This is a genomic window from Streptomyces sp. NPDC001714, assembly GCF_042892755.1.
Taxonomy (GTDB): Bacteria; Actinomycetota; Actinomycetes; order Streptomycetales; family Streptomycetaceae; genus Streptomyces.
Genome location: NZ_JBIAUL010000001.1, coordinates 337612 through 394834 on the forward strand (window position 1 = coordinate 337612; position 57223 = coordinate 394834).

General features: G+C 71.3%; 51 protein-coding genes (2 of these 51 running past the window's edge). 38 read left to right on the forward strand and 13 right to left on the reverse strand.

Annotated elements, in window-relative coordinates; genetic code table 11:
• A protein-coding gene (locus ACFY0P_RS01645; RefSeq protein ID WP_388906077.1) for a choice-of-anchor D domain-containing protein crosses the window boundary here: on the reverse strand, positions 1 to 2256 show its 5' portion. The gene continues 2079 nt to the left of window position 1, outside the view; only the first 2256 of its 4335 coding nucleotides appear in the window; the start codon lies at positions 2254 to 2256; the stop codon falls past the left edge of the window.
• Positions 2257 to 2950: 694 nt separating this feature from the next.
• On the opposite strand from ACFY0P_RS01645, the gene ACFY0P_RS01650 reads away from it, so the two are divergent.
• The 7 genes from ACFY0P_RS01650 to ACFY0P_RS01680 are packed head-to-tail and all read left to right on the forward strand — an operon-like array spanning position 2951 to position 11333.
• Positions 2951 to 4417 (forward strand): glycosyltransferase family 2 protein, encoded by a 1467-nt coding sequence (locus ACFY0P_RS01650; protein WP_388906079.1) that lies wholly within the window; start codon positions 2951 to 2953, stop codon positions 4415 to 4417.
• Entirely contained in the window at positions 4414 to 5418 is a 1005-nt protein-coding gene (locus ACFY0P_RS01655) for a glycoside hydrolase family 26 protein (RefSeq protein ID WP_388906081.1), read from the forward strand. Before ACFY0P_RS01650 ends, ACFY0P_RS01655 begins: the two co-directional genes overlap by 4 nt.
• The gene (locus tag ACFY0P_RS01660; RefSeq protein ID WP_388906083.1) at positions 5415 to 7142 is read left to right on the forward strand and encodes a hypothetical protein; all 1728 of its coding nucleotides are present in this window, start codon (positions 5415 to 5417) and stop codon (positions 7140 to 7142) included. Before ACFY0P_RS01655 ends, ACFY0P_RS01660 begins: the two co-directional genes overlap by 4 nt.
• The gene (locus ACFY0P_RS01665) at positions 7139 to 8680 is read left to right on the forward strand and encodes a glycosyltransferase family 39 protein (RefSeq protein ID WP_388906085.1); all 1542 of its coding nucleotides are present in this window, start codon (positions 7139 to 7141) and stop codon (positions 8678 to 8680) included. The genes ACFY0P_RS01660 and ACFY0P_RS01665 overlap by 4 nt, the downstream gene beginning before the upstream one ends.
• A 33-nt stretch (positions 8681 to 8713) precedes the next feature.
• Positions 8714 to 10054, forward strand: coding sequence for a UDP-glucose dehydrogenase family protein (locus ACFY0P_RS01670; RefSeq protein WP_388906087.1), 1341 nt, complete (start codon positions 8714 to 8716; stop codon positions 10052 to 10054).
• Complete coding sequence (locus ACFY0P_RS01675) at positions 10051 to 10824, forward strand: polyprenol monophosphomannose synthase (protein ID WP_388906089.1); 774 nt, start codon at positions 10051 to 10053, stop codon at positions 10822 to 10824. Before ACFY0P_RS01670 ends, ACFY0P_RS01675 begins: the two co-directional genes overlap by 4 nt.
• The gene (locus ACFY0P_RS01680; RefSeq protein ID WP_388906091.1) at positions 10821 to 11333 is read left to right on the forward strand and encodes a GtrA family protein; all 513 of its coding nucleotides are present in this window, start codon (positions 10821 to 10823) and stop codon (positions 11331 to 11333) included. Before ACFY0P_RS01675 ends, ACFY0P_RS01680 begins: the two co-directional genes overlap by 4 nt.
• Positions 11334 to 11349: 16 nt before the next feature.
• Here the strand turns inward: ACFY0P_RS01680 and ACFY0P_RS01685 are convergent, their stop codons facing one another.
• Positions 11350 to 12234: a hypothetical protein gene (locus ACFY0P_RS01685; RefSeq protein WP_388906094.1), complete on the reverse strand. Its 885-nt coding sequence runs from the start codon at positions 12232 to 12234 to the stop codon at positions 11350 to 11352.
• 391 nt (positions 12235 to 12625) lie between these two features.
• Here ACFY0P_RS01685 and rplM point away from each other — a divergent pair, with 391 nt between their 5' ends.
• The 4 genes from rplM (at position 12626) to ACFY0P_RS01705 (ending at position 15794) form a co-directional block, all read left to right on the forward strand.
• Positions 12626 to 13069, forward strand: a complete 444-nt coding sequence (rplM, locus tag ACFY0P_RS01690; RefSeq protein ID WP_351714121.1) for a 50S ribosomal protein L13 — start codon at positions 12626 to 12628, stop codon at positions 13067 to 13069.
• Positions 13070 to 13111: 42 nt separating this feature from the next.
• Positions 13112 to 13624 carry a 30S ribosomal protein S9 gene (rpsI, locus tag ACFY0P_RS01695; RefSeq protein ID WP_093499626.1) on the forward strand — a complete coding sequence of 171 codons (513 nt, stop codon included), beginning with the start codon at positions 13112 to 13114 and terminating at the stop codon, positions 13622 to 13624.
• Positions 13625 to 13804: 180 nt separating this feature from the next.
• Positions 13805 to 15163: a phosphoglucosamine mutase gene (glmM, locus tag ACFY0P_RS01700; protein ID WP_388906096.1), complete on the forward strand. Its 1359-nt coding sequence runs from the start codon at positions 13805 to 13807 to the stop codon at positions 15161 to 15163.
• Between the two features lie 109 nt (positions 15164 to 15272).
• A complete protein-coding gene (locus tag ACFY0P_RS01705) occupies positions 15273 to 15794 on the forward strand; it encodes a hypothetical protein (RefSeq protein ID WP_388906098.1) in 522 nt (173 codons plus the stop codon).
• Between the two features lie 88 nt (positions 15795 to 15882).
• Here the strand turns inward: ACFY0P_RS01705 and coaA are convergent, their stop codons facing one another.
• Entirely contained in the window at positions 15883 to 16851 is a 969-nt protein-coding gene (coaA, locus tag ACFY0P_RS01710; RefSeq protein WP_388906101.1) for a type I pantothenate kinase, read from the reverse strand.
• Between the two features lie 219 nt (positions 16852 to 17070).
• Between coaA and glmS the strand changes: the two genes are divergently transcribed.
• The 7 genes from glmS (at position 17071) to tsaE (ending at position 25360) form a co-directional block, all read left to right on the forward strand.
• Positions 17071 to 18918 (forward strand): glutamine--fructose-6-phosphate transaminase (isomerizing), encoded by a 1848-nt coding sequence (gene glmS / locus ACFY0P_RS01715; RefSeq protein ID WP_388906103.1) that lies wholly within the window; start codon positions 17071 to 17073, stop codon positions 18916 to 18918.
• Between the two features lie 206 nt (positions 18919 to 19124).
• A complete protein-coding gene (locus ACFY0P_RS01720; protein WP_388906105.1) occupies positions 19125 to 19496 on the forward strand; it encodes a holo-ACP synthase in 372 nt (123 codons plus the stop codon).
• A 64-nt stretch (positions 19497 to 19560) separates the two neighbouring features.
• Positions 19561 to 21012, forward strand: coding sequence for an NAD(P)H-hydrate dehydratase (locus ACFY0P_RS01725; RefSeq protein ID WP_388906107.1), 1452 nt, complete (start codon positions 19561 to 19563; stop codon positions 21010 to 21012).
• 211 nt (positions 21013 to 21223) lie between these two features.
• A complete protein-coding gene (locus ACFY0P_RS01730) occupies positions 21224 to 22147 on the forward strand; it encodes a L,D-transpeptidase family protein (RefSeq protein WP_388906109.1) in 924 nt (307 codons plus the stop codon).
• Between the two features lie 92 nt (positions 22148 to 22239).
• Positions 22240 to 23481, forward strand: a complete 1242-nt coding sequence (gene alr / locus ACFY0P_RS01735; RefSeq protein WP_388906111.1) for an alanine racemase — start codon at positions 22240 to 22242, stop codon at positions 23479 to 23481.
• Positions 23482 to 23619: 138 nt separating this feature from the next.
• Positions 23620 to 24882 (forward strand): alpha/beta fold hydrolase, encoded by a 1263-nt coding sequence (locus tag ACFY0P_RS01740; RefSeq protein ID WP_388906114.1) that lies wholly within the window; start codon positions 23620 to 23622, stop codon positions 24880 to 24882.
• Complete coding sequence (gene tsaE / locus ACFY0P_RS01745; RefSeq protein WP_388906117.1) at positions 24848 to 25360, forward strand: tRNA (adenosine(37)-N6)-threonylcarbamoyltransferase complex ATPase subunit type 1 TsaE; 513 nt, start codon at positions 24848 to 24850, stop codon at positions 25358 to 25360. Before ACFY0P_RS01740 ends, tsaE begins: the two co-directional genes overlap by 35 nt.
• A gap of 486 nt (positions 25361 to 25846) precedes the next feature.
• Here the strand turns inward: tsaE and ACFY0P_RS01750 are convergent, their stop codons facing one another.
• Positions 25847 to 26410, reverse strand: a complete 564-nt coding sequence (locus ACFY0P_RS01750) for a hypothetical protein (protein WP_388906119.1) — start codon at positions 26408 to 26410, stop codon at positions 25847 to 25849.
• 149 nt (positions 26411 to 26559) lie between these two features.
• On the opposite strand from ACFY0P_RS01750, the gene tsaB reads away from it, so the two are divergent.
• Genes tsaB through ACFY0P_RS01770 form a run of 4 tightly spaced genes read left to right on the forward strand, consistent with a single transcriptional unit; the run spans position 26560 to position 29114 of the window.
• On the forward strand, positions 26560 to 27216 hold the full coding sequence (gene tsaB / locus ACFY0P_RS01755; protein ID WP_388906121.1) for a tRNA (adenosine(37)-N6)-threonylcarbamoyltransferase complex dimerization subunit type 1 TsaB: 657 nt from the start codon (positions 26560 to 26562) through the stop codon (positions 27214 to 27216).
• Between the two features lie 17 nt (positions 27217 to 27233).
• Entirely contained in the window at positions 27234 to 27761 is a 528-nt protein-coding gene (rimI, locus tag ACFY0P_RS01760; protein WP_388907275.1) for a ribosomal protein S18-alanine N-acetyltransferase, read from the forward strand.
• Positions 27754 to 28848: a tRNA (adenosine(37)-N6)-threonylcarbamoyltransferase complex transferase subunit TsaD gene (gene tsaD, locus ACFY0P_RS01765; RefSeq protein WP_388906123.1), complete on the forward strand. Its 1095-nt coding sequence runs from the start codon at positions 27754 to 27756 to the stop codon at positions 28846 to 28848. Before rimI ends, tsaD begins: the two co-directional genes overlap by 8 nt.
• Positions 28845 to 29114 (forward strand): hypothetical protein, encoded by a 270-nt coding sequence (locus tag ACFY0P_RS01770; protein ID WP_388906126.1) that lies wholly within the window; start codon positions 28845 to 28847, stop codon positions 29112 to 29114. The genes tsaD and ACFY0P_RS01770 overlap by 4 nt, the downstream gene beginning before the upstream one ends.
• Positions 29115 to 29228: 114 nt before the next feature.
• Here the strand turns inward: ACFY0P_RS01770 and ACFY0P_RS01775 are convergent, their stop codons facing one another.
• Complete coding sequence (locus tag ACFY0P_RS01775; protein ID WP_388906128.1) at positions 29229 to 30104, reverse strand: hypothetical protein; 876 nt, start codon at positions 30102 to 30104, stop codon at positions 29229 to 29231.
• A 131-nt stretch (positions 30105 to 30235) separates the two neighbouring features.
• Positions 30236 to 32539, reverse strand: coding sequence for a glycoside hydrolase family 3 N-terminal domain-containing protein (locus ACFY0P_RS01780; RefSeq protein WP_388906130.1), 2304 nt, complete (start codon positions 32537 to 32539; stop codon positions 30236 to 30238).
• Between the two features lie 129 nt (positions 32540 to 32668).
• On the opposite strand from ACFY0P_RS01780, the gene ACFY0P_RS01785 reads away from it, so the two are divergent.
• From ACFY0P_RS01785 to ACFY0P_RS01810, 6 genes are all read left to right on the forward strand, one after another.
• Positions 32669 to 33700, forward strand: a complete 1032-nt coding sequence (locus ACFY0P_RS01785; RefSeq protein ID WP_388906132.1) for a LacI family DNA-binding transcriptional regulator — start codon at positions 32669 to 32671, stop codon at positions 33698 to 33700.
• A gap of 104 nt (positions 33701 to 33804) precedes the next feature.
• Positions 33805 to 35178: an endo-1,4-beta-xylanase gene (locus ACFY0P_RS01790; RefSeq protein WP_388906134.1), complete on the forward strand. Its 1374-nt coding sequence runs from the start codon at positions 33805 to 33807 to the stop codon at positions 35176 to 35178.
• A gap of 95 nt (positions 35179 to 35273) precedes the next feature.
• Positions 35274 to 36335 carry an LCP family protein gene (locus ACFY0P_RS01795; RefSeq protein ID WP_388906136.1) on the forward strand — a complete coding sequence of 354 codons (1062 nt, stop codon included), beginning with the start codon at positions 35274 to 35276 and terminating at the stop codon, positions 36333 to 36335.
• A gap of 108 nt (positions 36336 to 36443) precedes the next feature.
• The gene (locus tag ACFY0P_RS01800; RefSeq protein ID WP_388906138.1) at positions 36444 to 37811 is read left to right on the forward strand and encodes an FG-GAP-like repeat-containing protein; all 1368 of its coding nucleotides are present in this window, start codon (positions 36444 to 36446) and stop codon (positions 37809 to 37811) included.
• A 125-nt stretch (positions 37812 to 37936) separates the two neighbouring features.
• Positions 37937 to 38293, forward strand: coding sequence for a YciI family protein (locus ACFY0P_RS01805; RefSeq protein ID WP_388906140.1), 357 nt, complete (start codon positions 37937 to 37939; stop codon positions 38291 to 38293).
• A 63-nt stretch (positions 38294 to 38356) separates the two neighbouring features.
• A complete protein-coding gene (locus ACFY0P_RS01810; RefSeq protein WP_388906142.1) occupies positions 38357 to 39643 on the forward strand; it encodes an RNA polymerase sigma factor in 1287 nt (428 codons plus the stop codon).
• Positions 39644 to 39649: 6 nt separating this feature from the next.
• On the opposite strand, the gene ACFY0P_RS01815 is transcribed toward ACFY0P_RS01810, so the two are convergent.
• Entirely contained in the window at positions 39650 to 40840 is a 1191-nt protein-coding gene (locus ACFY0P_RS01815) for a methyltransferase domain-containing protein (RefSeq protein ID WP_388906144.1), read from the reverse strand.
• Positions 40841 to 40930: 90 nt separating this feature from the next.
• Between ACFY0P_RS01815 and ACFY0P_RS01820 the strand changes: the two genes are divergently transcribed.
• The 4 genes from ACFY0P_RS01820 (at position 40931) to groL (ending at position 45082) form a co-directional block, all read left to right on the forward strand.
• On the forward strand, positions 40931 to 41821 hold the full coding sequence (locus ACFY0P_RS01820) for a polysaccharide deacetylase family protein (protein WP_388906147.1): 891 nt from the start codon (positions 40931 to 40933) through the stop codon (positions 41819 to 41821).
• Positions 41818 to 42621, forward strand: coding sequence for a polysaccharide deacetylase family protein (locus ACFY0P_RS01825; protein WP_388906150.1), 804 nt, complete (start codon positions 41818 to 41820; stop codon positions 42619 to 42621). Before ACFY0P_RS01820 ends, ACFY0P_RS01825 begins: the two co-directional genes overlap by 4 nt.
• 400 nt (positions 42622 to 43021) lie before the next feature.
• A complete protein-coding gene (gene groES, locus ACFY0P_RS01830; protein WP_004955293.1) occupies positions 43022 to 43330 on the forward strand; it encodes a co-chaperone GroES in 309 nt (102 codons plus the stop codon).
• Between the two features lie 126 nt (positions 43331 to 43456).
• Positions 43457 to 45082 (forward strand): chaperonin GroEL, encoded by a 1626-nt coding sequence (gene groL, locus ACFY0P_RS01835; RefSeq protein ID WP_388906152.1) that lies wholly within the window; start codon positions 43457 to 43459, stop codon positions 45080 to 45082.
• Between the two features lie 90 nt (positions 45083 to 45172).
• On the opposite strand, the gene ACFY0P_RS01840 is transcribed toward groL, so the two are convergent.
• From ACFY0P_RS01840 to ACFY0P_RS01850, 3 genes are all read right to left on the reverse strand, one after another.
• Entirely contained in the window at positions 45173 to 45880 is a 708-nt protein-coding gene (locus ACFY0P_RS01840; RefSeq protein ID WP_388906154.1) for an ester cyclase, read from the reverse strand.
• A gap of 115 nt (positions 45881 to 45995) precedes the next feature.
• Positions 45996 to 46769: an SDR family NAD(P)-dependent oxidoreductase gene (locus tag ACFY0P_RS01845; RefSeq protein ID WP_388906156.1), complete on the reverse strand. Its 774-nt coding sequence runs from the start codon at positions 46767 to 46769 to the stop codon at positions 45996 to 45998.
• Positions 46770 to 46866: 97 nt separating this feature from the next.
• Positions 46867 to 47535, reverse strand: a complete 669-nt coding sequence (locus ACFY0P_RS01850; RefSeq protein WP_388906159.1) for an MOSC domain-containing protein — start codon at positions 47533 to 47535, stop codon at positions 46867 to 46869.
• Positions 47536 to 47615: 80 nt separating this feature from the next.
• Between ACFY0P_RS01850 and ACFY0P_RS01855 the strand changes: the two genes are divergently transcribed.
• A complete protein-coding gene (locus ACFY0P_RS01855) occupies positions 47616 to 48515 on the forward strand; it encodes a LysR family transcriptional regulator (RefSeq protein ID WP_388906161.1) in 900 nt (299 codons plus the stop codon).
• A gap of 100 nt (positions 48516 to 48615) precedes the next feature.
• Here ACFY0P_RS01855 and ACFY0P_RS01860 read toward each other — a convergent pair whose 3' ends face one another.
• Entirely contained in the window at positions 48616 to 48945 is a 330-nt protein-coding gene (locus ACFY0P_RS01860; protein WP_123974752.1) for a WhiB family transcriptional regulator, read from the reverse strand.
• A gap of 381 nt (positions 48946 to 49326) precedes the next feature.
• Here ACFY0P_RS01860 and ACFY0P_RS01865 point away from each other — a divergent pair, with 381 nt between their 5' ends.
• The 4 genes from ACFY0P_RS01865 (at position 49327) to ACFY0P_RS01880 (ending at position 53770) form a co-directional block, all read left to right on the forward strand.
• Complete coding sequence (locus ACFY0P_RS01865; protein ID WP_003948568.1) at positions 49327 to 49938, forward strand: response regulator transcription factor; 612 nt, start codon at positions 49327 to 49329, stop codon at positions 49936 to 49938.
• Between the two features lie 277 nt (positions 49939 to 50215).
• Complete coding sequence (locus tag ACFY0P_RS01870) at positions 50216 to 50803, forward strand: sigma-70 family RNA polymerase sigma factor (RefSeq protein ID WP_089099378.1); 588 nt, start codon at positions 50216 to 50218, stop codon at positions 50801 to 50803.
• A gap of 223 nt (positions 50804 to 51026) precedes the next feature.
• On the forward strand, positions 51027 to 52529 hold the full coding sequence (gene guaB / locus ACFY0P_RS01875) for an IMP dehydrogenase (protein WP_351957642.1): 1503 nt from the start codon (positions 51027 to 51029) through the stop codon (positions 52527 to 52529).
• A 116-nt stretch (positions 52530 to 52645) separates the two neighbouring features.
• Entirely contained in the window at positions 52646 to 53770 is a 1125-nt protein-coding gene (locus tag ACFY0P_RS01880) for a GuaB3 family IMP dehydrogenase-related protein (protein WP_388906163.1), read from the forward strand.
• A 79-nt stretch (positions 53771 to 53849) separates the two neighbouring features.
• Here ACFY0P_RS01880 and ACFY0P_RS01885 read toward each other — a convergent pair whose 3' ends face one another.
• Together ACFY0P_RS01885 and ACFY0P_RS01890 are read right to left on the reverse strand one after the other, a co-directional pair.
• Positions 53850 to 54350, reverse strand: coding sequence for a hypothetical protein (locus ACFY0P_RS01885; protein WP_388906166.1), 501 nt, complete (start codon positions 54348 to 54350; stop codon positions 53850 to 53852).
• A gap of 140 nt (positions 54351 to 54490) precedes the next feature.
• A complete protein-coding gene (locus ACFY0P_RS01890) occupies positions 54491 to 55699 on the reverse strand; it encodes a nucleotide sugar dehydrogenase (protein WP_388906169.1) in 1209 nt (402 codons plus the stop codon).
• A 515-nt stretch (positions 55700 to 56214) separates the two neighbouring features.
• On the opposite strand from ACFY0P_RS01890, the gene ACFY0P_RS01895 reads away from it, so the two are divergent.
• Positions 56215 to 57223, forward strand: partial view of a glycerol-3-phosphate dehydrogenase/oxidase gene (locus tag ACFY0P_RS01895; RefSeq protein WP_388906171.1) — the 5' portion only. Its footprint extends 698 nt past the window's final position; the window shows 1009 of its 1707 coding nt (coding positions 1-1009); the start codon lies at positions 56215 to 56217; its stop codon lies off the right edge, out of view.

Genomic DNA, 57223 nt, shown 5'->3' on the forward strand with positions numbered 1-57223 from the left:
CGACAGCGACTTCGAGCTGCCGATCGGGACCTGGCCGAAGTCCAGCGAGCTCGTGGAGAACTCCAGGTGTCCCTGCCCCGTGATGGCCGTCGCGGTGACCGGCACGCTCAGGGTGTGCATGGCGCCGCCGCTGCCGCTGCTGATCACGAGTGCGTCGCTGTCGACCTGGTCGGTGGTCGGCGTGTAGGTGACCGAGAGCACGAACGAGCCGCCGGCCGGTACGACCGTCCCCGTGCTCGGCAGCCCCGAGGCGGAGAAGGCGCCGCCGGGCGCGTCGACCGAGTCGATGGTCTCCGGTTCGGTGCCGGTGTTGGTGACCTGCAGGTTCAGCGTCGAGGTGCTGCCGGTGGGTATCTCGCCGAAGTCGAGGGAGCCGGGCGCCGCCCCGAAGCCGGGCCTGGTGCCGATGCCGTGGAGGGCGAAGACGAGCTTTTGGCCGTCCGACAGGTTCGCGGTCAGGGTGCCGTTGACGCCGCCGGTGGTGGTGGGGGCGAAGCTGATCGGAACGTCGAGCGTGGCGTTCGCCGCCAGCGCCGTGGGTTGCGCGGGGGTGGGTACGGCGGACGGGTCGACCGTGAACGGGCCGGAGGCGGTGAGCCCGGTGATGCTGACGTCCTGCGTGGCCGTCAGTTTCATCTGGCCGGAGCCGCTGGCGCCGACCCCGACCTGGCCGAAGTCCAGCGAGGTCGCGGTCAGCGCGGTCCTGGCGGGGCTGCCGAAGCCGTAGAGCACACCGTCCCGGGTGCCGACGTACACCTTGCCGCGATCGGCGGTCGGTGTGCTGAACTTCGTCGCGGTGCCGATCGGCGCGGACCACAGCAGCTGGAGCAGGCCGTTGCCGTCGGGGGTGGGGCTGTACGCGCGCAGGGTGCCGTTGGCGCCGGAGGCGTTGCTCGCGGAGGTCATCCACACCAGCGCGCTGGACTCGTCGGTGCCGTTGGACGTGACCAGGGGAGAGCCGCTGGTGTAGCCGAAGGTGTCCTGGCTCTGGCCGGTGAGGGTGAGCGTGGGTGTACCGCCGTTGCGCACGCCGTACTTGAGGGCGCGCAGCGGACCCTGATTGCCGACGACGTAGACGTAGCCGCCGTCGCCGCCCCAGAACGCGGGGTGTCCCCACATGCCCTGGTAGGGGCCGGAGACGCTGACCGCGGCGTCGCCGCCCTGGGGTCCCTGGCCCATGCCGCCGAGGTTGTCGCGGTCGAGCAGGAAGACCCGCCCGTCCTTGCCCTGCTGGACGAGCAGGTGCGGGTGCTCGCCGGTGCCGAAGCCGTCCGGCAGCGCCATCGGGGCGCCCGAGGAGATGTCCTGGTCGTTGAGGTCCAGGGTGGCGGCGTTGCTGGGGCTGAAGAAGTCGGCCGTACTGAGGCTGTGGTCCGCGCCGACCTGGAGGCGGACGACGGACTCGGCCAGGGTCCCCTGGACGGTCTTGCCCGGGCCGGGCGCCGGGCTGATGCCGTTGCCGGTGCTGAAGAAGATGCGGCCGGACCCGTCCGAGACAAGTCCGCCGCCGGCCTGCCAGATGCCGGCGCCGCCGGTGCCGGCACCGGTCGCCGTGGCCCACATCGAGGTGATGCTGTGTGCCGTGGTGCTCACGCCGACCACATAGCCGCGGTAGGGCCATGCGTCGCAGTGGGCGCCGAAGCCCGCGTAGACGACGCCGTCCATCAGCAGCAGGCCGGGGCGCTGCTGCTGGTAGTAGGCGTCGAAGCTGACGCTCGGGTCGTTGACGGGGCTTCCGGCGATGGTGACCGGCCACCCGGAGCGCTCGGCTCCGGAGGCGGGGTCGACCGCGTGCATCAGCCACTTGGGGTGGCGGTGGGTCGAGGTGCCGTCGTCGACCTTGGTGGTGAAGTAGAGCGAGTTGGTGGACGGGTCGTAGACGGGTGTCGCGGTCGCGCCGATGTTGGGCACCAGGTCCCCGCAGCCGATCGCCGAGGCCGGCCAAGCCGGTCCGTAGTTCTTGCTCCACTCGATCGCGCCGGTGGTGCGGTCGAGGCCGTACAGGGTGTTGCTCTCGGTCACGGCGATCACCTGGTCACCGAGCACCAGTGGCTGGGCGTATATCTGCCCGTCCAGCTTGGTGGCGAAGAGCCGGCCGAAGGCGGAGGACTGGACGACCGCCGGGGAGAGCGAGGATTCGTCCTGGTCCCAGTTGGTGCGCAGGTTGTCGACGCCCTGGGTGTTCTGGTCGGCCTGGGCCGACGACGCCACCAGGCTGATCATCGTGCCGATCAGCGCGGCGGTGGCCGCGGCCACGACGGACAACAACCACGTACGCCGCCGGTTGCGATGACGGCCACCGCGTGCGGGCATGGAAAACCCGGGCAAATCGAGACCCCCCTCGTGTTCGCACCCGGAGCGATCACGGGTGCGGCACACATGTGAAGACTAAGTGGTTGTTCCTATCATCAGTTGAGGTTTTTGCGCACTATGGGGTGCGTTTCGCTTCGGCATCGACAGCGGGAACGACGGGGGCGTGACGCCCCGGAGGCGGCCCCCGCGCGCGGCGGCGGGTGAAGGAAGGCTTGCTCGCGTCCGTCGGGGGTGTGACAAGAAGCGCACAAGTAGAGGCATGTGCCCGGGTCGTCCGGATCTGAAACCTGTTGGTTACACCACTGTTCAACAAAAACAAGGTGCATAAAGGGACTTGTCGGGCGTTCGCCTCTACGTTGCTCTTACGTCATTCACACCTCTCGGATAACCTTTCCCATCTGGCCCCTTTGTTCGAAAGGGGTTCTTCATTTGGGGTGGGGAACACATCGGGCACATGGCCCGGAGGGTAGGAATGTCATCCATTGACTCTGCCCGCATGTCCGGAGTGGCCGGTGCCGGGGGGCATCGATCCACAAGGCGTGGAGGAAAGCGTGGCGTCGAGCAGGCGCCCCTGGGCCTTCTGCCCGCGCCGCCGTCGCATGCGGAGAAGTATTCGTACGTCAAGAGGCGCCTGTGGGTGCTGACGCTCGCCTCGATCGTCAGCTTCGGGTGCCTGACCGTCAGCCAAGTGGCGCTGACCAAGGCCAGCCCACTGATGTGGATCTTCGCGCCGCCGCTTTTCTTCACCGTCGTCTACTACCTCGTGTCGCTGCGGGTCAACGGCTTCACGCGCGACTTCGACTTCGAGTACCACCAGCAGCTCGTCCGTGACTGGCGGCCCCGGGTCTACCCCAGCGTCGACGTCTTCCTGCCGGTGTGCGGCGAGCCCATCGAGGTGCTGCACAACACCTGGACCCATGTGCGGCAGCTGGCTGACCGCTACCCCGGCACCTGTGTGCCCTTCGTCCTCGACGACGGCGCGAGCCCCGAGCTCGCCGCCATGGCCCGGGACTTCGGCTTCCGCTACGGCACCCGCGAGAACCGCGGCTGGTTCAAGAAGGCGGGCAACCTGCACTTCGGGTTCGGTCAGTCCGACGGCAAGTACATCCTGATCCTCGACGCCGACTTCACGCCGCGCTCCGACCTCCTGGAGGAGCTGCTGCCGTACATGGAGGCCGACGAACGCATCGGGATCGTGCAGTCCCCGCAGTACTTCCGGGTGCTGGACTCGCAGAACTGGATCGAGCGCGGGGCCGGTGCCGTGCAGGAGCTGTTCTACCGGTCCGTGCAGGTGTCCCGGCAGAACAGCGACGGCGCCATCTGCGTCGGCTCCTGTGCCATCTACCGGCGGGCCGCGCTGGACACCAACGGCGGCACGACCCTCATCGAGCACTCCGAGGACGTCCACACCGGGTTCGACCTGCGCGGGCTCGGCTGGGACCTGAAGTACGTGCCGGTCGCGCTGTCCACGGGCGTGTGCCCGGACACCGCCGGGGCCTTCTTCAACCAGCAGTACCGCTGGTGCTCCGGCTCGATGTCGCTGCTCGCCAGCAAGAAGTTCTGGGACGCGCCGATCAGTTTCTCCAGCCGGCTCTGCTACATGTCCGGCTTCTTCTACTACATCCACACGGCGCTCTTCACCTTCCTCGCGCCGCTCGTGCCCATCATGCTGCTGCTCACCAGCCCCGAGATGCTCCAGGTCAGGCACCTTGTCTGGGTGCTGCCCAGCATCGCCTACACCACCCTCGTCTTCCCGATGTGGCACAAGGCGCCGTACCGCCTGGAGGCATGGTCGGCACGGATGATGTACGGCTGGGCGCATGTCTTCGCCATCTGGGACATCCTGCGCAAGCAGCGCATGGGCTGGCAGCCGACCGGCTCCAAGGGCGCGAAGAAGAACAAGACCCGCCGGTTCTGGCTCGGCCTGTGGATCTGGAGCGGCGGCACCGCCGTGGTCTGGGTCGGCGCGGCCGTGTACCGGCTGTTCACCGGCTACCCGCCGGACTTCGCTCTCGTCCTGTCCTCCGGGCTGTTCTACGCGCTGGTCGTCGCGCGCGCGCTCATCCAGCCCAAGGAACACACCTCAGCAGGTGAACCCGCATGATCCGCAAGGCCGTCCTGCCGCTGTGCGCGGCGCTGATGTCCCTGGCGGCGGTCGCAGGCTGCGGCGTGCTCGGCGGTGACGACCCCGCCGCCGAGGCCGCGAAGAAACCTTCCGCCGGGTCCTCGAAGGGATCCGAGGCGGAGCCGCCGTACGACGTGAAGCCGCTGCTGCACCCCGACAGGGACTACTTCGGGGTGGCCCTGAACGGCGCGCCAAGCTCGCTGAAGCCGGTGGACGCCTTCGCGAAGACCGTCGGCAAGAAGCCCAACCTGGTCGGCTCCTACTCGTCGTGGGGTGACGGCTTCAACGCCGAGGGCGCCCAGAACGTCTTCGGCGACGGCGGCATGCTGTACGTGTCGTGGGAGCCGTTCAAGCCCGGCCTCGACAAGATCGCCGACGGCTCGCAGGACACGTACATCAAGAAGTACGCGGACAGCGTGCGCAAGACGAACGTGCCCGTCGCGATCAGCTTCGGCCACGAGATGAACGGCCAGTGGTACCCGTGGGGCACCAAGGACACCACCCCCCCCACCTTCGTGAAGGCGTGGCGGCACATCCACGACGTCTTCCAGGAGGTCGGCGCCACCAACGTCATCTGGGTGTGGAGCCCGAACGTCATCAACCCGGTCCCCTCCGTGAAGCTGAAGCCGTACTGGCCCGGTGACGCCTACGTCGACTGGGTCGGCATCGTCGGCTACTGGACGCAGACCGGCGCCCACACCTTCGACACCCTCTACGGCCCGACCCGCAGCCAGATCGACGCGTTCACCGACAAGCCGGTGCTGATCAGCGAGACCTCGTCCGAGCCCGGGGAGCGGCGGCGCGCCGATGTGCGCGCGCTGCTCGGGGGCGTGAAGCAGGACAGGAACGTCATCGGCTTCCTGTGGTTCAACATCCCCAAGCGGGCCGACTGGCGCATCCAGAGCAGCCCGCTCGCCCTGGCCGAGTTCAAGCGCCTCATCGCCGGCGACGACTTCGGATTCGAGGTGCCGCGTTCATGACGACGCAGCAGCAGGACGGCGGCTGGTCGGAGCCCGGGCAGCAGCAGGACTGGCAGCAGCACTACCCGCCCTACGCCGAGCAGCAGCACCAGGTCTACGGCGAACAGCAGACCTACGGAGAGCAGCAGGCCTACGGCGAACAGCAGACCTACGGACAGCAGCAGACCTACGGACAGCAGCAGGCCTACGGAGAGCAGCAGGGTTACGGCCATCAGCAGCAGTACGCCGGGCAGCCGTACATCCCGCAGCAGCCGACCGCCGGGCAACAGCACTACGCGCGTCCCTACACGGGCGGTTCCGACGCCGAGTACTACGTCCCCGAGTACACCGTCCTCGACCCCGAGCCGGAGCCCGAGCCGGGCTATGTGCTGCCCGAGGTCCCGGTCTCGGCCTGGTCGGTCGACAACAGCCGCTCGGCGTGGATCAGCCGGGGCGTCCTGCTCCTGATCCTGCTCGTGCAGGCCGGGCTCTCCTTCCGGCTCGACGGCAGCGCCTTCCCCCAGGAGGCGAAGTTCCTGACCTCCGACGGCGAGCTGTCGGGGCTGGTCTCCCAGCTGGGCCTCGGCGGGGCCCGGGCGCTGAGCCTGGCCTGGGCGCTGGGGGCCACGGCGCTGCTGTTCGGCGCCACCCGGCTGCTGTTCAACGCGCGGGCCGGTCTCGCGGCCGCCGCCATGTACTCCGTGCTGGAGTCGACCGCCTTCACCGGCCGCTACGCCTCCCTGCACTCCCTGTCGCTGTTCCTGCTCGCCGCCGCCCTGTGGCTGCTGGCCAGGACCCGGCAGGCCGGCCCCTTGGCCGTGCTGCTCGCGGCGCCCTTCGCGGCGCTCGCGCCGTTCGCCGCCTACTCGGCGGCCCTGTACCTGCCTACGCTCACCGTGCTCGCCGTGCTGACCGCCTACCGCTTCCGAGGCGCGGGAGCCTTCGCGCGGGGTGCGATCTTCGCCGTGGCCACCGGAGCCCTGTGCTTCGCAGGCCTCCAGCTCGCCGGCACGCCGAGCGGCTGGAACGTGAAGGGCACCGACAGCGCCGTCACCCTGCTCAAGGAGAGCGCCGAGTGGGGCGGGGTCGTCCTGCTCGTCGCGGTGATCGGTGCCGCCGGCTTCATCCGGCGGGCCCGGATGGGCGAGATGCCGTGGGCCGAAGGCAGCGCACCGGGCGCGATCCGGCGCTCCCTGCTCGGTCTGACGATGTGCGCCACCGCCCTGCTCGCCCCGCTCTACCAGGCCTGGCTGGGCAACGGCAGCTCGCTGTACATCCACGTCGGCTTCGGACTGCTCTTCGCGGTGCCGATGGCCGGTCTCGGTGTCTCGCGGATGATGGGCGCCCACTTCAGGTACCCGCAGATCGGCATCATGATCTACGTCGCCGCCCTGGTCATCGGCATGGCACAGACCGGGGGGCTGTACCGGCCGCCGGACTCGGCCGCCATGATCGGCGCCCTGCGCGAGGTCGTGGACACCAAGGGCGAGTACCTGACGGACGACCCCGAGATCTCCGCCTACTACCTCCGGGCGCAGACGAAGCCGGCCCAGTGGCACCAGGCCGAGCGGGGCGCGGCTCTCGCGGCCGAGGTGAAGAAGGGCTCCTACGACGCGATCGTGCTGCGGGCCGCCTCCGTTCCCGAGGCGCTGCGCGGCACCGCGGACTACCGGCTGCTGGCCGTGCTGCGGCCCTCCGACAAGGACGGCGGACAGGAGCCGTACCGGATCTGGGTGAAGCGATGACTGCGTACACACCATCGGTCGACGAGACGGCCGCCCAGGAACCCGGGGAGGGCACGTCCTCCGAGCACCGGCGGTCCGCCGACGGCGCCGGCCGGGGCTCGGCGTGGCTCGCCTTCGTGCTGCCCGCTCTGGTCGCCGCCGCCTGTGTGGTGCCGGGGCTCGGCGGGCGCCAGCTGTGGCGCGACGAGCACGCCACCTGGTGGGCGTCCACGATCTCCTGGCACGACCTCGGACGGCTGATCGGCAGCATCGACGTCGTGATCGCGCCGTACTACGCGGTGATGCATCTGTGGATCGACGTCGCCGGGGACTCGGCGGCGATGCTGCGGCTGCCGGAGGCGCTGGCCATGGCGGTCTCGGCCGGTCTGGTCGGGCTGCTCGGGCGCCGGATGTTCGCGGTGCGCACCGGGGTGCTGGCCGGGCTGCTGTTCGCGGTGGTGCCGATGATCACCCGGTACGGTCAGGAGGCCCGGCCCTACGCCTTCGCGACGATGTTCGCGCTGCTGGCCACCCTGTGGCTGATCCGGGCGCTGGACAGGCCGAGCCTGCGCAACTGGACGCTGTACGCACTCGCCGTCGCGGCCACGGGGTTCAGTCACCTGGTGGCCATGGCGGTGCTCGCCGGGCACGTCTGGCTCGTCTTCCTGGCCAAGAAGCGGGGCGACCGCATCGCCCACTACGCCTTCGCCGGCGCGGCCATGCTGGGACTGTCCATCACCTTCCCGATGGTGGCGCAGGGCACCGGGCAGAGCGGCCAGATCGCCTGGAACGTCACCACGACCAAGGACCTGACCCATCTCCCGGAGACCCTGTTCGGGTCGTGGATCACCGGGGGAGCGGTGCTGGCCCTCGGCGTGGTCGGCCTGCTGGTGGCCGGGCGGTACTCGGTGCTGCTCGCCGCCTGGGCGGTCCTGCCGCCGGTGCTCACCTTCGTGACCGCCAACCAGCTGCACCTCTTCCTGCCGCGGTACCTGCTGTTCACCATCCCGGCCTGGACGCTGCTGGTGGCCGCCGCGCTCACCCGGCTCGTCGGCAGGCTCGATCCCGACGCCCGCCGGGGGACCGGCGCGCAGGTGCTGAGCGGGCTGCTGGTCGTGGTCGTGGCGGCCGGGTACGCCTTCGTGGCGTGGCCGGCGATCGGCGATGCCAAGAAGGACCTGCCGATGGAACCGGACTTCCGGGGCGCGGCGAACGTCGTCGCGGCGGGCGAGAGATCCGGCGACGGGATGATCTTCAACGGCGGGATGTCGGAGCGCCGGGCCATGGCGTACGAACTGCGGGACCGCAAGGCCCCCAAGGACGTGCTCATGGAGTACACGCCGCAGCAGAACGGGTCCTACGGCGCCACCGAGTGCCGCAAGCCGGCGAGCTGTCTCAAGGGCACCGACCGGCTGTGGCTGGTCTCCACCGTCAGCGACGGGCGCCCGCTGCTCACCGGCATGAACGAGAAGACCGCTGCGGCGATCGAGAAGTCCTTCAAGGCCGGTCGCACGGTGAAGCTGAACCACGTCGTGGTGCAGGTTCTCGAGCGCAAGTAGCGGCCGACACGGAGTTGTGAAGGAGGCCGCCGGATGCGGCTCACAGTCATCGGCACCGGCTATCTCGGTGCCACCCACGCCGCCTGCATGGCGGAGCTGGGTCACGAGGTGCTCGGGGTCGACGTGGACCCCGACAAGGTCGCCGCGCTGCAGGCGGGGCGGGTGCCGTTCCACGAGCCCGGGCTGCCGGAGCTGATCGCGAAGCACACGGCGAGCGGACGGCTGCGGTTCACCACCGACTACGCGGCGGCCGGGGCCTTCGGCGAGGTGCACTTCGTGTGCGTGGGCACCCCGCAGCGGTCGGGTTCCGAGGGCGCCGACCTGACCTATGTCGACGCGGCCTTCGAGGCGATCGCCAAGCACGCCGCCGAAGGCTCACTGCTGGTCGGCAAGTCGACCGTGCCGGTCGGCACGGCCGAGCGGCTGGCCTCCCGGTTCGAGGACGCCGAGATCGCCTGGAACCCGGAGTTCCTGCGCGAAGGCTTCGCGGTCGAGGACACGCTGCGCCCGGACCGGCTGGTGTTCGGCGTGCGGTCTTCACATGCGGAAACGATCCTGCGAAGGGTCTACGCCCCGGTCCTCGACGCCGGCACCCCGCTGGTCACCGCGGACTTCCCGACCGCCGAACTGGTGAAGACGGCCGCCAACGCGTTCCTCGCCACCAAGATCTCCTTCATCAACGCGATGGCCGAGGTCTGCGAGGCGGCCGGCGGCGACGTCGGCGTCCTCGCCGAGGCGATCGGCTACGACGACCGGATCGGCCGGAAGTTCCTGCGCGCCGGCGTCGGCTTCGGCGGTGGCTGCCTGCCCAAGGACATCCGGGCCTTCGCGCACCGCGCGGGGGAACTGGGGGTCTCGCTGGACTTCCTGCGGGAGGTCGACGCGATCAACATGCGCCGCCGCGACAAGGTCGTCGACGTGGCGCGCGAGCTGTGCGGGGGTTCGGTCCTGGGGGCCCGGATCGCCGTGCTCGGAGCGGCCTTCAAGCCCGACTCCGACGACATCCGTGACTCGCCCGCGCTGAACGTGGCCGCCCGGCTGCGTCTCGACGGTGCCGACGTCACGGTCTACGACCCCGAGGCGCTGGACAACGCCCGCAAGGCGTTCCCGCTCCTCGGCTACGCACTGTCGGCCGAGGAGGCGCTGCGCGGCGCCGAACTCGTGCTGCATCTGACGGAGTGGCCGCAGTTCCGGGAGATCGACCCGGAGCACGCCGCCACCCTGGTCGCCCGGCCACTGGTCGTGGACGGGCGGGGGGTGCTCGACGCGGACCGCTGGACCGCGGCGGGCTGGTACTTCCGGGCGCTGGGCAGACCCGCGCCCGCTGGGGAGAGGTCCCTTCGGGGCCTCCAGGGAGGGAAGAGAACGGAATGACGAGCCTCGACAGATACCCGGGTGTACGGGTCACCGTCGTGATGCCGACCTACAACGAGGCCGCGAACCTGCCGCGGATGGCCGAGCTGGTGCTCGGGCTGCGCATCGACGGGCTGCATCTGAAGATCGTCGACGACTCCAGCCCGGACGGCACCGGGCGGATCGCCGAGGAGCTGGCGGAGAAGTACAACTGGGACGGGCAGTACCGGATGAGCGTGCTGCACCGGACCGAGAAGGACGGGCTCGGGCGGGCCTACGTGGCGGGCATGAGCGCCGCGCTCGCCGAGGGCGCCGAGTACGTCGTGCAGATGGACGCCGACGGCAGCCACCCGGTGGAAGCGGTCCCACGGATGCTCGGTGCGGCCATCGAGTCCGGCGCGGGCCTGGTCGTCGGCAGCCGGTACGTCGAGGGCGGCTCGCTGGACGAGGAGTGGGGCAGGCACCGCGTGCTGCTCTCCCGCTTCGCCAACCGCTACGCCCGGACCGTGCTCGGCACCGAGATCCGGGACATCACCGCCGGTTTCAACCTGTGGTCGGCGGACACCCTGCGCGACGTGGACCTGCAGACCCTGGACAGCGCGGGCTACAGCTTCCAGGTCGAGCTGAAGTTCAAGGCCGTCCGGGCCGGGCACCGCGCCGTCGAGATCCCGATCCGCTTCGAGGAGCGGACCGAGGGCGAGTCCAAGATGAACCTCGCGACCCAGATCGAGTCCGCGGTGATGCCGCTGCGGCTGCGGCTGCGCCACCGGCAGAGCCGAACGGGACGGTGAGCGGGCGGCACGCGGTCCCCACGCGGTGGGGGAGCCTGTACCGCGAGATCGCGAAGTTCGGGCTGGTGGGGCTCACCGGATTCGTCGTGAACCTGGCGGTCTTCAACCTGATCAGGGCCGTCGTCCACTGGCAGCCGGTGCGCGCGAGCGTCGTCGCGACGGCCTGCGCCGTGCTGGGCAACTACGTGGGCCTGCGCTACTTCGCCTACCGGGACCAGGACCGGGACGACGGCGGCGGCCGGAAGGAGCTGGGCCTCTTCCTCTTCTTCTCCGCGGTCGGCCTGGTCATCGAGAACGGGGTGCTCTACGCGACCACCTACGGGTTCGGCTGGCAGGGCACGCTCGCCTACAACGTCAGCAAGTTCCTGGGCATCGGCATCGCCACCCTGTTCCGCTTCTGGTCCTACCGCACGTGGGTCTTCCGGACCGCCGAGGCCACTCCGCCGCGCACGGTCGCGCGCGGCGGGCCCCAGGAACCCGTGCTGCAGGCCACCTGGGAACGGACCTGACCCCAGGTGTGCGGAATCACTGGCCGGCGTCGGCCGCGGCCGACGCCTGGGCCTCGCCGCGACGGTGGATCTGGCGGAAGGTGAACTCCGCCAGGTCGTCGCCGGCCTGGAACACCTTGGTGTCCTTGGTGGTGACGTCCTTGCCGTTCAGGAAGCCCGCAGTGGTGAAGTACGCGTAGCGGCCGTACGAATTGGTCGTCGTACGGCAGACGCCGGAGTCGCAGAAGGCCTTCACGCCGGAGCCGCCCAGGGCGGTCACGAAGCCCTTCTTGTCGGCCTCGGTCTTGGCCTTGCTCGCCTGCGCCTCGGTGTTGAACACCGCCACGCCGACCGTGACCGCGACACCGTCCTTGGAGTAGGTGACCCGCAGCAGGCGGGTGCAGCCGTCCTTGTCGAGGACGGCCGGGAGGGTGCCCTTGGCGGCCGTGGAGCACTTCTTGGTGTCGGCCGTGGCGCCCTTCTTGTAGACCGTCCCGCCCATGGTCAGCTGGGTGCCCGGGAAGAGGGTCTCGGCGCTCAGCGGTGCCGTGTCCTTCTGCACGCTGGATATGAAGTCCTGCGGGTCCAGCGGCGGCGGCGCGCTGGTCGGCGCGAAGGACGGCACCGAGCCGGCCGTGTCGCTGGGCAGCGAGGCGCTGGCCGGCAGGTTGGTGGGCGTGCCGGAGGCCTTGTCGTCGCCGTTCGCGGACACCACGGCCATGGCGACGGCGGTGCCGATCGCCAGTGTGGCGACCACGCCACCGCCAATGAACAGCACTCTGCGCCGCTTGTTACGCGTCTCCGACGCCTCGGCGAGCGACGCCCAGTCCGGCGTCGGGCCGGCGCCGCTGCTCCAGGGCTGCTGAGACTGCGGTTTCCACGGATCCCACTGGGACTGAGGTCCCCCCTGCCCATAACTCATGGGGCGCATCTTAGACGGGGGCCGGGGGGTACCGGTGCGACAGTACGAACGGAGACCGGGGACCTTCGGGGGTCCTTTGGGGGACCATTGGGGGCAGGACGGCGCATCCTGGTACGGCCGCGCGCCCAGGATTCCCGCCGAGGTCGACGACCGCTCGTCCCGATGTCCACGGCAGCTCGTTTTGACCCTTCCGGGGCCACCCCGGTACGCTAGCTCTTCGTTGTGTATTGGCTCGCTCGTTCTTACGGGAGTGGCCTCTACCTAGGTTCCCTGGAGCAGTTACCAGTGGGCGGCATACGGGCAGTGTCCCCGGCATTGTCGTCCCCAGCTGCACGATCGCTTCAGTGATGCCATGTGTCAGCACCCATCCACTGAAGAAGAAGGCTGCGAAGTGCGTACGTACAGCCCCAAGCCCGGCGATGTGACTCGCCAGTGGCATGTCATTGACGCTCAGGACGTCGTCCTGGGCCGTCTCGCCACCACCGCCGCGTCCCTTCTCCGCGGCAAGCACAAGCCGATCTACGCGCCCCACGTCGACACCGGTGACTTCGTCATCATCATCAACGCCGACAAGGTGCACCTGTCCGGCAACAAGCGGACCCAGAAGATGGCGTACCGCCACTCCGGCTACCCGGGCGGTCTGCGCTCCGTCCGCTACGACGAGCTGCTGGACAAGAACCCCGAGAAGGCCATCGAGAAGGCCGTCAAGGGCATGCTCCCCAAGAACACCCTGGGCCGTCAGATGCTCACGAAGCTGAAGGTCTACCGCGGCGAGAACCACCCGCACGCTGCGCAGCAGCCGGTTCCGTTCGAGATCACCCAGGTCGCGCAGTAAGTCCGGCCACCCCCTAAGACTGAAGAGAATCTGAGGAGCATCGTGGCCGAGACCACTGCCGAGCAGCCGCTCGAAGAGCTTGACATCGACAGCTACACCACGGAGTCGGACGTCCCCGTCGAGGGCGAGTACACCTCCGAGTCCCTCGCGTCCCGCTTCGGCGACCCGCAGCCGGCCGCCGGCCTGGGCCGTCGCAAGAACGCCATCGCCCGCGTCCGGATCGTCCCGGGCACCGGCAAGTGGAAGATCAACGGCCGCACCCTTGAGGACTACTTCCCCAACAAGGTGCACCAGCAGGAAGTCAACGAGCCCTTCAAGGTGCTCGAGCTCGAAGGCCGTTACGACGTCGTCGCCCGCATCGCCGGTGGCGGTGTCTCCGGTCAGGCCGGTGCGCTCCGTCTCGGTGTCGCCCGCGCGCTGAACGAGGCCGACGTCGACAACAACCGCGGCCCGCTCAAGAAGGCCGGCTTCCTCAAGCGCGACGACCGTGCGGTCGAGCGCAAGAAGGCCGGTCTCAAGAAGGCCCGCAAGGCCCCGCAGTACAGCAAGCGCTAATCACCAGCTGCCTGCACGTACTCCGAACGCCCCGGCGGCACGCCACATGTGCCGTCGGGGCGTTCGTTTATCCCAGCCAAGGGCGTATAACGACACAAGACGCTCAAAGGCTGGTGTGATCGCATGACTAAGCGCCTGCCATCATTTCCTGGCAGCAAGGACGCTTCTTCAGGAGGACAAGTGGGACGACTCTTCGGCACGGACGGCGTGCGCGGTGTCGCCAACGCGGACCTGACGGCCGAGATGGCCCTCGGTCTGTCGGTCGCGGCGGCGCACGTGCTGGCCGAGGCGGGCACGTTCGAGGGCCACCGGCCTACGGCGGTCGTCGGACGGGATCCGCGCGCGTCCGGGGAGTTCCTGGAGGCCGCCGTGGTCGCGGGCCTGGCCAGCGCCGGCGTCGACGTCCTGAGCGTGGGCGTCCTGCCGACGCCGGCGGTCGCGTTCCTGACCGGCGCACTCGGCGCCGACCTCGGTGTCATGCTCTCCGCCAGCCACAACGCCATGCCCGACAACGGCATCAAGTTCCTCGCCCGCGGCGGCCACAAGCTCGACGACGAGCTGGAGGACCGGATCGAGGCGGTGTACGAGTCCCACCGGCACGGCGAGCCGTGGGAGCGGCCGACGGGTGCGGGTGTGGGGCGGGTGCGGTCCTACGACGAGGGCTTCGAGCAGTACGTCACCCATCTCCTCGGCGTGCTCCCGAACCGGCTCGACGGGCTGAAGATCGTCCTGGACGAGGCGCACGGCGCGGCCGCGGGGGTCTCGCCGGAGGCGTTCCGCCGGGCCGGCGCCGAGCTCGTCACCATCGGCGCGGAGCCGGACGGGCTCAACATCAACGACGGCTGCGGCTCGACCCACCTCGGCAAGCTCAAGGCCGCGGTCGTCGAGCACGGCGCGGACTTCGGCATCGCGCACGACGGGGACGCGGACCGGTGCCTGGCCGTCGACCACACCGGCGAGGAGGTCGACGGCGACCAGATCATGGCCGTACTCGCCCTCGCCATGCGGGAGCGGGGCGCGCTGCGCGCCGACACCGTCGTCGCCACCGTCATGTCCAACCTCGGCTTCAAGCTGGCGCTGGAGCGGGAGGGGCTGCACCTCGTGCAGACCGCGGTCGGCGACCGGTACGTGCTGGAGGAGATGAAGGAGCACGGCTACGCCCTCGGCGGCGAGCAGTCCGGCCACGTCATCATCCTCGACCACGCGACGACCGGCGACGGCACGCTGACCGGGCTGCTGCTGGCGGCGCGGGTCGCCGAGACCGGGCGGTCGCTGCGGGAGCTGGCGGGCGTGATGGAGCGGCTGCCGCAGGTGCTCGTCAACGTGCCGGACGTGGACAGGTCGCGGGTGAAGACGTCCGGGGACCTGGCGGCGGCGGTCGCGGAGGCGGAGCGGGAGCTCGGGGAGACCGGGCGGGTGCTGCTGCGGCCTTCGGGGACCGAGCCGTTGGTGCGGGTGATGGTCGAGGCGGCCGACATCGAGCAGGCCCGGTCGGTGGCGGGGCGGCTGGCCGACGCGGTGAAGTCGGCGCTGGGGTGAGCTGCAAGGCGTAGCAAAAAGTGCGCGACCGATCACTGACTGTTTCTCTTGCGTCGAGGCCGCTCTGTGCGGCGCCCTCTCGACGGAAGAGAAACACAGCATGAAGATCGTGAGCACCATCCTGAAGCGAGCCGCCGGTCCGGTTCTGGTGGCGGGTCTCGTCGTCGCCTCGTCCGCCACCCCCGCGGCCGCCGCCCAGCCACCGGGCTCCACGGCGTTCCGTATCCTCGGCGGCCTGGTCGGACTCCAGGCGCGTTCCGGAGTGAACAACGTGGTCACGGCCAGCACTTCCACCGGCCGAGTGATCCTCACGGACGCCACGGGCATCGCGATCGGCCCGGGCTGTACCCGGGTGGACGCCAACACCGCGGACTGCGGCATCGCCGCCACGGTCACCCGGCTCGCGGTACAGCTGGGCGACGGGGACGACAAATTCGACGGCTCCACCGCTGCCGTCAGCACCACCGCCGATGCCGGTACGGGCATCGACAAGGTGACCACCAACGGCCGCAACGACGTGATCGGCGTGCAGGACAACGCCGGTGGCGACACGGTGGACTGCGGCGGCGGCACCGACACGGTGTTCGCCGACCCCCTCGACACCGTCGTGAACTGCGAGAGGCGGTTCTAGGAGCCGCCGGGGGCCACCGGACTTCGCCGTACGTGCACGCTGCCCGGCCCGGAGCCACTTCCGGGCCGGGCAGCGGCACTTGGGCGCCCTACAGCTTGCGCAGGCGCAGCCGCTGCACCTTGTGGTCCGGGCCCTTGCGGACGACCAGGGTGGCGCGGCCGCGGGTCGGGGCGATGTTCTCCACCAGGTTGGGCTTGTTGATGGTGCGCCAGAGACCGCGGGCGTAGTCGACCGCCTCCTCCTCGGAGACCTGGGTGTACTTCCTGAAGTACGAGTCCGGGTTCTGGAAGGCGGTCGCGCGCAGCTTGCGGAACCGGTTGAGGTACCAGCGCTCGATGTCCTCGGCGCTCGCGTCGACGTACACGCTGAAGTCGAAGTAGTCGGCGAGACCGACCCGGGTACGGCCGTCCTGGCCGGGGAGGGCGGGCTGCAGGACGTTGAGGCCCTCGACGATGAGGATGTCGGGCCGGCGGACGGTGAGTTTCCGGTCCGGGACGATGTCGTAGATGAGGTGGGAGTAGACGGGCGCGGTGACCTCGTCCTTGCCGGCCTTGATGTCGGCGACGAAGCGGGTCAGGGCCCGGCGGTCGTACGACTCGGGGAAGCCCTTGCGCGACATCAGGCCCCGGGCTTCGAGTTCCCTGGTCGGGAGCAGGAAGCCGTCCGTCGTCACCAGCTCGACGCGCGGGTGCTCGGGCCAGCGGGAGAGCAGGGCCTGCAGGAGCCGGGCGACGGTGGACTTCCCGACGGCCACCGAGCCGGCGACGCCTATGACGAACGGGGTGCCGGACTGGGAGCCCTGTTCGCCGAGGAAGGTGTTCAGGGCGCCTCTGAGGCCGTCCGTGGCACCGACGTACAGATTGAGCAGTCGCGACAGCGGGAGATAGATGTCCCGCACCTCGTCGAGGTCGATGACGTCGCCGAGACCGCGCAGCTTCTCGACCTCCTCGGCGGTGAGCGGCAGCGGCGTCTTGTCGCGCAGCGCGCTCCACTCGGAACGGGTGAGGTCGACGTAGGGAGTCGCCTCCGGCCTGTGCCGGTGGGCGCTCCGGGGCATCGGGGAGACCGGAGAGATCACATTCCATTGTTAACGGAGTTTGAACGGGGTGGGGGGTGGGGTCGGTCACGTGGGGTTCTGATCATGTGAGGCACGACTCCGCCGCTCTGCGGTCCTGTGCCAGCCGGCACGGATCATGCCGCGTAGGGGCGGGATGATTTCCGATTTCGGGCACGCTGAGCCGTGGTCGGGCGGGGGACGGCACTTAGGCTGCCGCTCATGTGCGGAATCGTGGGATACGTGGGGGCGCAGTCGGCGCTCGATGTGGTGGTCGCCGGCCTCAAGCGGCTGGAGTACCGGGGGTACGACTCGGCGGGCGTCGCCGTGCTCGCGGACGGCGGGCTGGCCTCGGCGAAGAAGGCCGGGAAACTCGTCAACCTGGAGAAGGAGCTGACGGAGCGGCCGCTGCCGACCGGTGTCACCGGTATCGGGCACACCCGCTGGGCCACGCACGGCGGGCCGACGGACGCCAACGCGCATCCGCACCTCGACAACGCGGGCCGGGTCGCCGTCGTCCACAACGGGATCATCGAGAACTTCGCCGCCTTGCGGGGGGAGTTGGCCGAGCGCGGGCACGACCTCCGGTCCGAGACGGACACCGAGGTGGTCGCGCACCTGCTCGCCGAGGAGTTCTCCGGCACCGCCGATCTCGCCGAGGCGATGCGGCTGGTGTGCCGGCGTCTGGAGGGCGCGTTCACGCTGGTCGCGGTGCACGCCGACGATCCGGACGTGGTCGTCGGCGCGCGCCGGAACTCCCCGCTCGTGGTGGGCGTCGGAGAGGGCGAGGCCTTCCTCGCCTCGGACGTCGCCGCGTTCATCGCCCACACGCGCTCCGCGATCGAGCTGGGCCAGGACCAGGTGGTGGAGCTGCGCCGGGACGGCGTGACGGTGACGGGCTTCGACGGCGCCCCGGCGGACGTCCGCTCGTACCACGTCGACTGGGACGCGTCGGCGGCGGAGAAGGGGGGTTATGACTACTTCATGCTCAAGGAGATCGCCGAGCAGCCCAAGGCGGTCGCCGACACCCTCCTGGGCCGCATCGACGCGAACGGCTCGCTGACGCTGGACGAGGTCCGGATCGGCGCCGCCGAGCTCCGGGAGGTCGACAAGGTCGTCATCGTCGCGTGCGGTACGGCCTTCCACGCCGGCCTGATCGCCAAGTACGCCATCGAGCACTGGACGCGCATCCCGTGCGAGGTGGAGCTGGCCAGCGAGTTCCGGTACCGGGACCCGATCCTGGACTCGCGCAGCCTCGTCATCGCCATCTCCCAGTCCGGCGAGACCATGGACACGCTGATGGCGCTGCGGCACGCCCGTGAGCAGGGCTCGAAGGTCCTCGCGATCTGCAACACCAACGGCTCGACGATCCCGCGCGAGTCGGACGCGGTGCTGTACACCCACGCCGGTCCCGAGGTCGCGGTCGCCTCGACCAAGGCGTTCCTCACCCAGCTGGTGGCCTGCTACCTGGTGGCGCTGTACCTCGGCCAGGTGCGGGGCACCAAGTGGGGCGACGAGATCAGCGCGGTGATCCGGGACCTCTCGCACATCTCCGGCGAGGTCGAGCGGGTCCTGGAGACCATGGAGCCGGTACGGGCGCTGGCGCGGTCGCTGGCGGACAAGAAGACCGTGCTGTTCCTCGGCAGGCACGTCGGCTACCCGGTCGCCCTCGAAGGCGCCCTGAAGCTCAAGGAGCTGGCGTACATGCACGCCGAGGGCTTCGCGGCGGGCGAGCTGAAGCACGGGCCGATCGCGCTGGTCGAGGAGGACCTGCCGGTGGTGGTCGTGGTCCCGTCCCCGCGCGGTCGCTCGGTGCTCCACGACAAGATCGTGTCCAACATCCAGGAGATCCGGGCCCGCGGCGCCCGCACCATCGTGATCGCGGAGGAGGGCGACGAGGCGGTCGTACCGTACGCCGACCACCTGATCCGCATCCCGGCCACCCCGACCCTGCTCCAGCCGCTGGTCGCCACGGTCCCGCTCCAGGTCTTCGCCTGCGAACTGGCCACCGCCCGGGGCAACGAGGTGGACCAGCCGAGGAACCTCGCCAAGTCCGTGACGGTGGAGTGACGAGCCCGCAGGCCGGTGGGGCGTGCCGGACGGCGGGCGACTGCGGGGCCGTCGTGGCTGGTCGTGCAGTTCCTCCCCCGGCCTTCGGCCGGGGGTACCCCCAGCGCCCCTTCGGGGGCGCTGCCGAACCGGAGCGGACCTCGCCGGCTCCGCTTGCTGGGACGCGGCCCGGCCCGTGGTCGTCTGACGGGTCGTAAGGTGCTTCGGTGAGCATCATCGGAGTGGGTATCGACGTCGCCGAGATCGACCGGTTCCGGGAGTCGCTGGAGCGGACTCCCGGGCTGGCCGGGCGGCTGTTCGTCGAGCGGGAGTTGTATCTGCCGAGCGGGGAGCGGCGCGGTGTCGCCTCGCTGGCGGCGCGGTTCGCGGCCAAGGAGGCGCTGGCCAAGGCGCTGGGCGCGCCGCCGGGGCTGCTCTGGACGGACGCGGAGGTGGTCGTCGAGGACAACGGGCGGCCGCGGCTGCGGGTGCAGGGCAGCGTGGCCGCGTGCGCGGCGGAACTCGGCGTGCGGTCGTGGCACGTGTCGCTCAGTCACGACGCCGGGGTGGCGTCGGCGGTGGTGGTCGCCGAGGGGTGAGAGGGGTGACACGGGTGGGGCGGGGCGGATGCGCGTCCCGGCGGTTCCGGGGGAGACTCGGGGCATGCGGACTGCTTACAGCGTGGAGACGGTACGGGCGGCCGAGCGGGAGTTGATGGCGCGACTGCCGGAAGGGGCGCTGATGCAGCGGGCCGCGGCCGGGCTGGCCGCCGCCTGCGCCGAGTTGCTCGGACGGGTGTACGGCAGCCGGGTGGTGCTGCTGGTCGGCAGCGGGGACAACGGCGGGGACGCGCTGTACGCCGGTGCGCGGCTGGCACGCAGAGGGGCGGGGGTCGCGGCCGTGCTGCTCGCGCCGGAGCGCACGCACGGGGGCGGGCTGGCGGCGCTGCGCCGGGCCGGGGGGACCGTCGTACGGGACGGTGGCGCCGAGGAGTTGATCCTGCGGGCCGATCTCGTCGTCGACGGGATCGTGGGGATCGGCGGGAAGGGCGGGCTGCGGCCCGAGGCGGCCGCGCTGGTGGCGGTCGTGGAGCGGTCGCGGGCCGCCGTCGTCGCCGTGGACCTGCCGAGCGGGGTGGAGGCGGACAGCGGTGAGGTGCGCGGGGCGGCCGTACGGGCGGACCTGACCGTGACCTTCGGGACGCACAAGCCGGGACTGCTGATCGATCCGGCGCGGGAGTACGCCGGTTCGGTACGGCTGGTCGACATCGGCCTCGAACTGCCCGCGGAGGCCGAACTGGAGGCGCTGCAGGACGTGGACGTGGCCCGGCTGCTGCCGGAGCCGTCGGCGGAGAGCGACAAGTACCGGCGCGGGGTGCTGGGCATCGTGGCCGGCTCGGCGCGTTATCCGGGGGCGGCCGTGCTGGCCGTCGCCGGGGCGCTGCGGGGCGGGGCCGGGGCCGTACGGTACGTCGGGCCGGCCAGGGACGAGGTGCTGGCCCGCTTTCCCGAGACGCTGGTGTCGGACGGGGGGCCGCGGAAGGCCGGGCGGGTGCAGGCATGGGTGGCCGGGCCGGGGGTCGGGGACGACGCCGACGCCGTCGCCGAGGTGCTGGAGGCGGACGTGCCGGTGCTGGTCGACGCGGACGGGCTGCGGCTCGCCGACCGGGACACGGTGCGCGGTCGTACGGCGCCGACCCTGATGACCCCGCACGCCGGCGAGGCGGCGGCCCTGTTGGGGGTACGCCGGGAGGAGGTCGAGGCCGGCCGGCTCGCTGCGGTGCGGGAGCTGGCGGCGGCGTATCGGGCGACGGTGCTGCTGAAGGGGTCGACGACGTTGGTGGCGGAGGCGGGGGGAGGGTCCGCCGTCCGGGTGAACGCGACGGGGACGCCCTGGCTCGCCACCGCCGGGAGCGGGGACGTGCTGTCGGGGCTGGCGGGGTCGTTGCTGGCGGCGGGGCTGGACGGGCGGGACGCGGGGAGTGCGGCGGCGTATCTGCACGGGCTCGCGGGGCGGTTCGCGGCGGAGGGGGCGCCTGCGCTTGCCCACGAGGTTGCTGCGCAGCTGAGGTCGGCGTGGCGGGGGGTTTTCCCACCCACCCGCCCGACTCGGTAGGCCAGGGCCGTACCGTCACGGGGCTCCGCCCCGGGCCCCGGGCCCCGGGGGCATGTAGGCCGGGTGCGGGTGGGTGGGGGCTGGGCGCGCAGTTCCCCGCGCCCCTTACGGGGCGCTGTCCCGGGCCCCCTGACGGGGTGCCCTGCATCGCCCGGGTGACCTCGCCGCGCGGCTTCCCGGAATCCCGGGCGTTGCGGGGTTGCCTGATCGCATGATTAGTGGACGAATCGTATGTAAGCGGGGTGGACTTGCGCGGGGTGCCGCAGGAACCCTCGTCGCTGCCGTGGCCGTTCTCTCCCTCGGTGCCGGGATCGGGGTCGCGGACGATGCCGCCCCCAAACCCGGCACCGCCGTCCCGGAGTCGGAGCTGGTGCCGGGGGTCGCGCCGGGGCCCTCGCGGCCCTGGCAGATCGACACCCCGGACCAGGTGCTGGCGCCCAAGGTGTACACGCCCACCGTCAAGGAGGACGCCGTCGAGCCGAGGGCCGCGGCACCGGGGACGTACGACCTCATCGAGTACGTGCCGCTCAGCGACGCCGTCGCCAAGGTGAGCTGCTCCAAGCTGACCGGGCCCTACCAGCGGCAGATCGAGCAGTGGCTGAGGCTGAAGGCGGACGGCAGGCAGTCCGCCGCCGACTGCAAGGCCATCCAGAAGTTCCAGAAGAAGTACAAGATCAAGCCGGCGATCGGGTTCGCCGGGCCCGTGACCTGGTACCAGATGATGCTCCTGTCGGCGAAGAAGAACCCGAACGCCAAGAAGAACTGCCCCGTGAAGTCGTACCGGGTCGCCTGCGTCGACCTCAACCGGCAGGTCACCTGGGTGCAGAAGGGCAGCAAGGTGATCTACGGGCCGGTGCAGATGCGCAGCGGGCGGAAGGGGTACGCGACCCGGGCCGGGTGGCACACCGTCTACTGGCGGCACAAGAACCACTGGTCGACCCTGTACAACTCGCCCATGCCGTACGCCCAGTTCTTCGACGGCGGACAGGCCTTCCACGCCGTCTACGGCTCCATCTACACCACCGTCGGCTCCTGGGGCTGCGTGAACCTCAAGCTCGGCGACGCGAAGAAGCTGTGGAGCGTGCTGAAGAAGGGCGACAAGGTGTACGTGTGGGGGCACCGGACCGGTACTTGAGTCCGTGATCGGCGGGTACCCGAGGGCGGCCGGCGTCGTAGCAGGGGCTGTGCCGGAGGGCTGTCGGAGGCCTCTGAGACACTGGGGGCGCGATGAGTGATACACCGACTGCGCTGACTGCACCGACCGCGCCCCTGCGCGCCCGCGCCGAGATCGACCTGGCCGCCCTGCGCGCCAATGCGCGGACCCTGCGCGCCCTCGCGCCGGGCGCGGCCCTGATGGCCGTGGTGAAGTCCGACGCGTACGGCCACGGGGCCGTCCACTGTGCCCGCGCGGCCGTCCAGGCGGGCGCGAGCTGGCTGGGCACGGCCACCCCGGAGGAGGCCCTCGCGCTGCGCGCGGACCCGGGGCTGCCGGCCCACGTGCGGATCATGTGCTGGCTGTGGACCCCGGGCGGGCCGTGGCGGGAGGCCGTCGAGGCCGGCCTCGACGTGTCGGTGAGCGACATGTGGGCCCTGCGTGAGGTGACCGACGCGGGCAGGGCGGCCGGTCGCCCTGCCCGCGTGCAGCTCAAGGCCGACACCGGGCTCGGGCGCAACGGCTGCCAGCCCGCCGACTGGCCCGAGCTGGTCCGCGAGGCGCTGCGCGCCGAGGCGGCGGGCCTGCTCCGGATCACCGGGCTGTGGTCGCACTTCGCCTGCGCCGACGAGCCCGGCCATCCCTCCATCGCCGCCCAGCTCACCCTCTTCCGCGAGCTGCTCGGGCACGCCGAGGAGCAGGGCGTGCGCCCCGAGGTGCGGCACATCGCCAACTCGCCGGCCACCCTCACCCTCCCCGAGACCCACTTCGACCTCGTCCGCACCGGCATCGCGCTCTACGGCCTCTCGCCCAGCCCCGAACTGGGCAGCGCGGCCGACTTCGGTCTGCGCCCCGTGATGACGCTGTCCGCCTCCCTCGCCCTGGTGAAGCACGTGCCGGGTGGGCACGGTGTCAGCTACGGGCACCACTACGTGACGCCCGGCGAGACCACCCTCGGACTCGTCCCGGTCGGCTACGCGGACGGCATCCCGCGGCACGCCTCCGGCACCGGTCCCGTGCTGGTCGGCGGCAAGTGGCGCACGGCCGCCGGGCGCATCGCCATGGACCAGTTCGTCGTGGACCTCGGCGGCGACGAGCCCGAAGTCGGCGCGGAGGCCGTGCTGTTCGGACCGGGCGGCCGGGGCGAACCCACCGCCGAGGACTGGGCCCAGGCCGCGGGCACGATCGCATACGAAATCGTCACCCGCATCGGAACCCGGGTTCCCCGCGTCTATGTGAACGAGGAACCGATTGGGCAAGAACCAGGGGACGGACCCGGAGCCGGTCCAGGAGCCGGACCACGGGCCGGCGACTGACCTTCGGGGTTCGGCGGCGGCACAACCCGGTTACACCTGTATCAGCAGCAACGGCAGTCACAGCAGTAACAGGCGTCTCGTCGGCATCACCCGTGTCACCTAAGCAGCGAACTGCAGTACGGCGAAGAGGAGCGGTACGTGAGCGAGAGCAGTGCGGAGGCCGTAGCGGAAGCCGCCGCGGCGGCCGTCGTCGCCTCGGCCACGGGGGCGGCCTCCGGCAGCTGGCGCAAGGTGACGGGTGTCGCCGGGGCCGCCATAGGAGTGCTCGCCGCCGGCGCGGCCGCCGGGGTCGCCGTGGAGCGGATGACCGTCGGCCGCGGGATGCGCCGCAAGGCCCGGCTGGCGCTGGACTCGGCGGGCCCGTACGGCACCCTGCGCGGCACCCCCGGCAAGGCGTACGCCGACGACGGCACCGAGCTGTACTACGAGGTCGACGAGGTGGAACCCGACGTCGGCCCCGCCGTCTCGCCGCGCCGCCGCCGGCTCTTCGGCCGCAAGGCGCCCGCGCCCGTCACCGTCGTCTTCAGCCACGGCTACTGCCTCAACCAGGACTCCTGGCACTTCCAGCGGGCGGCCCTGCGCGGGGTCGTCCGCACCGTGCACTGGGACCAGCGCAGCCACGGCCGCTCCGGGCGGGGCGTCGCCCAGCACGAGGACGGGGTGCCGCTCACCATCGACCAGCTGGGCCGGGACCTGAAGGCCGTCCTGGACGCGGCCGTGCCGGAGGGGCCGATCGTGCTGGTCGGGCACTCCATGGGCGGCATGACGGTGATGGCGCTGGCCGCGCAGTATCCCGAGCTGATCCGGGGGCGGGTGGTCGCCACCGCCTTCGTCGGCACGTCGTCCGGGAAGCTCGGCGAGGTCAACTTCGGGCTGCCGCTCGCCGGCGTCAACGCGGTGCGCCGGGTGCTGCCCGGGGTGCTGAAGGCGCTGGGCACGCAGGCCGCGCTGGTGGAGAAGGGGCGGCGGGTCACCGCGGATCTCTTCGCCGGGATCATCAAGCGGTACTCGTTCGCGTCCAAGGACGTCGACCCGGCGGTGGAGCGGTTCGCGGAGCGGATGATCGAGTCGACGCCGATCGACGTCGTCGCCGAGTTCTATCCGGCCTTCACCGACCACGACAAGACCGCCGCGCTCGCCTACTTCCAGAACCTGCCGGTGCTGGTGCTGGCCGGAGTGCAGGACCTGGTCACGCCCAGCGAGCACAGCGAGGTCATCGCCGACCTGCTGCCCGACGCCGAACTGGTGCTCGTCGCGGACGCCGGGCACCTGGTCATGCTGGAACACCCGGAAGTGGTCACCGACCGCCTCGCCGACCTGCTCACCCGCGCGGGTGCCGTGCCGGCAGGGGCTACGGTAAGTGGCTATGGAAGCACCAGCAGCACGGCACAGCCAGGCTGAGACCGAGTTGATCGTCACCTCCCCCGAGCAGATGGGGGAGCTGGGCCGCCGACTGGCGAAGTTCCTGCGCGCCGGTGACCTCGTGATGCTCAGCGGGGAGCTCGGCGCCGGCAAGACGACGCTGACGCGCGGGCTCGGGGAAGGGCTCGGCGTACGCGGGGCCGTCACCTCCCCGACGTTCGTGATCGCCCGTGTCCATCCCTCGCTCGGGGACGGGCCGCCGCTCGTCCACGTCGACGCGTACCGGCTGGGCGGCGGGCTCGACGAGATGGAGGACCTGGACCTCGACGTCTCGCTGCCCGAGTCCGTGATCGTCGTGGAGTGGGGCGAGGGCAAGGTCGAGGAGCTGACCGACGACCGGCTCATGGTCCGGATCCACCGGGCGGTCGGCGACACCACCGACGAGGTACGGCACGTGAGCCTGGCGGGGGTGGGGGAGCGGTGGGACGGGGTGGACCTGGGGGTGCTGTCGGCCTGAGGACCGTGTGAACGTTCCGACAAGCCGTCGGCAAGATATTGCGCCGGGCGCATCGGGCGTGGTCACATGGTACCCAGTCCGTAGTTAGGTCTACCTAACTACGTCCGCCCCCGCACCTCAGGAGGCGCCTGTGTCCGTGTCCCAGTCCGAGGAGCGGCGACCGGCCGTGGTCGCCGTGGCCCCCGGCGTCTCCATGCGTGAGCTGCTGGCGTCCTGTGCGGCGGCTGACGCGGTGTCCCGGCCGCCGAGAGTGCCGGAGCTGCCTGCGAAGCCGATCTCGGCAGCGCCCCGAAGGGGTGCGGGGAACTGCGCGATCAGCCACGACGGCGCGGCAGCCGGCGGATCGCAGTACTTGCCGCGGAGCGCTTAGGCGGGTCCGGCCGGTAGGTCCGTCCGGGCCGGTGGGGGCTGGGCGCGCCCACGCGGCGGAGCCGCACATCACATACGGCCCCGCGCCCCCGGGCGGCGGCTGCGCCGCCGATCCGCTCAGCGGATCACGATCACCTTCACGCCGATCGTCGCGAAGTTCCACATCGCGTCGCCGTCCGGGCGGGTCTCGCGGATGCCGCCCGTCTTCACCGTGGGGTCGGGAGGCGCGGCGGCGCGTTGTGCGGTGATCGCGCTGAAGCCGATCGCCGAGCCGTCCTTCGTGGTGGTGAAGCGGACCACGTGTTCGATGGGGAGGCCGTCCGTGCCCGTGACGGCCTTCGAGCGGGACGTCACCCAGTACGTGCCGAGGGGCGGGTCGATCGTGCCGGGGCGCACCGTGAAGGTGCGCTCGACGCGGCCCCGCTCGTTGACGAGCCAGACCCGGTCGTCGTCCACCGAGTACACCACCCGTTCACCCGTCCCGGAGGTGTTCGGCAGGGCGGTGGGGTGGCGGTGGTCCCGGGGTGCCTTGCCGGCCGGTGCTCCGGGCGCGGGGCTCGCCGCCGGCCGGCCGCCGAGGCCGGGCGGGACGGTGGCCGAGGCCTGGTAGGCGAGGAAACCGACCGTCCCGACGGCCGCCGCGGTGAGGCCTGCCACGACTCCCGAGCTGGTCCCTGCCACGTGCGCCACCTCTGCCTGCCGTAGAACCTCACGGAGAGCCTCAGGGGGAGGTCTCGCCGTATATGTCGTACTTCGTACAGACCGTAGCAGTCGGTGACCGCCCGACCCGGCCGGGCGTGCTCGCGGCGCCGGAGCCGTAGGCTGTTCGCGTGCTCTTGCTCGCTCTGGATACCGCCACCCCCGCCGTCACCGTCGCCCTGCACGACGGTACGGCCGTCATCGCCTCGTCGAGCCAGGTGGACGCGCGCCGGCACGGCGAGCTGCTGCTGCCGGCCGTCGACCGCGTCCTCTCCGAGGCAGGGGTCAAGCTGGACGCCGTCACCGGGATCGTCACTGGCATCGGTCCCGGCCCCTACACCGGCCTGCGGGTCGGTCTGATGACCGCGGACACCTTCGGCCTCGCGCTCGGCGTGCCCGTGCACGGCCTGTGCACGCTCGACGGGCTCGCCTACGCGGCCGACATCGAGAAGGGGCCGTTCGTCGTCGCGACCGACGCCCGCCGCAAGGAGGTCTACTGGGCGGTGTACGAGAACTCGCGCACCCGGCTCACCGACCCCGCCGTCGACCGGCCCGCCGACATCGCCGAGAAGGTGGCCGGGCTGCCCGCCGTCGGCGCCGGGGCGCTGCTCTACCCCGACACCTTCCCGGTCGTCCACGAGCCCGAGCACGTCTCCGCCGCGGCCCTGGCGTCGCTGGCCGTCGCGAAGCTGGCCGCCGGCGAGGAACTGCCCGCGCCCCGGCCGCTGTACCTGCGCCGGCCGGACGCCCAGGTGCCCAAGAACTACAAGGTGGTCACCCCGAAGTGACCGCACAGCTGCGCGAGATGCGCTGGTGGGACATCGACCCGGTCCTGGAGCTGGAGAAGGACCTGTTCCCCGAGGACGCCTGGTCGCGGGGGATGTTCTGGTCCGAGCTGGCGCACGCGAGGGGACCCGGGGCGACCCGCCGGTACCTGGTGGCCCTGGAGGGCGACCGGATCGTCGGGTACGGGGGGCTCGCCGCCCAGGGCGCCACGTCCGACGACAGCGGCTCCGCCGCGGTCGGCGACATCCAGACCATCGCCGTACGCCGTGACCAGTGGGGCACCGGGCTCGGCGCGGAGCTGCTCACCGAGCTGCTGCGGGCCGCGACCGCCTTCGAGTGCGCCGAGGTCATGCTGGAGTGCCGGGTCGACAACATCCGCGCCCAGAAGCTCTACGAGCGGTTCGGCTTCGAGCCCATCGGGTTCAGACGCGGGTACTACCAGCCGGGGAACGTGGACGCCCTGGTGATGCGCCTGACGACCGGGCAGCCCGGCAGTGGCTCCGCCACCGGGCCCACCTCCGAACAAGGAACCGAGATCAATGGCTGACGAACCCCTGGTTCTGGGGATCGAGACCTCCTGCGACGAGACCGGCGTCGGCATCGTCCGGGGCACCACCCTGCTCGCCGACGCCGTCGCCTCGTCCGTCGACGAGCACGCGCGCTTCGGCGGGGTCGTCCCGGAGGTCGCCTCCCGCGCCCACCTGGAGGCGATGGTCCCGACCATCGAGCGGGCGCTGAAGGACGCGGGCGTGAGCGCGAAGGACCTCGACGGCATCGCGGTCACGGCGGGCCCCGGCCTGGCCGGCGCGCTGCTGGTCGGCGTCTCGGCGGCGAAGGCGTACGCGTACGCGCTCGGCAAGCCGCTCTACGGCGTGAACCACCTCGCCTCCCACATCTGCGTCGACCAGCTGGAACACGGCCCGCTCCCGGAGCCGACGATGGCCCTCCTGGTCTCCGGCGGCCACTCCTCCCTCCTCCTGTCCTCGGACATCACCTCCGACGTACGGCCGCTCGGCGCGACCATCGACGACGCGGCCGGCGAGGCCTTCGACAAGATCGCCCGCGTGCTGAACCTGGGTTTCCCGGGCGGCCCGGTCATCGACCGGTACGCGAAGGAGGGCGACCCTTCGGCGATCGCCTTCCCGCGCGGCCTCACCGGCCCCCGCGACCCCGCCTACGACTTCTCCTTCTCCGGTCTCAAGACGGCGGTGGCCCGCTGGATCGAGGCCAAGCGGGCGGCCGGCGAGGAGGTCCCGGTCCGCGACGTGTCCGCCTCCTTCCAGGAAGCGGTCGTCGACGTCCTGACCCGCAAGGCCGTCCGCGCCTGCCGTGACGAGGGCGTCGACCACCTGATGATCGGCGGCGGGGTCGCCGCCAACTCCCGGCTCCGCGCCCTCGCACAGGAGCGCTGCGAGGCGGCCGGCATTCAACTCCGGGTGCCGCGCATGAAGTTGTGCACCGACAACGGCGCGATGGTGGCCGCGCTCGGCGCGGAGATGGTCGCGCGCAACCGGACCCCGTCCGGCTGGGACCTCTCGGCCGACAGCTCCCTGCCGGTGACGGACCCGCACGTCCCCGGCAACCACGACCACGATCACGTGCACGAGGTCAGCAAGGAGAACCTGTACTCGTGACGGTCGCGTTGATGTGGGAGGCGCGGGCGGAGGCGGGCCGGGGCGAGGAGTTGCTGACGTGGGCGCGGCAACAGGTCCTCCATAAGGCCCCGTTGGCCCCGTTGCGCCGTGAGACCTTCCGGGCACCGCAGGACCGGGTGCTCGTGATCACGTGGTGGGAGGCGGCGTACGACGACCCGGACATCCCGGAACTCGCCGACCCGCCCGGCGACCTGGTCACCCGTCCGGTGCACCGCTGGCGCTTCGAATCGATGGGCCAGGGCTGATTCCCGGTTGCTGCGGACAGCGGGGGTGTCGCACCGTCACTCGCGCAATCATCGGCCTCCACCCCGCCGCCTGGTCCTCGTTCGTCGCGCACGCGGCGGGGTGAGGGGCGGCTGCTAGGAGTGGTTCGCCCGCTGCGGCTGGACCGCTGCCGCCTCGGGGCCCTCGGTCTCCGGGCCCGGTGCGGTGGCCTTGCGTTCCTGCAGGTGCGCGTACGCCATCAGGCCGAACAGGATGGCCAACAGCACCGCCGACGAGCCCGCTGTGCCCAGATCCAGTCCGCCCTTGGCGGTCGGCTTGGTCAGGAAGTCACCGGCGGTGGCGCCGAGCGGGCGGGTCAGCACGAAGGCGATCCAGAACAGCAGGACGTTGGGCACGGCCGGCGCCCGCATCAGCAGGACCAGGACCAGGAGGGCGCCGCTGACCAGGGCGGCGCCGCCGAGGTATCCGAGACCTGAGCTGTCGGAGAGGAAATCGCCCATCGAGGTGCCGAGGGTGTTGGAGACCAGGATCGCGGCCCAGAACAGGGCCTCGCCCTTGAACGTGACGATGTCCTGGATCTGGAAGGTCATCCCGCTCAGCTTCCAGGCCAGGAAGATCGCCAGCAGGATGGAGATCAGGATGGCCGCGCCGACCGGGTAGCCGAGGCCCAGACCCTGCGGGCCCCAGCCCAGTTTGTCGGCTCCGTTCGACAGGTACTTGGCGCTCGCGTCACGGTTCATGAAGTCGGACATGGTGGTGCCGGCCATGCTGGTCGACAGGATCACCGTCCAGTAGAAGAACGGGTTGTAGCGGGACGAGCGCAACTGGATCACGAGCGTCACGACGAAGATTGCGAACAGCATGATCGTGGTGAGGAAGTAGCCGAGTTTGAGCGTCTGGGCGAACAGGTCGCCCGCCGTCTCGCCCAGGGTCGTCGCCGCGATCTTCATGATCCAGAACGCCAGCGTGGCTTCGGGCAGCTTCTTCATGACCGACTTGGCCGTCGTCAAGGTTGCTCCTGTGGGGGTGTGCAGATTTCGTGATCACGACCCTGGCACGGGGAACCTGAACGCATCCTGAACGCGGCCCTCGCGGCTCTTGCGAAAGCGGCTCTGCTATGCGTTTGCCGTGAATACGCCGTTCACGACACCTTCGTGCCGCAGCGTGACACCCGGTCCAGTCCCAGCGTCCGGACCCGCCCGGTCAGTTGCAGCCGTACCGTGTGCCGCACCGCCGCGCTCGACGCCGCCACCCGCAACTCCAGGGCGCCCGGCTCCACCACCCGCGCCCCCTCCCGGTCCGTGAACGCCGACAGGTCCGCGTGGAAGTGGAAGGTCACCCTGCTCGACTCGCCGGGGGCCAGTTCCACGCGCTGGTAGCCGATCAGGCGGACGTCCGGGCGGGTCACCGAGGCCACCGGGTCGTGGAGGTAGAGCTGGACGACCTCGGCGCCCGCCCGTTCGCCGGTGTTGCGGACCGTCACCGTCACGTCGTACGAGCCGTCCGTGCCGATCTCCGCCGTGTCCGGTGAGACCAGGTCCCAGGCGAACGCCGTGTACGAGCGGCCGTGCCCGAACGGGTACAGCGGGGTCGGGTCCAGGTTGCTGACCTCGCCGGCCAGGCCCAGCGGGGGCTGGAGGTAGGTCCAGGGCTGGCCGCCCGGCACGCGCGGGACGCTGACCGGGAGGCGGCCCGACGGGTTGACACGGCCCGACAGCACTCCCGCCACCGCCGGGCCGCCCTCCTCCCCGGGGAAGAACGCCTGCACCACCGCGCCGAGCCGGCCGTGCCAGCGGCCCAGCGCGTACGGGCGCCCCGTGAGGAGGACGAGGACCACCGGGACGCCCGTGGTGAGCAGCGCGTCCAGCAGGTCGGCCTGGACGCCTGGTAGTTCGAGGTCGGTGACGTCGCAGCCCTCGCCCGAGGTGCCCCGGCCGAACAGGCCCGCCCGGTCGCCGAGCACCGCCACGCACACGTCCGCCTCCGCGGCGCGGGCCACCGCCTCCTCGAAGCCGGCGGTGCCGGGGTCCGAGACGTCGCAGCCCTCGGCGAACGTGACCTTCGCGTCGGGGAGTTCGGCGCGGAGGGCGTCGAGGACGGTGGGGATGGCGATGCCCAGGTCGACCTCGGGGTGGTGGGTCAGGACGTGGGACGGGAAGGAGTAGCAGCCGAGCATCGCGAGCGCGTCGGCGGCTCGGGGGCCGACCACGGCGATGCGGGTGTCGGGGGCGAGGGGGAGGGTGCCGTCCGGGTTGTCGAGGAGGACCACGGACTCCTCGGCCAGGCGGCGGGCCAGGGCGCGGTTCGCCGGTGAGTCGAGGTCGATCGGGGCCTCCTGCGCGGGCTCCGGGGTCCAGTCCCCGTCCAGCAGGCCCAGTTCGCACTTCTGGAGCAGGACCCGGCGGGCCGCGCGGTCGACGAGTGACTCCGGGACCGTGCCGTCCCGGACCGCCGACACCAGCGGGTGGCCGTAGCACTTCAGCGTCGGGAGTTCGACGTCGATGCCGGCGGTCAGCGCGAGCCGGGCCGCCTCCGCCTCCGTGCCTGCCACGCGGTGGAGGGTCTGGAGGAAGCCGATGCCGAAGTAGTCGGCGACGACCGTGCCGGTGAAGTCCCAGTCGGTGCGGAGGAGTTCGGTCAGGAGGCGGGGGTCCGCGGAGGCCGGGACGCCGTCCGTCTCGTTGTACGCCGCCATCACCGAACGGGCCCCGCCCTCCCGGAGCGCCATCTCGAACGGCGGGAGGGTGACGTCCGCGAACTCCCGCACCCCGGCGCGCACCGGGGCGAGGTTGCGGGCGCCGACGGAGGAGGCGTAGCCGGCGAAGTGCTTGAGGGTGGCGATCACTCCGGCCGACTCCAGACCCCGGACGTACGCGGAGCCGACCGTGCCGACCAGGTACGGGTCCTCTCCTATCGTCTCCTCGACCCGTCCCCAGCGCGGGTCGCGGACCACGTCCAGGACGGGGGCCAGGCCCTGGTGGACGCCGACCGAGCGCAGGTCCTCGCCGATCCGCCGGCCCAGCTCCTCGACCAGCGGCGGGTCGAAGGCGGCTCCCCAGGCGAGCGGGACCGGGTAGGCCGTGGCCTGCCAGGCGGTGAAGCCGGCCAGGCACTCCTCGTGGGCGATCGCCGGGATGCCGAAGCGGCCGGCCGCGGTGATCCGGCGCTGGGCGCGGGCCAGTGCTCGCGCGCCCAGCGCCGGGTCCACGGGGGCGGTGCCGAAGGAACGGGTCAGCTGGCCGAGGCCGAGGGTGATCAGCTCGTCCCACTCGTAGTCGGCGGTCATCTCGCGTTGCAGCGGGGCGACCCCGTCGCCGTCCGTGGCGGCGCCCACCCACACGCCGTACAGCTGGGCGGTCTTCTCCTCCAGCGTCATCCGGGTGAGCAGGTCGTCGACGCGGGTGGCGGCAGGCAGCGCGGGGTCGCGCCAAGGAGCGGTGGCCATGAAACTCCCGTCTCTGTTCTCTGCTACGAACGCTGCTGCGAATGTTTCGTACCACACACCGAATGTTCCGGGAACCTATGGCGTGCGAAGGTCTTCGTCAAGGGGGAGCGCGGGGATACGATCGCGGGCATGACGCCTTCGAAGCACACAGAAACGCAGACGGCGACGCTCGCCGAAATCGCTCGTGAGGCCGGCGTGTCCGCTCCGACTGTTTCGAAGGTCCTCAACGGACGTGCCGACGTCGCCCCGGCGACCCGCACCCGGGTCGAGGAGCTGCTGCGCTCCTACGGCTACCGGCGGCGCCGCGCCGAGGCCTCCCGGTCGCCGCTGATCGACCTGGTCTTCCACGAGCTGGAGAGCGCCTGGGCGATGGAGGTCATCCGGGGGGTGGAGAACGTGGCCCGGGACGCCGGACTGAGTGTGGTGCTCAGCGAGAGCGCCGGGCGGCTCACCCCGGGACGGACCTGGGCGGACCAGGTGGCGGCGCGGCGGCCGCACGGGGTGGTGCTGGTGCTGTCGGGTCTCGACGAGTCGCAGCGGGCGCTGCTCCTGAGCCGGTCGATCCCGTTCGTGGTGATGGACCCGGCGGGGGACCCGGGGCCGGACGTGCCGTCGATCGGGGCGACCAACTGGCAGGGCGGCCTGGCCGCCACCCGGCACCTGGTCGAGCTGGGGCACCGGCGCATCGGGGCCATCAGCGGGCCGTCCCGGATGATGTGCAGCCGGGCCCGGGTGGACGGGTACCGGGCCGCGCTGGAGACCGCCGGGCTGCCGGTGGACCCGGCCCTGATCAAGGCCGGCGACTTCCACCACGACGCCGGCTACCGGCTCGGCCTGGAGCTGCTGCGCATGCCCGACCGGCCCACCGCGATCTTCACCGGCAACGACCTCCAGGCCCTCGGGCTCTACGAAGCCGCGCGTGAGCTGGGGCTGCGCATCCCCGAGGACGTGAGCGTCGTCGGGTTCGACGACCTGCCGGTGGCGCGCTGGGTGGGGCCGCCGCTGACGACCGTACGGCAGCCGCTGACCGAGATGGCCGAGGCGGCGGCGCGGCTGGTCCTCGAGATGGGGCGGGCGGAGGAGGCGACCACCGCGACCCGGGTGGAGCTGGCGACCAGCCTGGTGGTGCGGTCGAGTACGGCGGCGCCCGCGACCGTGTGAGGCGGCCTTGGCCAAAAGTTGACGTATTGACGGGTGGTGCGGGCGCCTCCACACTCCTCCGAAGTCAATCGGTTGCACAACCGAAACTTTCGGAGGCCACCCGCATGAGAACCTCCAGAACCTCCAGAACTTTCAGGAACCTGTCACGGGCCGGGCTGGCCGGTCTGGTCGCAGGCGTCGGCCTGTTCGCCGCCGGTACCGTCCCCGCGCACGCCGCGGACACCCCGCTGCGCGACCTCGCCGCCGCGAAGGGCAAGGTCATCGGCACCGCGGTCACCGGCTCCAAGCTCACCGGCACCTACGGTGACCTGGCCGGCAGCCAGTTCAGCTCGCTGACCCCGGGCAACGCCATGAAGTGGGGGACGGTCGAGCCCACCCAGGGCACCTTCGACTGGACCGAGGCCGACCAGATCGTCGCCTTCGCCCAGGCCCACAACCAGCAGGTGCGCGGCCACACCCTGGTCTGGCACAGCCAGAACCCCGGCTGGCTGACGAACGGCACCTGGACCTCGGCCCAGCTCGGCAGCCTGCTGCAGAACCACATCAGCACCGAGGTCGGCCGCTACAAGGGGAAGATCGCCGCCTGGGACGTCGTCAACGAACCCTTCAACGAGGACGGCACCTACCGCTCGACGATCTGGTACAACGGCCTCGGTTCCGGCTACATCGCCAACGCCCTGACCTGGGCGCACGCGGCCGACCCGAACGCCAAGCTGTACATCAACGACTACAACGTCGAGGGCGTCAACGCGAAGAGCACCGCCCTGTACAACCTGGTGAAGTCGCTCAAGGCGGCCGGCGTCCCGATCGACGGGGTCGGCCTCCAGGCCCACCTCATCCTCGGCCAGGTCCCCTCCACCCTCCAGCAGAACATCCAGCGCTTCGCCGACCTGGGCGTCGACGTCGCGATCACCGAGCTGGACATCCGGATGGCGCTGCCCTCCGACAGCACCGAACTTGCCCAGCAGAAGGCCGACTTCAAGTCGGTGGTGGCCGCGTGCGCGGCGGTGAGCCGCTGCGTCAACGTGACGGTGTGGGGCTTCACCGACTCCGACTCCTGGGTGGACAGCACCTTCCCGGGCTACGGCGCGGCGACCCCGTACGACGCGAACTACGCGCCGAAACCCGCGTACTACGGCATCGCGGAGGCGCTCGGCGGCACCACGACCACACCCCCGCCGACCGGTGCCTGCACCGCCGCCTACGGCGTGACCGGCCAGTGGAACAACGGGTTCACCGGCCAGGTGACCATCTCCTGTTCAGGGGCGGCACTGAGCTCCTGGAACGTGAGCTGGACGTACGGCGCCGGGCAGCAGATCACCCAGGCCTGGAACGCCACCTGCACCCAGTCCGGCGCGGCCGTCTCCTGCGCGAACGCGTCCTACAACGGGACGGTGGCGGACGGGAGTTCGGTCACCTTCGGGTTCAACGCGTCCTGGAGCGGGAGCAATCCGGTGCCCGCCGTCACCCTGGGCTGAACCAGGACTGAGAAGGGTGAGATTTTCCGAAGAAAACCCCTTCGCGGCGCTCGCGCTAACAGTCCCCTAATAATTCGGACTTACGTTCCTGCCTTGTGACGGGACACGAGGAGCAAGGCGACGCGGGCAGACGGGTGGGCCGGCGGTCGAGAGCGCTGAAGATCGTCGGCCTCACCCTGGCGGGGGTCATGACGCTCGGCATCGCCGGCGCGGGGTGGGTCTACTGGCACCTCAACGACAACATCAAGAGCGTCGACATCGACAGCGCGCTCGGGGACGACCGCCCGCCCAAGGCGGTGACGACGCCGACGGCCACCGCGTCCGCGTCCGCCTCCCCGACCCCGCTGCCCACCGGCTCGGTGAACATCCTGGTGCTGGGCTCGGACTCGCGCAGCGGCAAGGAGAACAAGAAGCTCGGCGGCGGCAGCAGTTCGGGCGCCCGCTCCGACACCGCGATGGTCGTCCACATCGACGCCGGCCGGACCTCGGCCACCGTCGTCAGCATCCCGCGCGACACCCTGGTCACCCGACCCTCCTGCCCGCTCTCCTCCGGCGGCTCGACGTCCGTCGCCTACAACGCGATGTTCAACAGCGCCTACTCGGTGGGCGGGGCGGTGTGCGCGGTCAAGACGGTCGAGTCGATCACCGGCGTCCGCATGGACCACTACCTGGAGATCGACTTCTCCGGCTTCGCGAAGCTGGTCGACGCGCTCGGCGGGGTGACCGTGACCACCGACCAGGACATCGACGACGGCGACAGCCACCTGCACCTGAAGAAGGGCACCCATCACCTGGACGGCACCCAGGCCCTGGCACTCGCCCGTACCCGGCACGGCATCGGCGACGGCAGCGACCTGGGCCGGATAGGCCTCCAGCAGAAACTGGTGAAGGCCCTCCTCGACCAGATGGCCTCCAGCAGCCTGCTGACCGACCCGGCCAAGCTCTACGAGGTCGCCGACGCGGTCACCTCCAGCCTCACCACCGACACCGGCCTGGACTCGCTCAGCGAGCTGATGCGGCTCGGCCAGAGCCTGAAGGGCCTCACCTCGGACCACGTCAAGACGGTGATGATGCCCGTGGTGACCGCGCCCTCCGACCACAACCGGGTGATCGCGAAGGAGCCGGCGGCGAGCGACCTGTGGAAGTCCCTGCGGTAGGCACCCTGCCTGCCACCCCGCTGCCCCGCACGGACCGCCGGGCAACCATCCGGGCGGCCGGGGGGTCTGACGCGGTGACCAGTTCACCGTAAATCGGGGGTTTCACCGGTGTTCTCCATACGTTCGCACGCCCGCTGGGCGGTCCCGCTCGCGCTGACCCTGACCGCTCTCGGCACGGCCGTCCCCGTCTCCTCCGCGACCGGCCGGGCGGCCTCGGCCGCACCCGTCCGGGACGACTTCGACGGCGACGGCTACGCCGACCTGGCCGTCGGCTCCCCGTGGGCCACCGTGGGCGGCCGGGCCGAGGCCGGTGCCGTGACCGTGATGTACGGCGGCCCGCACGGTCTGTCCACCGCCCGCCGGACCGTCGTCACCCGGGCCACCTCGGGCGTCCCGGGCGGCCCCGCCAAGGGCCAGGGCTTCGGCGTCCAGCTCGCCAAGGGCGACCTGGACGGCGACGGCTATGCCGACCTCGTCGTCTCGGACGCCGACCGCACGGCCGGCGCGGTGGTGCTCTGGGGCGGCCCGCACGGACTGTCCGGCGGTACGGCGCTCCCGGCGAGCGACACCCAGACCGGCGACTTCGACGGGGACGGCCGCCTCGACCTGGCCCTCTTCCGCACGGGCAACGCCGTCGGCGACGACCCGGTGGGGACGACGGTCAGGATCTGGACGGGGCCGGTCAGCCGGCAGGGCAGCCCCGCCGCCGTGTCCGCCCTCCCCGACCTCGCCGTGGACGTGCGGGACGGCGTCGCGGGGGACGTGAACGGCGACGGCCGCACGGACCTGGCGGTGACCGCGTACTGCGGCGACGGCAACGACTGCTCCTACCTCTACCTCAGTGGGCCCTCGGGCCTCACCCGGGTCCGTGACATCCCCGGCGGCTCCGCCGTCGCGCTCGGCGACTTCGACGGGGACGGTTACGACGACCTCGCCTCCGGCTCCCCCTTCGGCGAGCAGGTCCAGCTCGCGTACGGCTCGGCCGGCGGGCTCGGCGGGCCGTCGACATGGCGGACGTACTCACAGGACACCGCCGGGGTGCCCGGCGCCACGGAGGACGGCGACCTGTTCGGCTCGTCACTCGCCGCCGGTGACATCACCGGGGACGGCATCGACGACCTGGTGGTGGGGGCGCCCGGTGAGAACGGCTACCAGGGCATGGTCGACGTCCTGCGCGGCAGCCGCTCGGGCCTGACCGGTGCCGGGGCCCAGGGCTTCACCCAGAACACCAAGGGCGTGCCCGGGACGGCGGAGGCGAACGACTCCTTCGGGGCCACGGTCCGGCTCCTCGACATCAACGGCAACGGCTACGCCGACCTGGCCGCCGGGGCCCCGGGCGAGGACGCCGGCAACGGCGCGGTGTGGGAGCTGCGCGGCCGGCCGACGGGGCTGGTCACGGACGCGGCACTGGTCTTCGGGCCGCGCGCGGTGGGGGTGCCGTACGCGAAGGCGGCGTTCGGCGGCGCGCTGCGCTGACGCCCGCGGTGGGGCGGTGGAAAAAAACTTCGGGGAATTCCGGTGAGCGTGTCGATCCGGGGCCGGGCCGTTCGACGCAAGGGTGAGATGCGGGGAGAGACCCCGCCGGAACCCGAGGAGCCACCATGCCCCGTTACCTGTCGCTCGTGCGGATCGACGAGACCGCCGCCCCCGCCGAGGGGCCCAGCGAGGCGCTGATGCAGCGGATGGGCGAGCTGATCGAGGAGATCACCAAGGCCGGCGTGATGCTGGACACCGCAGGGCTCACGCCGACCTCCCAGGGCACCCGGGTGCACTGGGAAGGCGGGAAGATCTCCGTCACCGACGGGCCGTTCACCGAGTCCAAGGAGGTCATCGGCGGTTACGCGATCATGCAGTGCAAGGACAAGGCCGAGGCCCTGGAGTGGACCAAGCGGTTCCTCAAGGTGCACGAGGAGTTCTGGACCGTGACCTGCGAGGTCCGGGAGATCGCGGAGGGCTGACCTGCGCAGGCCTTCGCCGGCCTTCCTGGCGTCCGTCCGGTGGTGGGTGTTGCATGGGGGGTTGTGAGCACACAGCCCCCCGCCGGGGCCTCCGCCGGCGCCGAGCCCGATCCCCGGCACGCCATCGAGACCGTCTTCCGGCTCGAATCGCCCCGCGTGATCGCCGGCGTCACCCGGATCGTCCGGGACGTCGGCATCGCGGAGGAGCTGGCACAGGACGCGCTCGTCGCCGCCCTGGAGCAGTGGCCGAGGGACGGCGTGCCGGACAACCCGGGCGCCTGGCTCATGGCCACCGCCCGGCACCGTGCCGTCGATCTCGTCCGGCGCCGGGAGAACTACGCCCGCAAGCTCGCGGAGATCGGCCGCAGCACGGAGACGACGGCCCCGCCCGAGGAACCCGCCGACCCGGACGACATCGACGACGACCTGCTCCGCCTGGTCTTCACCACCTGCCATCCGGTGCTCTCGCCCGAGGCCCGCACCGCCCTCACCCTGCGCCTCCTCGGCGGCCTGAGCACGGCCGAGATCGCCCGCGCCTTCCTCGTCGCCGAGCCGACGATCGCCCAGCGCATCGTCCGCGCCAAGCGCACCCTCGCGACGAAGAACATCGCCTTCGAGGTGCCGTACGGCCCCGACCGCGAGGCCCGGCTGGGCTCGGTCCTGGACGTCATCTACCTGATCCACAACGAGGGATACGCGGCCACCGCAGGCGACGACTGGCTGCGCCCGTCGCTGTGCGAGGACGCCCTGCGGCTGGCCCGCGTCCTGTCGGGGCTGATGCCGAAGGAACCGGAGGTGCACGCTCTCACCTCCCTCCTGGAGTTCCAGTCCTCCCGTACGGCCGCCCGTACCGGCCCCGACGGCGCACCGGTCCTCCTCCGGGACCAGAACCGCCGCCGCTGGAACCGCATGCTCATCGCCCGTGGCATCAGGGCCCTCGCCCGCGCGGACGCCACGGCGGCCGGCGCCCCGGGGCCGTACGCCCTCCAGGCGGCCATCGCGGCCTGCCACGCGCACGCGTACACGTACGAGGAGACCGACTGGACGGCCATCGCCACCCTGTACGGGCTGCTGGCGGCCCGGTCCCCGTCCCCGGTCGTCGAGTTGAACCGCGCGGTGGCCGTGTCGATGGCCGAGGGCCCGGCGGCCGCCCTGGAGATCGTGGACCCGCTGACCGCCGAATCCGCCCTGCGCGACTACCACCTGCTGCCGAGCGTCCGCGGCGACCTGCTGGCCCGCCTCGGGCGAACGGCCGAGGCCCGCACGGAGTTCGAACGGGCTGCGGGTCTTGCGCGCAACGAGCGGGAGCGGGAGCTGCTGCTGGCCAGGGCGCGGGAGTGCGCTCCGTAGCCGGGCTCAGGACGGCGCGGCGGCGGTGGCCCTCGCCGGGGCGCCGACGAGCATGGTCGGCGCCCCCGCCACCCGGGTCAGGAACACGGTGGCCGCGTTGGGTCCCTGCGGCTTGACCTTCTTGCGCAGCTCCTCCGGCTCCACCGCCGAGCCGCGTTTCTTCACGGTCAGGTTCCCGACCTGGCGCTCGCGCAGCAGTGCCTTCAGCCTCTTGACGTTGAAGGGGAGTTCGTCGGTGATCTCGTACGCCGTCGCGTAGTCGGTGGCACGGAGGGTGTCGGCCGTGACGTACGCGATCGTCGGGTCGATCAGGCCGCCGGCCAGTTCCTCGGCCGCCTCGGCGACCAGGTGGGCGCGGATGACGGCGCCGTCCGGCTCGTACAGGTAACGGCCGACCGGCCGGACGGCGGGGTCGGGGAGGCCGCGGCCGAGCAGGGTGCGCGGGCCGGGGAGGAGGGTGGCGCGGACGGCCCCGGGGGCGCCGGTGCCGAACCAGAGGACGGCCTCCTTGACGTCGCCGTGGTCCGAGATCCACTCCGCCTCGGCCTCCGCCGGGACCGCCTCGTGCGGGATGCCGGGTGCGATCTTCAGCGCGGCCACCCGGGCGGCCGACGCGGCGGCGACCGCCCAGGACAGGGGTGGTGAATAGGCTTCCGGGTCGAAGACGCGGCCACGGCCGCCGCGCCGGGCCGGGTCCACGAAGACGGCGTCGTAACCGGCCGTGTCCACCTCCTGGACGTCCGCCTCCCGGACCTCGATCAGGGCCGCGAGCCCGAGCGCGTCGGCGTTCGCCCGCGCGGTGGCCGCCGTCACCGGATCCCGGTCCACGGCGAGGACGCGGATGCCGGCCCGCGCGAGCGCGATCGCGTCGCCCCCGATCCCGCAGCACAGGTCGGCCACCGACCTCACCCCGAGCGCGGTCAGCCGCTCCGCCCGGTACGCGGCGACACTCGCCCGCGTCGACTGCTCGACCCCGTTCGGCGTGAAGAACATGCGGCCCGCGTCCGCCTCCCCGAACTTCGCCGTCGCCCGCTGCCGCAGCCGGGCCTGGGCCAGCGCCGCCGACACCAGCTCGGCGGGGTGTGCGCGGCGCAGCCGGGTGGCCACGGCGAGTTCGTCGGCGGGCGCGGTGCCGCGCACCTCGTCGAGGAGGGTGCGGCCCTCGGGGGTGAGGAGCGGGGAGAGGTGGTCGTTCACCGGGTCATTGTCGGCCAGTCGGTGGATGGTTCGCCTCCGGCCGCGGTGTCTGCCGGGGTTCCGGGGAGAGGGCTGGAAAGATCCGACGCCATGCGAGCAGTCGTACAAAATGACAAAAACAGGGTGGTATTGGCCATGGCCGCCCTCTCCGCGGCGGCCGCCGCCGTCGTCTCCGGCTGCGCCGGACCGGGGGACGAGGCCGGAGTCCGTCCCGCCGCGGGCCAGCAGGCCCACCGGGCCGCCGCCGCCCTCGACTCCCGCGCCGCCCTGGTCGCCGCCGCCCGGCGCTGGGGGCTGGACGCGGTTCCGCTGCGGCCCCCGGCCCCGCCGAAGTACAGGCCGAGGATCACCGCTCGCGACGGCTTCGAGGTGGACGGCCAGGTGGAGGACGACCTGCCCCCGGTCTTCACGACCGTCCCGACCAAGAAGAAGATCGTCTTCCTCACCATCGACGACGGCTCCGAGAAGGACCCCGACTTCCTGCGGATGATGAGCGAACTGCGGATCCCCTACACCGCGTTCCTCAGCAACTACCTGGTCAAGGACGACTACGGCTACTTCCGCCGGATGCAGGCCGAGGGTCACACCCTCAACAACCACACCCTCACCCACCCCTACCTGCCGGGTCTGACCTACGAGGAGCAGAAGCACGAGATCTGCGGCATGCAGGACATCATGAAGCGGCAGTTCGGCAAGGCGCCGACGGTCTTCCGGCCGCCCTACGGCAACTACAACGGCGACACCCTGCGCGCCGCCAAGGCCTGCGGCATCAAGTACGCGCCGATCTGGGACGAGGAGGTGTTCGTCGACCACTGGGAGTACCGGGAGTGGGACCGCGGACTCCACCCCGGTGACATCGTCCTCACGCACTTCCGGGGCCGGAACGACTGGGACGGCACCATGGTCGACGACATGCGCCGCTTCCTGAACAAGGTCACCCGCGACGGCTACGCGGTGGCGCGCCTGGAGGACTACCTGTGAGCCGACCGAGGGCGACGGCCGCAGTCCTGGCCGCCGCCCTCCTTCTGTCGGCCTGCGCGCCGTCCGTCGACCCCATCGAACGGCTCGGCAGGAAGGCGGCCGACCGGGTGCGCCCGCAGGGCCCGGCCGGCGAGCCGGCGTACCGCCGGTGGGGCCTGACCGAACCCCTCGCCCCGGCCCCCCGCCCGCCGCTGCACCCGCTGTCCTTCCGCACCGCCCTCCCCCCGGTCGTCGACCGCATCCCCACCTCCGACCGGGTGGTCTTCCTGACCTACGACGACGGCGCCGAGAAGGACCCCCGCTTCGTCGACATGGTCCGCGAACTGCGGCTGCCGGTGAGCATGTTCCTCACGGACAGCGTGGTCGGCCCCGGCTACGGCCACTTCGCCCGCCTCCAGTCGGTCGGCGCCAGCGTCCAGAACCACACCCTGGACCACCCGGCCATGCCCGGCCTGCCCTACGCCGGCCAGCGCGCCGAGATCTGCGGCCAGCAGGAGAAGCTGAAGTCCCGTTTCGGCATCCGCCCCCGCCTCTTCCGCCCGCCCTACGGCACCTACGACACCACCACCCTCCGCGCGGCGGCCGACTGCGGAGTCACGGCGGTGGTCCTGTGGCGGGCGGCGATGACGCCCGACGGCGTCACCTACCGGACCGGCGACAAGCAGCTCCGCCCCGGCGACATCATCCTGGTGGGCCCCGACGAGGCCCTCGGCCCGCCCCTCAGGGAGCGCACCGCCCGGCTGCTGCGCCGGGTACAGGCGAGCGGGCTGACGGTGGGCCGACTGGAGGACTACCTGTAGCGCCGCCTCCGGGCTCGGCCGCACATCCCGCCGGTCGGGTGTTTTAACGACGGCGCTCGGCCACAAGATCCCGCCGGTCGGGTGTTCGACGACGGCCACAAAATCCAGCCCGTCCGGCGTTTGAGGACGAGGCCGAAGGCCGAACGGGGGGTCTGGGGGCGCAGCCCCCAGGGACGGCCACCGCAACACCGCGCAACCCGGTTTTTTCGGCGCCGCGCCGCAGGCAATTGGCACTCCGCTTGACCGAGTGCTAATCGCGGTCATAGTCTCGGCTCTGGCACTCGGCAGATGAGAGTGCCAACAACGCGACGGGCAGGTCCGGCACCCGCGACGACGGATCGACCTGGTCGCCACCTCAGACAGTTAACCCCGTGAGATCTCCGAAGGGGGAGGTCGGATCGTGACGACCGCCAGCTCCAAGGTTGCCATCAAGCCGCTTGAGGACCGCATCGTGGTCCAGCCGCTCGACGCCGAGCAGACCACGGCCTCCGGCCTGGTCATCCCGGACACCGCGAAGGAGAAGCCCCAGGAGGGCGCCGTCCTCGCCGTGGGCCCGGGCCGTTTCGAGAACGGCGAGCGCCTGCCGCTCGACGTCAAGGTCGGCGACGTCGTGCTCTACAGCAAGTACGGCGGCACCGAGGTGAAGTACAACGGCGACGAGTACCTCGTCCTCTCGGCTCGCGACGTGCTCGCGATCATCGAGAAGTAAGCCTGCGACTTACACCTCAAGCACTCCGCTTGAAGCTGCGCCCCTGGCCCCCGCGATCCTCCAAGAAGCCGGGCGCCAGGGGCGCAGTCTTGTTCACCCCAGATTTCCGAGAGGGCATCCGCTGCCATGGCGAAGATCCTGAAGTTCGACGAGGACGCCCGTCGCGCCCTTGAGCGCGGCGTCAACAAGCTTGCCGACACGGTCAAGGTGACGATCGGCCCCAAGGGCCGCAACGTCGTCATCGACAAGAAGTTCGGCGCCCCCACCATCACCAACGACGGTGTCACGATCGCCCGCGAGGTCGAGATCGAGGACCCGTACGAGAACCTCGGCGCGCAGCTGGTGAAGGAGGTGGCGACCAAGACCAACGACATCGCGGGTGACGGTACGACCACCGCCACCGTGCTGGCCCAGGCGCTCGTCCGCGAGGGCCTGAAGAACGTCGCCGCCGGTGCCTCCCCGGCCGCCCTGAAGAAGGGCATCGACGCCGCGGTCGCCGCCGTCTCCGAGGACCTGCTCGCGTCGGCCCGCCCGATCGACGAGAAGTCCGACATCGCCGCCGTCGCCGCGCTGTCCGCCCAGGACACGCAGGTCGGCGAGCTCATCGCCGAGGCGATGGACAAGGTCGGCAAGGACGGTGTCATCACCGTCGAGGAGTCCAACACCTTCGGTCTGGAGCTGGACTTCACCGAGGGCATGGCCTTCGACAAGGGCTACCTGTCGCCGTACTTCGTGACGGACCAGGAGCGCATGGAGGCCGTCCTGGAGGACCCCTACATCCTCATCAACCAGGGCAAGGTCTCCTCCATCGCGGACCTGCTGCCGCTGCTCGAGAAGATCATCCAGTCCAACGCCTCGAAGCCGCTGCTGATCATCGCCGAGGACGTCGAGGGCGAGGCCCTGTCGACCCTGGTCGTCAACAAGATCCGCGGCACCTTCAACGCGGTCGCGGTCAAGGCCCCCGGCTTCGGCGACCGCCGCAAGGCGATGCTGGAGGACCTGGCGATCCTCACCGGCGCCACGGTCGTCTCCGAGGAGGTCGGCCTCAAGCTCGACCAGGTCGGTCTGGACGTGCTCGGCTCCGCCCGCCGCGTCACCGTCACCAAGGACGACACCACGGTCGTCGACGGCGCCGGTGACTCCGGTGCGGTCACCGGCCGCGTCGCCCAGATCAAGGCCGAGATCGAGAACACCGATTCCGACTGGGACCGCGAGAAGCTCCAGGAGCGCCTCGCGAAGCTGGCCGGCGGCGTGTGCGTGATCAAGGTCGGCGCCGCCACCGAGGTGGAGCTGAAGGAGAAGAAGCACCGTCTGGAGGACGCCATCTCCGCGACCCGCGCCGCGGTCGAGGAGGGCATCGTCTCCGGTGGTGGCTCCGCGCTCGTCCACGCCGTGAAGGTCCTCGACGACAACCTCGGCAAGACCGGCGACGAGGCCACCGGTGTCTCCGTGGTCCGCAAGGCCGCCGTCGAGCCGCTGCGCTGGATCGCCGAGAACGCCGGCCTGGAGGGCTACGTCATCGTCTCCAAGGTCGCCGAGCTGGAGAAGGGCAACGGCTACAACGCCGCCACCGGCGAGTACGGCGACCTGGTCAAGGCCGGCGTCATCGACCCGGTCAAGGTCACCCGCTCCGCCCTGGAGAACGCCGCCTCCATCGCCTCCCTGCTGCTGACGACCGAGACCCTGGTCGTCGAGAAGAAGGAAGAGGAAGAGGCCGCCGCCGCGGGCCACTCCCACGGCCACTCGCACTGAGGCGACAGTCTCCGAGCTGAGGAAGCCCCCGTTCCCGGTCGTCCGCCGGGAGCGGGGGCTTCACCCCTCGCGGGTACTTCGATGGTCGGCCTACTTCTCCAGCACGTCCAGCGCACCCAGCTGTGCCAGCAGTCCCATCCGGTCGTACTGCAGCCAGCCCTCGGCCATCTTCCCGCCGGCGTCGAAGCGGTGGACCGTCGTCCCGGCCATGGTGACCTGCCGGCCGGTGTTCGGCACCCCCAGGAACGGCCCCTTCTGCACACCCGTCCACAGCCACCTCGTGCACACCCGGTCGCCCTGGGCGATCTGGTCCTCCACGAGGAACGTGAAGTCGAAGGCGCCCCGCCACATCTCCAGCTTGCGCCGCATCGCGTCCATGCCGATGGCGTCCTGTCCCTCGACCGGATCGTGGTCGTGGTAGTCCTCGGCGAGCAGGCCGTCCAGCGGAGCCAGCGGGCCGGCCGCCGCGATCGTCTCGAAGAACCGCCGCGCGGTGCCGGCGTACAGCCCCTCGTCACGCACCACGTCCAGATCGGTGAACGTCGGCGTCCCCTCGCAGAGGGCCAGCAGCTCGTGGAATACCTTGTCGGTCTCCGGGAGGCGTGAGTTCCGCATCGCCTCCTCGTACGACGGGAACTCCACGATCTCCACGACGTGCTCCGCGTCGGTGCGGTCCCTGCCGACCAGCGTGTGCGTCGCCGTCCGCTTCCCCTTGGTCTGCTCGACCCACCTGTCCATCAGCCGGTCCATCTCGTCGAACCGCCTGGTCCTGCACTCGATGAGCTGCACGAACGTCATGAAACCGCCTCCGGCCCCCCTGCGGGCGCGACCGAACGCCACCATCGTCTCACCGGCCCGGTCCGCACCGCGCGCGGTGCCGGTCGGGCCCTCGCTGCGGTCCTTGCCGCAGTCCCTACTGCGGCCCGTACTTGCGCCCCGTCCTGGAGCTGATGCCGCCCACCAGCCCACGCGGCGCCATCCTCGCCAGGCCCGTCAGCACCTTGTAGCGGGGATCCGGGATCGACAGCGTCTTGCCGCGCGCGAGGTCGGACAGCGCCGCCGCGACCAGCTTGTCGGCGTCCAGCCACATCCAGCCCGGGATGTTGTCCGTGCCCATCCCGGCCCGCTGATGGAACTCCGTACGGACGAACCCCGGCGCCAGCGCCATCAGCCGCACCCCGCTGCCCGCGAGGTCGCGCGCCGCGCCCTGGGTGAACTGCACGACCCATGCCTTGGAGGCGCCGTACGTCCCGCGCGGTACGAACGCCGCCACCGACGCCACGTTGACGACCCCGCCGCGGCCGCGCTCCCGCATCGCCTCGGCCGCCGCCGAGGTCAGCCGCAGCACCGCCTCGCAGTGCACCTTGAGCATGCGCAGCTCGTCGGCCATCGAGACGTCCAGATAGTGGCCCTTGTTGCCGAAGCCGGCGTTGTTGACCAGCAGGTCGACCGGGTTCTTGCGGTCCCCGAGCCGGGCGGCGACCGACTCGATGCCGGGGTCCTCGGCGAGGTCGGCGGTGAGCACCTCCGCCTCGATGCCGTGCCGGTCGTGCAGCTCGGTCGCCTGCTCGCGCAGCCGCTTGGTGTCCCGTGCCACCAGGACGAGGTTGTGCCCGTCAGCTGCCAGCCGCCGCGCGAACGCGGCACCGATTCCCGCGGTCGATCCCGTAATCAGAGCCGTTGTCATGGACCAAGGGTAGTTACCCGGACCGACAGCGTCCGCTGTGCGCACCGGCTCTCCCTAACGGTGAAGTGCCGGTGAACGGCCTGCGCGTGACAGCCGCTCAGCCGCGCTGTGCCGCCACGTACTTCCGGGCCTGCGCCAGCGCCTCCGGGTGCAGCGCCGCGCCCGCCGCGAGCAGCCGGGGCAGCAGCTCCCGCTCGGTGGTGGTCGCGCGGAACTCCATCGCCGCCGTCACCCCGTGCTCCGGCAGGTGGATGATCTCGACGGGGTCGCCGGCCCGGATCTCACCCGGTTCGATCACCCGGAGGTAGGCACCGGTGGCACCCTTCCGCGTGAATCTCCTCACCCATCCCCGCTCGCCCAGATGGCCCTGAAAAGTACGGCACGGGATGCGCCCCGAGGTGACCTCCAGTACGACCCCGGAGCCGATCCGCCAGCGCTCGCCGATCAGCGCCCCCGACACGTTCAGCCCGTTTGTCGTGAGGTTCTCACCGAAACAGCCGTTCGGCAGCGGGCGGCCGAGCTCCTTCTCCCAGTCGTCGAGGTCCTCGCGGGCGAACGCGTACACCGCCTGGTCGTCGCCGCCGTGGTGGCGCAGCTCGCACACCGCGTCCCCGGCCAGCCCGCTGCCCGCGGTCCCCTTCGGCCCGGGCGCCGCCACCCGCACCGGCCCGTCCACCGGCCGCTTGTCGATACCGGTCACGCCGTCGACCTGGTCCGTGTGCGGCGACGGCGTCGGGCGGCCGAGGTTCACCGAGAGAAGCTCCATGCTCCGACGGTACGGGACCACCCCTCAAAGCGTCGACGCGTTTTCGGGCGCCGTGTCCAAGTCCGTCTTATGCTCAGGAGATGATCGAGGCACGTCATCTCCGCGTCCTGCGCGCCGTCGCCACCACCGGGTCCTTCTCGGCGGCGGGGCGCGAACTGGGCTGCACCCAGCCCGCCGTCAGCCAGCAGATGAAGGCCCTGGAGACCTCCGTGGGCACCCCGCTGCTGGTCCGCAACGGCCGCGAGATGCGCCTGACCCAGGCCGGCGAGGCCCTGGTCCGGCACGCCTCCGGGATCCTCGCCGGGCTCACCGCCGCCGAGGAGGAGGTCGCCGCGATCGCCGGACTGCGCGCGGGCCGGGTGCGCCTGGTCTCCTTCCCGAGCGGCAGCTCCACCCTGGTCCCGACGGCCCTCGCCGCCCTGCGCGCCGCCCACCCCGGCACCCGCGTCTCCCTCGAGGAGGCCGAGCCGCCGAAGTCCGTGGAGCTGCTGCGCGCGGGCGACTGCGACATCGCGCTGGCCTTCCGGTACGAGGGCGCGGCGGATGCCGAGGAGTGGGACGACCTGGTGGTACGGCCGCTGCTCACGGACCGGCTCGTCGGCCTGGTGCCGGAGCGGCACCGGCTTGCCCGTGCGGCGTCCGTCGCCATCGGGGAACTCGCCGACGAGCCCTGGATCGCGGGCTGCCCGCGCTGCCGGGGACAGCTCGTCCAGGCCTGCGAGAGTGCGGGCTTCACGCCCCGCATCGATTTCGCCACCGACGACTACCCGGCCGTGGTCGGCCTGGTCGGCGCGGGTCTGGGCGTCGCCGTCCTGCCGCGGCTGGCGGTCGAGTCGGTACGGCCGAGGGGCGTGCGCACGGTGGTGGTGGAGCCCGCGGTACGGCGGGAGATCGTCGCGCTCACCCTGCCCGACCTGGCACAGGTACCGGCGGTGGCGGCGACGCTGGAACAACTGGGCCGGGCGGCCCGGCGGGCGTAGCGACTCACAGGCCGGTGAGGGCACAGGCGCAGCCCTGCGAGGGCACACACGCGCGTGCCCGATCGTCAGCAGATTGTCAACAGATTGCAGAAACGTTCTTTCATGTGTCGGAGGCGGAGCCGCCGCTGGTCGTCGACGCCGACACCAGCCTGTTGCGCGCCCGCCCCATGAGCTCTTCGCGCTCGTCCTCGGTCAGGCCGCCCCATACGCCGTACGGCTCGCGGACCGCCAGCGCGTGCGCCGCGCACTCCGCGCGGACCGGGCACCTCATGCAGACCTCCTTGGCCGAGTTCTCACGGGCACTCCGAGCCGCCCCGCGCTCGCCCTCGGGATGGAAGAAGAGCGAGCTGTCGACCCCACGGCAGGCGGCCAGGAGCTGCCAGTCCCACAGGTCCGCGTTCGGTCCGGGAAGGCGGGAGAAATCTGCCATTACGTGACCCCTTGTAGCCGTTCTGGGCGGATACGGTGCCAACGACCGTACATCTCCGGTCTAGAGAGATGAAAATATGACTCATTGGCAATCTAGCTCCAGACACCGTGAAACGGGAAGAAAAAGGTCTAAATGGGGCATTGGTTGTGATGAAAAGTTGAGGGTCTGACGTCCATGTCTGCACCGTGTCCGCCCCCTCACGTAGAGTGCCGAAGACGGCATGCAGCCCCGTAACTCTTTCGAGTGACCGTCGTTGAGAGTGCGGTGGCGGTTGAAGCAACAGGCTCTCGGGCAGGCGTCCGAGACGTTCGACCGCACAGGTGACGATTCCGTACCAGCCTGGAGGCTCAAGGTGACGCGCATCAGCTGCGGAGGGCGGTCATGACATCCGTCCTCGTCTGCGACGACTCCCCGCTTGCCCGAGAGGCGCTGCGCCGCGCGGTGGCGACCGTGCCCGGCGTCGAGCGCGTGACGACGGCGGCCAACGGCGAGGAAGTCCTCCGCCGCTGGGGCGCCGACCGATCCGACCTGATCCTGATGGACGTGCGCATGCCCGGACTGGGCGGCGTCGAGACCGTGCGCCGGCTGCTGTCCGCCGACCCCGGCGCGCGCATCATCATGCTGACGGTCGCCGAGGACCTGGACGGCGTGGCCCTGGCCGTCGCCGCCGGCGCCCGCGGCTACCTGCACAAGGACGCCTCGCGCGCCGAACTGCGGGCCACCGTGACCCAGGCCCTCGCCGACCCGACCTGGCGGCTGGCCCCGCGCCGCCTCCGTTCGGCCGAGATGGGCGCCGCGCCCACCCTCACCGCGCGCGAGATCCAGGTCCTGGAGGGCATGAGCCACGGCCGCTCCAACGCCGAGATCGGCCGCGAGCTGTTCCTCTCCGAGGACACCGTGAAGACCCACGCCCGGCGCCTGTTCAAAAAGCTCGGAGCCTCCGACCGCGCCCACGCGGTGGCCCTCGGCTTCCGCTGGGGACTGGTTCGTTAGTACGGCGGTGAGCTGCGCCGCAGCGGGGAAGCGGCCCGACCGGACGCCCCCGCCTGCCTCATGGTGGGCGGGGTCCACAAGGCGGAGCGCCGAAGGTGCGCTGCTCGTTTCGGCGCGGATGCCGCATCCTTGAGGTGTGGAGTCTCTCGGGGACGAGTCGTTCGAGCGGAAGGGGAGGGCGCAGGAGATGAGTTCCGGCGCACCTGCTCATAACGCTTCGGTGCACAACGACGGACGCGATGTCACGCCGCCGACGGCAGCAGGGCACCATGGACCGATGCGCGACGACGAGGCGGTCACTGCCGTAGGGACGATCGGTGCTCTCGTCCATCGCGCCGTAGACGGGGACGAGCAGGCCACGCACGACCTGCTCGCCCATGTCCACCCGCTGGCGCTGCGCTACTGCCGTACGCGCCTGTCCCGCCTCCCGGGCGACGCCCGGCACTTCGTCGAGGACCTAGCCCAGGAAGTCTGCGTGGCGGTCCTGCTGGCCCTGCCCCGCTACCGCGACACGGGCCGCCCCTTCGAGGCCTTCGTCTTCGCGATCGCCTCCCACAAGGTCGCCGACCTGCAGCGCGCCGCGATGCGCCACCCTGGCTCCACGGCCGTCCCCTCGGACGAGATGCCGGAACGCCCCGACGACTCCCTGGGCCCCGAGGAGCGCGCGCTGCTCAGCAGCGACGCCGAGTGGGCCAAGAAACTCCTGGCCAACCTCCCGGAGAACCAGCGCGAGCTGCTGCTGCTCCGCATCGCCGTGGGCCTCACGGCCGAGGAGACCGGGCAGATGTTGGGAATGTCACCGGGCGCGGTGCGGGTCGCCCAGCACCGGGCGCTGAGCCGGTTGCGGGCGCTGGCGGAGCAGTAGCCGGCGCTGGCGGAGCAGTAGGCGACGGGGTCCCGTTCCCCTGCGGCCGATTGGGCCACGTCCCTGTGGCCGACGGGGTCTGCCCCTCCCCGATGAACAGGCGCGGGCCCGTTCCCGTACGAACATACGAAGCCCGGAGCTGAGTCGTACCGTGGAATTCGGGAGCCCCGCTTCCCGTTAGCATGGACATCCGCACCGATCAAGGCCATTTGGGGAAGGTGTCATGACCACCAACGTCGACGGAGTGCCCGACAAATTCGCCACCCTCGGGCTGACCTACGACGACGTGCTGCTGCTGCCGGGAGCGTCCGAGGTCCTCCCGAACGCGGTCGACACCTCGTCCCGCATCTCCCGCAACGTCCGGGTCAACATCCCGCTGCTGTCCGCGGCGATGGACAAGGTGACCGAGTCCCGCATGGCGATCGCGATGGCCCGGCTGGGCGGTGTCGGCGTGCTGCACCGCAACCTGTCCGTCGAGGACCAGGTCAACCAGGTCGACCTGGTCAAGCGGTCCGAGTCCGGCATGGTCACCGACCCGATCACGGTGCACCCGGACGCGACCCTCGCCGAGGCCGACGCGCTGTGCGCGAAGTTCCGGATCAGCGGCGTCCCGGTCACCGACCCCGACCGGAAGCTGCTCGGCATCGTCACCAACCGCGACATGGCCTTCGAGAGCGACCGCTCCCGCCGGGTCCACGAGGTCATGACGCCGATGCCCCTGGTCACCGGCAAGGTCGGCATCTCCGGCAGCGAGGCCATGGAGCTGCTGCGCAAGCACAAGATCGAGAAGCTGCCGCTGGTCGACGACCAGGGCGTCCTCAAGGGCCTGATCACGGTCAAGGACTTCGTCAAGGCCGAGAAGTACCCGAACGCGGCCAAGGACTCCGAGGGCCGCCTCCTCGTCGGCGCCGCCGTCGGCGCCAGCCCCGAGGCGCTGGAGCGCGCCCAGGCCCTGGCCGAGGCCGGCGTGGACTTCCTGGTCGTCGACACCTCGCACGGCCACAACAGCAACGCCCTCAGCTGGATGGCGAAGATCAAGTCGAGCGTGGACGTCGACGTGATCGGCGGCAACGTCGCCACCCGCGACGGCGCGCAGGCGCTGATCGACGCCGGTGTCGACGGCATCAAGGTCGGCGTGGGCCCCGGCTCGATCTGCACCACCCGCGTGGTCGCCGGCATCGGCGTCCCGCAGGTCACCGCCATCTACGAGGCCTCCCTCGCCGCCCGCCCGGCCGGTATCCCTTTGATCGGCGACGGCGGCCTGCAGTACTCGGGCGACATCGGCAAGGCCCTCGCGGCCGGCGCCGACACGGTGATGCTGGGCTCCCTCCTCGCGGGCTGTGAGGAGTCCCCGGGCGAGCTGCTCTTCATCAACGGCAAGCAGTTCAAGTCGTACCGCGGCATGGGCTCGCTCGGCGCCATGCAGTCGCGCGGCCAGGGCCGGTCGTACTCGAAGGACCGCTACTTCCAGGCAGAGGTCTCCTCCGACGACAAGCTCGTCCCCGAGGGCGTCGAGGGCCAGGTGCCCTACCGCGGCCCGCTGGCCAACGTGCTGCACCAGCTCGTCGGCGGTCTGCGCCAGACCATGGGCTACGTGGGTGCGGCCACCGTCGACGAGATGGAGTCCAAGGGCCGCTTCGTGCGGATCACCGCCGCGGGCCTCAAGGAGAGCCACCCGCACGACATCCAGATGACGGTCGAGGCGCCGAACTACAGCCGTAAGTAGTCGCCGGAGCCTCTTCAGGGCCTTTCCAGGGCGGTCCCGGACCCACCGGGGCCGCCCTTGTCGTACCCGTCGGCGATACTGGAAGACGCTGAAACGCAGAGGGAAAGGCCACAGACGTGACTGAGATCGAGATCGGGCGCGGCAAGCGCGGCCGCCGGGCGTACGCCTTCGACGACATCGCCGTCGTCCCCAGCCGCCGTACGCGGGACCCGAAGGAGGTCTCGATCGCCTGGCAGATCGACGCCTACCGCTTCGAGCTGCCGTTCCTGGCCGCCCCCATGGACTCGGTCGTCTCCCCGGCCACCGCGATCCGCATCGGCGAGCTCGGCGGCCTGGGCGTGCTCAACCTGGAAGGCCTCTGGACCCGGCACGAGGACCCGCAGCCGCTCCTCGACGAGATCATCGGGCTGGACTCCGACACCGCCACCCGCCGCCTCCAGGAGATCTACGCGGCCCCCATCAAGGAGGAGCTGATCGGCGCGCGCATCAAGGAGGTGCGCGACTCCGGCGTGGTCACGGCGGCCGCACTCTCTCCGCAGCGCACCGCGCAGTTCTCCAAGGCGGTCGTGGACGCGGGCGTGGACATCTTCGTCATCCGCGGCACTACGGTCTCCGCGGAGCACGTCTCGTCCTCGCACGAGCCGCTGAACCTGAAGCAGTTCATCTACGAGCTGGACGTCCCGGTGATCGTCGGCGGCTGCGCCACGTACACGGCGGCCCTGCACCTGATGCGCACGGGCGCGGCGGGCGTGCTCGTCGGCTTCGGCGGCGGCGCGGCCCACACCACGCGCAACGTGCTCGGCATCCAGGTCCCCATGGCCACCGCGGTCGCGGACGTGGCCGCGGCCCGCCGCGACTACATGGACGAGTCCGGCGGCCGCTACGTCCACGTGATCGCCGACGGTGGTGTCGGCTGGTCCGGCGACCTCCCCAAGGCGATCGCCTGCGGCGCCGACTCGGTGATGATGGGCTCCCCGCTGGCCCGCGCGACCGACGGCCCCGGCAAGGGCCACCACTGGGGCATGGAGGCCGTCAACGAGGAGCTCCCGCGCGGCAAGAAGGTCGACCTCGGCACGGTCGGCACCCTCGAGGAGATCCTCACCGGACCGTCCCACACCCCCGACGGCTCGATGAACCTCTTCGGCGCCCTGCGCCGCGCCATGGCCACGACCGGCTACAGCGAGCTGAAGGAGTTCCAGCGCGTCGAGGTGACGGTGGCGGACTCGCAGCACAAGCGGTAGGCGACAGCCGCCGTACGGCGGACGGAGGGCCGGTCGTCCCGAGTGGTGACCGGCCCTTTCGCATGCCGCCGCGTATCGGTCAGCGGGCCGCCTTCTGGGCCCCGGAGAACGCAGCCCACGCCGCGATCGCGAAGAAGACGAAGGTCAGCGGGTCGGCCTCGGCCTTCCACGCCCGCTGGACGACGTCGAGGTGCTGGAAGAAGAGCTCGGAGAAGGACACGCCGATCTGGTCGGCGCCGATCATCGCCTCGCCGACCAGCTGGCCGAGGTAGACGGAGCCGAGGGCGAGGACGGCCGCGGTGATCGCGAGGGCCGGGCTGCGACCGCCGAGCTTTCCCGCGGCCACGCCGATGACGAAGCCGACGCCGACGGCCGCCCAGCCGATCTCGTGCTCGGTGAGGCCGATGACCACGCCGTAGAGCGCGGCGGCGGCCACGGCTGCGAGGACGGCGGCGACCAGGCCGAGCGCCATGGTGCCCCGGGCCGGCGCGGGCGGCGGCTGCTGGGCGAACGGGTTGGCGTCGGTCGGCAGCGACTGGGGCTGCGGCTGTGGCTGCGGTGGTGGAGCTGACTGGCTCATGACGGAAATCCCCCCTGGTGAACCACTGGTGAAACAGTGAAACGCAACGACGTACGCACATCTGTGCGACGAGTCAGGGGAGACTAACAGGAGCCTGTGACAACGCTGTTGGAGTTTTTCGCGGGCACCGGGTTGCCCGCTCAGAGCCGGTGTGCCGCCCCCGTCGGGGTCGCCCCGCGCGTGTCCAGCAGCAACTGGGCCTTCACCGACAGGCCCTGCAGGTCGTACGTGCGGTGCTGCTGGACCAGGATCGTCAGGTCCGCGTCGGCCGCGGCCTCGTAGAGGGAGTCCGCGCGCGGCACCGGACGGTCCAGGACGCTCCAGGACGCGAGATGCGGGTCGTGGTAGCTGACCGAGGCGCCGAGCTCCATGAAGCGCACCGCGATCTCCTGGGCGGGGCTGTTCTGCTGGTCGGCGAGGTCGGCCTTGTAGGTGACCCCGAGCAGCAGCACGCGCGCGCCGCGCGCCGACTTGCCGTGCTCGTTGAGGAGGGCGGCGGCGCGCTGCACGACGTACCCCGGCATCCGGCTGTTGACCTGCTGGGCCAGTTCCACCATGCGCAGGTTGCGGCTCGCGCGGCCGGACAGGTCCTGGGCGACGCCGTGGCCGCCGACACCGGGGCCGGGCCGGAAGGCCTGGAAGCCGAACGGCTTGGTCTCCGCGCAGCGGATTACGTCCCACAGGTCGACGCCCAGGTCGTGGCAGAGGACGGCCATCTCGTTGACGAGGGCGATGTTGACGTGGCGGAAGTTGGTCTCCAGGAGCTGCACGGTCTCCGCCTCGCGCGGGCCACGCGCGCGTACCACCTTGTCGGTGAGCCGGCCGTAGAACGTGGCGGCCGACTCCGTGCACGCGGGCGTGAGGCCGCCGATGACCTTCGGGGTGTTGGCCGGCGTGAAGTCGCGGTTGCCGGGATCCACCCGGCTGGGCGAATAGGCGAGGTGGAAGTCGCGGCCCGCCCGCAGGCCCGAGCCCTTCTCGAGCAGAGGCCGCAGGAAGTCCTCCGTGGTCCCCGGGTGGACCGGGGATTCCAGGATCACCGTCGTGTGCGGGCGCAGCCGCTCGGCCAGGGTGCCGGCGGCGGCCTCCACCTGGCTCAGATCGAGGCCGCCGTCGGCGCCGCGCGGGGTCGGCGCGCAGATCACGGCGGTACGCACCCGCCCCAGCTGCACCGGGTCCTCGGCCACCCGGAAGCCCTTCGCGAGCATCCGGCGCAACTCGGCGGGGCTCAGCGAGCCCGCCTCGGGGCCGGTGGCGTAGCCGATCGTGGAGACGCCGGCGGCCACGGCGGCCTGGGCGAGGGGCAGGCCGTAGGGACCGAGTCCGATGACGGCGAGGTCTGCGGGCATGGCGTGGGCCGTCCTTCCCAGTAACCGAAGCGGGACAGGTGCGCAAGCCCGGTGGACAGGATGAGCGAGGCGCACGGTCAGACTAGGAGTAAATATGACCGTTATGCGGGATTGTGTTCATGTGTCTTCCGTGGGTTCGGTGACCGTTGTCCACAGGCTGGGGGTGAGTGGTGGCTGAAGTCGGGCATGCCGGTCAGAATTTGGGCAGGGGCCACGCCCGCCGGGGGCGCGGCCGACGCGACCGATGACCGACGACGCGTTCGACGGCGGACGACGCACTCGACGACGCACTCGACGATGCAGTCAGTGACGCAGTCGACGACGCGATCGACGGCCGACGACGACCAGTGACCGACATCGACCCATGACCGACGGGTACCAGTGACCGACGGCGATTGATGGCTGAGGGCGCCCGACGACCCACGGCGGTTGACGGCCGATGGCGACCGGTGACCCACGGCGAGCGATGGCCGATGGCGAGCGACGGCCGCATGGCGGCAGAGCGGGAGGCAGCGGTGAGGACAGCGACACTGGGGCCGGAGCAACGTGCGGCGTCCCTGGCGGCCATGGCCGAGCGCGAGCTGGACGTGCTGGTGGTGGGCGGTGGAGTGGTCGGCTCGGGTACCGCGCTGGACGCGGTCACCCGGGGCCTGAACACCGGCATCGTCGAGGCCCGCGACTGGGCCTCCGGCACCTCCAGCAGGTCCAGCAAACTGATCCACGGCGGCCTGCGCTATCTGGAGATGCTCGACTTCGCCCTGGTCCGCGAGGCCCTCAAGGAGCGCGGCCTGCTCCTGGAGCGCCTCGCCCCGCACCTGGTCAAACCGGTGCCCTTCCTCTACCCGCTCCAGCACCAGGGCTGGGAGCGCCTGTACGCCGGCTCGGGCGTCGCGCTCTACGACGCGATGTCGATGGCCCGCGGCCACGGCCGGGGCCTGCCCGGGCACCGCCACCTGAGCCGCCGTCACGCCCTGCGTGTCGCGCCGGCGCTGCGCAAGGACGCCCTGGTCGGCGCCATCCAGTACTACGACGCCCAGATGGACGACGCCCGCTATGTGGCGACCCTGGTGCGCACGGCGGTGTCCTACGGCGCGAAGGCGGCCAACCACGCGCGTGTGACCGGGTTCCTGCGCGAGGGCGAGCGGGTCGTCGGGGCCCGGGTGCAGGACGTGGAGGGCGGTGGGGAGTACGAGATCCGCGCCCAGCAGGTCGTCAACGCGACCGGGGTGTGGACCGACGACACGCAGGCGCTGGTCGGCGAGCGCGGCCAGTTCCACGTCCGCGCCTCCAAGGGCATCCACCTGGTCGTCCCCAGGGACCGCATCCACTCCACGACCGGCCTGATCCTGCGCACCGAGAAGTCGGTCCTGTTCGTCATCCCCTGGGGCCGGCACTGGATCATCGGGACCACCGACACCGACTGGGACCTGGACAAGGCCCACCCGGCCGCCTCCAGCGCCGACATCGACTACCTCCTCAACCACGTCAACTCGGTGCTCGCGGTGCCGCTGTCGCGCGACGACG

What these genes read in the sequence shown, in the direction of transcription:
- ACFY0P_RS01850 (WP_388906159.1), bottom strand. Translation starts at nt 47,535, where the DNA reads ATGGAGCTTCTCTCGGTGAACCTCGGCCGCCCGACGCCGTCGCCGCAC.
- ACFY0P_RS01840 (WP_388906154.1), bottom strand. Translation starts at nt 45,880, where the DNA reads ATGACGTTCGTGCAGCTCATCGAGTGCAGGACCAGGCGGTTCGACGAG.
- ACFY0P_RS01820 (WP_388906147.1), top strand. Translation starts at nt 40,931, where the DNA reads ATGCGAGCAGTCGTACAAAATGACAAAAACAGGGTGGTATTGGCCATG.
- coaA (WP_388906101.1), bottom strand. Translation starts at nt 16,851, where the DNA reads ATGCCCCGGAGCGCCCACCGGCACAGGCCGGAGGCGACTCCCTACGTC.
- ACFY0P_RS01780 (WP_388906130.1), bottom strand. Translation starts at nt 32,539, where the DNA reads ATGGCCACCGCTCCTTGGCGCGACCCCGCGCTGCCTGCCGCCACCCGC.
- rimI (WP_388907275.1), top strand. Translation starts at nt 27,234, where the DNA reads ATGCGCTGGTGGGACATCGACCCGGTCCTGGAGCTGGAGAAGGACCTG.
- tsaD (WP_388906123.1), top strand. Translation starts at nt 27,754, where the DNA reads ATGGCTGACGAACCCCTGGTTCTGGGGATCGAGACCTCCTGCGACGAG.
- groL (WP_388906152.1), top strand. Translation starts at nt 43,457, where the DNA reads ATGGCGAAGATCCTGAAGTTCGACGAGGACGCCCGTCGCGCCCTTGAG.
- ACFY0P_RS01730 (WP_388906109.1), top strand. Translation starts at nt 21,224, where the DNA reads ATGATTAGTGGACGAATCGTATGTAAGCGGGGTGGACTTGCGCGGGGT.
- ACFY0P_RS01805 (WP_388906140.1), top strand. Translation starts at nt 37,937, where the DNA reads ATGCCCCGTTACCTGTCGCTCGTGCGGATCGACGAGACCGCCGCCCCC.
- ACFY0P_RS01675 (WP_388906089.1), top strand. Translation starts at nt 10,051, where the DNA reads ATGACGAGCCTCGACAGATACCCGGGTGTACGGGTCACCGTCGTGATG.
- guaB (WP_351957642.1), top strand. Translation starts at nt 51,027, where the DNA reads ATGACCACCAACGTCGACGGAGTGCCCGACAAATTCGCCACCCTCGGG.
- ACFY0P_RS01845 (WP_388906156.1), bottom strand. Translation starts at nt 46,769, where the DNA reads ATGACAACGGCTCTGATTACGGGATCGACCGCGGGAATCGGTGCCGCG.
- ACFY0P_RS01890 (WP_388906169.1), bottom strand. Translation starts at nt 55,699, where the DNA reads ATGCCCGCAGACCTCGCCGTCATCGGACTCGGTCCCTACGGCCTGCCC.
- ACFY0P_RS01870 (WP_089099378.1), top strand. Translation starts at nt 50,216, where the DNA reads ATGCGCGACGACGAGGCGGTCACTGCCGTAGGGACGATCGGTGCTCTC.
- ACFY0P_RS01670 (WP_388906087.1), top strand. Translation starts at nt 8,714, where the DNA reads ATGCGGCTCACAGTCATCGGCACCGGCTATCTCGGTGCCACCCACGCC.
- alr (WP_388906111.1), top strand. Translation starts at nt 22,240, where the DNA reads ATGAGTGATACACCGACTGCGCTGACTGCACCGACCGCGCCCCTGCGC.
- ACFY0P_RS01885 (WP_388906166.1), bottom strand. Translation starts at nt 54,350, where the DNA reads ATGAGCCAGTCAGCTCCACCACCGCAGCCACAGCCGCAGCCCCAGTCG.
- ACFY0P_RS01725 (WP_388906107.1), top strand. Translation starts at nt 19,561, where the DNA reads ATGCGGACTGCTTACAGCGTGGAGACGGTACGGGCGGCCGAGCGGGAG.
- ACFY0P_RS01855 (WP_388906161.1), top strand. Translation starts at nt 47,616, where the DNA reads ATGATCGAGGCACGTCATCTCCGCGTCCTGCGCGCCGTCGCCACCACC.
- tsaE (WP_388906117.1), top strand. Translation starts at nt 24,848, where the DNA reads ATGGAAGCACCAGCAGCACGGCACAGCCAGGCTGAGACCGAGTTGATC.
- glmS (WP_388906103.1), top strand. Translation starts at nt 17,071, where the DNA reads ATGTGCGGAATCGTGGGATACGTGGGGGCGCAGTCGGCGCTCGATGTG.
- ACFY0P_RS01860 (WP_123974752.1), bottom strand. Translation starts at nt 48,945, where the DNA reads ATGGCAGATTTCTCCCGCCTTCCCGGACCGAACGCGGACCTGTGGGAC.
- ACFY0P_RS01655 (WP_388906081.1), top strand. Translation starts at nt 4,414, where the DNA reads ATGATCCGCAAGGCCGTCCTGCCGCTGTGCGCGGCGCTGATGTCCCTG.
- ACFY0P_RS01665 (WP_388906085.1), top strand. Translation starts at nt 7,139, where the DNA reads ATGACTGCGTACACACCATCGGTCGACGAGACGGCCGCCCAGGAACCC.
- ACFY0P_RS01660 (WP_388906083.1), top strand. Translation starts at nt 5,415, where the DNA reads ATGACGACGCAGCAGCAGGACGGCGGCTGGTCGGAGCCCGGGCAGCAG.
- ACFY0P_RS01865 (WP_003948568.1), top strand. Translation starts at nt 49,327, where the DNA reads ATGACATCCGTCCTCGTCTGCGACGACTCCCCGCTTGCCCGAGAGGCG.
- ACFY0P_RS01790 (WP_388906134.1), top strand. Translation starts at nt 33,805, where the DNA reads ATGAGAACCTCCAGAACCTCCAGAACTTTCAGGAACCTGTCACGGGCC.
- ACFY0P_RS01685 (WP_388906094.1), bottom strand. Translation starts at nt 12,234, where the DNA reads ATGAGTTATGGGCAGGGGGGACCTCAGTCCCAGTGGGATCCGTGGAAA.
- ACFY0P_RS01785 (WP_388906132.1), top strand. Translation starts at nt 32,669, where the DNA reads ATGACGCCTTCGAAGCACACAGAAACGCAGACGGCGACGCTCGCCGAA.